Origin of the sequence: Methanobacterium alcaliphilum (genome assembly GCF_023227715.1) — an archaeon.
Taxonomy (GTDB): Archaea; Methanobacteriota; Methanobacteria; order Methanobacteriales; family Methanobacteriaceae; genus Methanobacterium_E; species Methanobacterium_E alcaliphilum.
Genome location: NZ_JALKIF010000007.1, coordinates 1 through 57671 on the forward strand (window position 1 = coordinate 1; position 57671 = coordinate 57671).

The window sequence follows — 57671 nt, forward strand, 5'->3', positions numbered from 1 at the left end:
TTTTTTTTCAAAAAATTTTTCGCAAAGTCCCAACCCCCAACAACTTTACAGCCACTGTTTTTTGAATAAATAGTTTACTTTTAAACTTAAAATTAGTGGATATTGAAATATTTAAAATTCGTTAATTTTAAAGAAATGTAATTAATATGAATTTCAAGTAAATTATTTATCTTTTGAAAACAATCTTCATTATAACAGGTAAAACCTGGGAGTCAGTGTACCTTGAGGTGCCCGTTTAACAGTACTTCCAGGTGCTGATTTTATTTATTTATATCATATTCCATCTATTTTTAAAGAATCTTACTTAAAGTGGATATTAGCATCTGATTGGGCAATATATGGATGATTCGGAGTTAAAAATTTTAAAAAACGAATATATTATAATAAAATAAAAAAATAGAGGATGGGATTTAAGTTATTTGCCCATACCAAAGTCTTTGCACTTGGGTCCATTTCATGGAGCGTATTGTAACTTTACTTCCTTTTGGACCTTTAAGTATCATTGTTTTAGTAGCACCATATTTAGGTATTTTGGTGTATTTAACTACTTTTGTTTTGTAATAGGTGTGATATTTGGTTTTAATTTTGTATTTAACAGTTATTTTGGAGCTTCTAACATCGGTCCATTTGTATTTTCCGTTGTTATTGTAGATATAATAACTAATTTTTACTTTACTTCCATTTTTTTTCTCAAATATGTATGGATTGGAAAATTTAGCTACTCTTGGTTCCCAAACATATTGACCATCTGAATAGATCTTATCAGATGGATAGTATTTGCTGGTAAAAACTTTTGTTTTGTATTTGGTTGGCACATCTAATGCAAATGCTGAACTTAAAGTTAATCCAGCTACGGCCATAACCAAAAAAGATAGTATTATTATCTTTCTTTTATCCATTTTTTTTCACCCTAAATTATTATTTTTTTAAATATACTATTATTATTTCAATATTTACTATTTAATTTTTTTTTGCTTCAATGATAAAGTGCTGTATTTATAATTCAATCAATAACATTAGTAGATTTAGAAATTTTGTTATTACTAAATGTATGATATAAAATAAATTACATAATAAACCATCACAAGAAAAAAATTGTATGGATATTTAATGTAAATTTAGGTTGTTACAGTGAATGTTGAGTATGTTGAACATGGCCTGAAACTTCCGAAAATTTCAGATCCTCCATCAAAGCGTACCTTGAGAGTGTATGTTCCAGGTTCCATATTTTTAGTGTTAATTCTAAATGTTGCTTCTCCTGTTGGCCAATCTGTTTCTTCTGTTGCCTGAAAGACGATTGTGTTTTGGTTTTTAGGGTATATGTATAAATCTAAATCTTGTAAAGTTATGGGATTATCCCAAAAAGTGTTTTCTGCCCACAATTGTGCAGTTACTTTAGCTGTGTCATTTTGTTTACAGGTCATTGTATCAATTCTGTCCAGGTGGCTATCAACGGTTATTGCAAATGTTGCAGGAGATGCTACTACTGCTGTAAATAAAAACAGTAACATTATTTTTGAAATTTTCATTTATTCACCTATTTAAAATCATAAAAGTATACTTTTAAAGTTTAAATATAAAAATTTTTCTATTAATTTGGGCAAGTACATATATTTAACAGTCACTATTCACATCTAAATGAATTCTATAACTATAATAATATAAAAAACAATTAGTTAATAATATTAAATTATATGTTGACATAGAAAAGGGAATAAAATGGCCACACAGAGTGAAGCAGCACTGGAAAAAAGTTTAATCAATAAACTCGTTGAAGGTGGATATCAAAGAGTAAAGATTACTGATGAAGACAGTCTTAAAACAAATTTTAAGACCCAACTTGAAAAATTCAACAAAGTAGAACTAGAAGATGCTGAATTCAATCAGATTCTCACATTCTTAGAAGGTGGAACTGTATATGATAAAGCTAAAAAGCTTCGTGATAGATATCCCCTACAAAGAGAAGATGGGACATGTTATATTAAATTTTTAAACAAAAGAGACTGGTGCAAAAACCTCTTTCAAGTAACCAACCAAATAACCTTAGAAGGCAAATACAAGAATCGATATGATGTTACAATCTTAATCAATGGCCTACCACTTGTCCAAATTGAACTAAAAAAACGTGGAATTGAATTAAAGAAGGCATTTAATCAGATAAATAGATACCAATATCACTCATTCAGTGGGCTTTTCAATTATGTGCAAATATTTGTGATAAGCAACGGCGTAAACACTAAGTACTATGCCAATAATAAGAATTTAAGCTTCAAATATACATTTTACTGGAAAGATAAAGATAATAAAAATATTTCCAATCTGGAAGAATTTGCCGAATGTTTTTTAGAACGATGCCATTTATCTAAGATGATAACTAAATACATAGTTCTAAATGAAACTGAAAAGGCGCTCATGGTTCTACGAGCATACCAATACTACGCAGTAGAGGCTATACTCGATAAAGCACTAAACACTACCCACAACGGTTATGTATGGCACACTACAGGAAGTGGGAAAACACTAACCTCATTCAAAGTCAGCAAAATTCTAGCTGAAAACCCCAAAATCGATAAGATAATCTTTGTAGTTGACAGAAAAGATCTTGACTATCAAACCACTAAAGAATTCAACAGTTTTTCCGAAGATTCTGTTGATGGTACAGACCACACCAAAGCTTTAGTAAAACAACTCGCAGGGACAGAGAAACTAATAATTACCACTATACAAAAACTCACTAGGGCTGTTGAAAGACATGAAAAACGTTTGGATGGAGTAAAAAATAAAAATATTATTTTAATGTTCGATGAATGCCACCGCAGCCAGTTTGGTGAGATGCATAAAAAAATCACAGAGTTTTTTACCAATTTACAGTACTTTGGATTCACTGGAACACCTATTTTTGCAGTTAATGCTAACAAAAACAGAACAACACATGATATTTTCGGAGAACAACTACACAACTATGTAATTAAAGACGCAATCAATGATCAAAACGTCCTAGGATTTCACGTAGAATACTTCTCAACCATGAAAACTAAGGCCATCTTAGACATCGATGTAGAAGATATCAATAGAAAAGAGGCCATGGAAGCAGATGAAAGACTGGAAAAAATAGTTGACTTCATCATAGTTAATCACAAAAGAAAAACATTCAACAAAGAATTTAACGCTATCTTCGCAGTAAGTTCTGTGAAAGTTCTCAAAAAATATTATGATCTTTTTAAAAGCAAAGAACATGATTTAAAAATTGCAACCATCTTTTCTTATGATGATAATGAGGAAATTAAAGATGAAAAACATTCCAGAGAGAAGCTTGATGATTATATTGGTGATTATAATGAGTTATTTGGAACTAATTTCTCAACTGACACATTTGACCAGTACTATGTGGATGTGGCCAAAAGATCCAAAGACAAACAAATCGACATATTACTTGTCGTAAACATGTTTTTAACGGGATTCGACAACAAATTCCTCAACACCCTCTATGTAGATAAAAACCTAAAATACCACAACTTAATACAAGCATTTTCCAGAACCAACCGCCTTTTAAATGAGAAAAAAATGCAAGGAAACATTTTTTGTTTTAGGAACCTCAAAAAATTCACAGACGACGCCATCCAATTGTATTCTGATAAAGATGCTTCTGAAGTAATCTTAATGAAACCATATGAAGAATACGTCAAAGATTTCAATGAGGTTTTGATTGAGCTTATCAAATTAACTCCAGATATATATGATGTAGATGATTTACCCTCGGAAATCGAAAAAAAAGAGTTTGTTCGAATATTTAGGGAGTTACTACGTATTATAACCCGTTTATACATTTTTACAGAATTTGATTTTAATGATTTAGATATTGAGGAACAAACTTTTGAAGACTACAAAAGCAAGTATTTAGACCTTTATGAAGAGGTTAAATCCTATAATAAAACAGAAAAGGATTCTATTCTGGATGATATTGATTTTGAAATAGAACTAATAAGAAGAGATGACATCAACGTAGCTTACATTATCACATTATTAAAAGAGTTAGATTACAATAGCACATCATTTGATAAAGATAAGAAATTCATTTTAGATGCCATGGAAGGATCCCATGAGCTTAGAAGTAAACTGGAATTGATTGAAAGATTCATAAATGATAATATCCCTGAAATTGGCGATAAAGAAGAGATCGAATCAGAATTTGAAACTTTCGTTGAAAAAGAAAGAAATAATGCTGTAAGCGAACTCATCGATGATGAAAAACTACAAAAAATGGTTGCTAAAGGAATCATAGCAGAATATGAATTCTCAGGGAAAATCAGAAACGATTTAATCAAAGAATCATTTACCGAAGAACTTGGATTACTTGAACGCAGATCAAAAGTTCAGAAAATACGGGATAGAATCATTGATCTTGTAGATAAGTTCAGTTGGTAATTGTTCTTAATAAAAAATAACATGAAAAATAGTAAACTTTAAATAAGATGACTCACATATAATGTTCTAAGTCAATAAGAACATAAAGATGGAGTTAATAATGAAAGAGATTAGTTTGTCGAAAGCAGCAGAAATATCTTCGGGGCTCGTGATAAATCGTTTCAGAAGAAAAAATGAGTCATCCGGACTAAAAAAGTTGTACAAATACCAACATGTGACTTTAAAAAGTGTTGAAAACAATAATATTGATTTAAATCTCTTAGAAACGATAGAATCGGAAAGAGAAATCGATGATAAATATCTGCTCAAAAAAGGGGATATAATTATCAAATTGAGTCCCCCATATAATGCAGCATTTGTCAATTTTGACTTAGGAAATATTGTAGTTCCTCAAAATTTTGCAATAATACGAAGCATGGATAACTTCGATCCAGAGTATTTATCGTATATTCTTAATAGTCAAAATATTCGAAATCAACTTCAACGTAGAGTAGAAGGGGGAGCATTGCCTATTATCAAATTGAGCTCTTTGAATCAAGTTAAACTAAAACAGATTGACTTGAAAATACAGCACAAATATGCTAAACTCTTTTCTTTATTATCCAGAAAAAAAGAGCTTAAAAAGAGGATTATTGAATTGGAAGCGATTTTAACTGAAAATATTTTATCAAATCTTTAGGGTGATATTTATGTCGGATTATCAAAACAAACTGGAAAGTAAATTATGGGCCATAGCAGATGAACTTAGAGGAAATATGGATGCCAACGAGTTTAAAAACTATATATTGGGATTCATTTTCTACAAATACCTCTCGGAAAAGATAGAAATTCATATGAATAAAGAATTAGAAGCAAATAACTTAACTTTTACAGAAGCATATGAAAAAGAAGAATTTAAAAAAGCCATTGAAGAAGAAGGTATAGAAAATTTAGGATATTTCTTAGAACCACAGTGTCTTTTCCAAAATTTAGTAATCAAAGCAAAGAATGGTCAATTTTTATTAGATACCCTAGAAAAAGCATTGAAAAAGATAGGTGACTCTGCTTCAGGCCACGAAAGTGAAGAAGACTTTGTAAACCTATTCGAAGATGTAGATTTAACATCATCCAAGCTAGGGAGAAGTACTGATGATAAAAACGCATTAATATCCAGAATATTACTTCATTTATCACAAATCGATTTTAAACTGGAAGATCATGAACAAGACGTATTAGGGGATGCATATGAATATTTAATAAGTAAATTTGCCTCCAGTGCGGGTAAGAAAGCAGGGGAATTTTATACTCCACAACAAGTCTCTAAAATATTAGCTAAGATAGTTACTATTGGCAAAAAGCAGCTTAAAAACGTTTATGACCCTACTTGTGGTTCTGGATCATTACTATTACGTGTGTCCCGTGAATCAAAAGTGTCAGACTTTTATGGACAAGAATTGAATCAAACGACTTACAACTTGGCCCGGATGAATATGATTCTCCACGATGTAAAATATGAAGATTTTGATATACAACAAGGAGACTCTTTAGAAAATCCAAGGCATTTAGGAATGAAATTTGAGGCCATAGTGGCCAATCCGCCTTTTTCAGCAAAATGGTCATCAGACAAACATTTTTTAGATGACGAACGATTCAGTGTTTACGGAAAGCTAGCCCCTAAATCCAAAGCAGACTTTGCCTTTGTCCAACACATGGTCTATCATCTGGAAGAAAATGGAACTATGGCAGTCGTTTTACCACATGGAGTACTTTTTAGAGGAGCCGCTGAAGGTGTAATTAGAAAGTATTTGATTGCTGAGAAGAATTATCTGGATGCAGTGATTGGATTACCTGCCAATATATTTTATGGGACAAGTATTCCGACTACTATTTTAGTATTTAAGAAGTGCAGGGAAGATGATGCTGATGTATTCTTTATTGATGCATCTAAATACTTTGAAAAGGTTAAAAACCAGAATAAATTACGAACTGAGGATATTGATCGGATTATAGATTCCTACCAAAAAAGGGAGAATATGGATAAATTTGCCCATGCAGCCACCCTGGAAGAAATTAAGGACAATGATTATAATTTGAATATTCCTCGCTATGTGGATACTTTTGAAGAAGAAGAACCAGTTGATTTGGATGCACTAGTTCTTGAGTTGGAAAAGATTGAGGATGAAATCATAGAAGTCGATGCTGAGATTGAAAAATATTGCAATGAACTGGGCATTAAGGCCCCTATATTCCGGAGATGATTCTTGTGAATGTGCCTGAGTTGAGATTTCCAGAATTTAGAGGGGAATGGGACGAGAAAAAAGTTAAAGACATTTATTCAATTAAAAATGGTTTGAATAAGGAAAAAGAGTTTTTTGGAAAAGGAATTCAAATTTTGAACTATATGGATGTAAATCAAAACGTTTTAAATGATGAAACGACAATCAAGGGGTTAGTGGAGCTAAATGACAAGGAAATAGAGCGTTATAGTGTAAAGTTCAATGACCTATTTTTTACTAGAACTTCCGAAACTTCTGAGGAAATTGGACTTACTAGTTCGTATAGGGGTATGAAAATTAAATGTGTTTTTAGTGGGTTTATACTAAGGGCAAGGCCTGATAAAGATAATATTAATTCTTTATTTTATGCTTATTATTTCAGAAGTCATTCAAATCGACAAAAAATCATCAAACATAGTTCTATCACCACCAGAGCGCTGATTTCTGGTAGTAACTTATCTCAAATAAATGTGGGGGTACCGTCTTTACAAGAACAAGAAAAAATAGCTTCCTTTCTATCAAATGTAGATGAAAAAATAGAAAAACTAGAGAGAAAACAGGAACTTTGGGAAACATATAAAAAAGGAATGATGCAGAAGATTTTCTCTCAAGAATTAAGATTTAAAGATAAAAATGGGGAAGAATATCTTGATTGGGAAGAAAAATTATTGGGAGATATAGGTTCTACTTATACGGGATTGTCTGGAAAAACTAAAGAAGATTTTGGAAAAGGAAGCCCATTTATTACATATAAATCTATTTTTGACAAAAATAAAATTGATTTAGACAGATTAGAACGTGTTGATGTAAAAAACTTTGAAAAACAGAATACTGTGAAATATGGGGATATATTCTTTACAACATCATCTGAAACTCCTGAAGAAGCTGGAATGGCTTCAGTTCTTCTCGATAAAATTGAAGATTGTTATCTAAATAGTTTTTGCTTTGGCTTCAGATTAAATTCTTTTGATAATATTCTTCCAGAATTCATGAGTTTTTACTTAAGAAGTCCTTTAATTCGCAATGAAATTAAAAAATTAGCTCAAGGAAGTACTCGGTTTAATTTATCCAAAAAACAAATGATGAAATTAAAATTAAAAATTCCTTCAATTGAAGAACAGTCAAAAATAGTTAATTTACTTTCAAATATTGATTTAAAGTTAGATTGTATGGTAAAAAATATTGTAAATAATAAAGAGTTCAAAAAAGGATTATTACAAAAGATGTTTTGTTAATAAGTTAATTAAAAAGAGGTGTTTTTATGATAGATTGTGTAGTATATAAAGCATTAGACATTTTAACGGATAAACTCGCTAGAGGAAGTAATTATGTTATACTTTCAAATAATGAGGATGTCGAAAGATCCAAAGACATCCTAAAAAAATTGTCTGATGATGGACAAAATATAGATCCTGAGTTAATATATGGAATAGTAATTAGAAACCCACGATGGAAGGATAAAGAAGCTCGAAAGCTAAAAGGATTTGCACAAAAGATATTTGAAGGTGTTAATCCCAGAATCAAGGAACATAATAAGTATCCTGCGGACTTTATAAGTAAACTTCATGAAGAATGCGAAAATTCATGAATTTTTTTATTCATGGAGTTAAAACATGAAAATAACCAAATGCTTAAATGAATGGAATGCAACCTTAGAAGCTCTAGGCCAAGGCCAGCAATCTATTCTAATAAGAAATTATAAAACCATTGTGGAAGACTTTCTTTTATTTCCCACAGTCAGCTATTTGAATAATGAAAACTTCTTAGAAAGCTTTCAGGATAAATACAAATTATTTGTCCAAGAAAATGCCCATCCTCAAAAGAATGATTCTAAAACACTGGTTAAATACTATGCTAAAGTAGAAGATGTACTAGAAAAACCAGCTAACCGTATAGGTGGATTAAATAAATACCATATATGGACAAATGAACATGTCCGATCATATCTAAATTCCAGCAAAGCATATGTCTGGTTATTAAGAGTTTACGAACTAAAAGAGCCCGTTTGGACTGAAAGAACTAGGGGTATGGTGTTTGCTAATACAACTGAAGAGATTTCACTTGAGGGAATTATCCCCGTATTGAGTGATGATGAATTCAACCAAATTCAAAGTGAAATCACTAAATAATTTCTTCATGAAAATTTTGGTGAAATTATATGTTGAATTTATTATTTAAACTCCAATTCAAAGATTTGGAAGATGACAATAACGAAATTCAAAGAATTCTTGATGAAAAATTTTACTTTAATCAGCATACTTACGATGAGAGTAGCTTAAAACATGAAGCTAGTTATCTACTGGAAAAAATCGATATAAAATGTCAAGACAATGAAAAATTATTTTTGTATTACATTAGAGATGTTTTGGACCATATTGGGAATATCAATCAAAGTGGTCGTATAATGCTACATCATATCTGGCCATTGTTTTTCTCCAGATATCCTTCAGGTCAAATATGGGCAATAGAAATTGATCAAAAATGGCAAGATGAAATTTGGCATGGTCAAAGAACTCTTGCTCATCAATCAGGTTTTTTGGATAAAAATCCCAATTTATTTTCTTCGCAAGAAAATTCAGGGTTTGATAGTTATCATTTCCCTTATAATGCATTTAATATTATAGATTATGGGATTTATCCACTTATACTGACTGTGCACTGTAAAATTTTCGGATTAATATTTTTGTATATACCTGATACTGCAATTACTCATTCACAAATGACTGAAGAGAATACTTGTTATACAAAAATTTTATGGGATATGCATCACATCTTTGACGATCAATGGACTTTTGATAGTGGTCGAGGCCCTAAAAATTCTGCGGATCCTGATTATATATTCCCTCTGGAACAATTAAAGTATTATGAATGGTTTATAGAATTAATTAATGATTGCATGGAAAAAATAATTTCTATAGATGATTTTTTAAAGAGAGAACAGTTAGTTTTAACTTTAAATAGAGCTATTTTTGATGCACAATTAGCAACTATTAATGAATTGCCTTATATGGCTAAAGTTTTCTTTTTTAATTTTGCTGATAAAATTGCTAATATAATAGCTCTTTCAAATAATAGCCAGAATGACGCTTCTTTTTTTAAAAACATGTTTGATGTGGATTTTATTAAAAGGGAGATTATGCCAATAATAGAAAAAATTCCGGATAACGCAGGTGCTTTCTTCACGAATATTTTAAAAAAGATTGTTAATGATTTGAATTCAGCTAAATTATCTCCTGATGACTTAAGATATATAAGAAACACTAATCATGGGTATAATCTTTTTGAAAAAAATACTAAACGGATTATGGAGATGGATGGTGAAATTGACAATGATATCAGTCTAACTGCAACTCCTTTCATTATATATATCCTCTATAAAATATGCCATATTGAGTGGAATAAATAATACAGTTAACTTCGTTAAATCTGCATATAACGAATATACATATTTTCATCAAAAATATATCATTTTTCCCAAATTCAATATAAGCCAAAACTAGTAAATTTAGATCAAGACATATAGCTGTATTATAGATTTACACCACTTTCTCAATTTTTTAAAAAAGTAATTTATTCGTAATTTTTAAATAAAAATTTGGTTAATTTTGACTTCAATAATGAGGAACTAAATCTACATGGGGTTTACTATTTCCCTTAACAACTATTTTTCCATCTCTTAGTTTAATATTAATTTTTAATTTTTTCATTTTAATTATTTCCAAATGCTCTCTATCTTAATCATAATATACTTGAAGCAATGGTTTAAATAGGGGGTTTAATGGATACTGGGACTTCATTAATCCTCATGAAATAAGAAAAAAGATTAATTTTAATTATAAATAATAATATGGGAGCTTTTGAGTAAATGAAAAATATAATTTGCAAAAATTGTGGTGCCAAGTACAGGCTTGGAAATAGAGATATTCATGAATTTAAATGTTCAGAATGTGGTGAGAACCTTAAACCTACTCCTCGTGCAAAGAGATCCTACAAATCTAAAAGGAAACTTGTAAAAAACCACCAATACTACGCTGAGAGGAGGGTAATAAATTTTGCCATAGCCATGTTAGCTGGAGTTATAATTGCTTTAATTGGATTATTCATATTATTTATAACCGGGGAATATATTGCGCTGGGATTAGTGGGAGCTGGTGGGTTATTATTTATTAAGGCATCTAAAAAAAGAAAAATCTGGAAGAAAGGGGTGAGGGGCGAAAGAAAAGTGGCAAGATATCTAAACACTCTCCCACAAAGATTCTTTGTTTTTAATGATGTAACATTACCTAATATCAAAGGAAATATTGACCATATAGTTGTGGGACCTACTGGTGTTTTTGCAATAGAGACCAAGAATTATCTGGGTAGGTTCCAACTAACTGGAGATGACTTACAAATTATTAAAAAAGGATCATTAAGGCCATTACATAGTAATCCCTGCAGACAGTCCAGGTATAATGCAACAAGACTATCCAAATATATATCTGCTCATAATATATCACGAATTCGCGTCAGGCCTGTGGTGACTTTCATAAATAAGAAGGTTGATATAAAAAGGGATCCTCTGAACTATGATTTCACTTATTATGATACATTGACTGATTTTATATTAAATCAAAGGGCAACAATGGATTATGATAAAGTAAAGGCATGTGCATCTCTTTTAATGAAATATGCGGCTGAATATTCTTTTTTTGAATAAAAAAGAAAAAAAGATTTTAATCAGGACATATAATCAATTTTACCGTCTTCATGGTAGTCCGGACTATTATCATTCCACTGGGTGGTGATCACATTATCACGGATTTCTTTATAACATTTGGCAGCGTCGTCTTTGGGTTTCAGGGTATCACCCAAGGATACTATTATGAAGATGGGTTTTTACAGCATATTCTTAAGGCAAGATTGCTGTAAATGATACAGAAGATATAGGTTAGATTAATTCAATTATTAGTTAAATTAGTATTGTAGGAGTATATCAACTGTTGCTATCAAGAAAATAATAAGAGTGAGCCACTCTTTGTAATTTTAAGGAGCTATTGGTTTAATTCAGTATTATATTGGTATTTTTGGAGCAACATCTCTTTAATTATTGTGTTATATTATTTTACTTGTTTATTTTCTTCTTCATATATCTCGATAATGTCTATAAAGTAGTCTAAGTCGGGGTCTTTACACTTGTGATTAACTTCTTTTAACCATTCCTTGAATTGTAATAATGATTTCATAAATCATAATATTATTACTTTATTTATAAATTTTATGTTATTATTGAAATCCATAAATTTATATTCAAGTTTTTTTGAAGGGTTGGTCTTTCGGGGGTGTCATCTTGAATTCGACCCATTTATTCAAGCTCCCCTAAATTATAAAAATCTTAAAGGTTTTCCCTCAACTATTTCCTATTTATTTAAAGATTTATTATAAAAATAATTGATTTAATCACATCTTAAAGTATCCTTTTGCATTATCATTATTTAACTTTATCTCTGAGTTCTGTTCTGATTTATCATATCATCAAACTGTTATCTTATTAAAGCGAAATTTTATATAATAACTTCAACTATTATTATTAATCATAGAGCTGAGTATTATGAACATTGATATTAATCCTGAAATAAAACCCTTATATGCCAATTTATTGAGACTAGGAATTGCAAAATATTTAATTACTCAACGTTTTGATCATTTATGTATTGAAAATAATTTAGATCAATTGTGGGAAAGATGTGAAAGCCATGTAATGCGCCTTAGTAATGTTGCTATGTTAATCCCAGGATTTACAGGTTATGCTACTGGCGCTTTAGGTATTTTCTTGGAACAGTTAAGGGAGTTGAGTGATGAACAGTTTCTGGACTTAGTAGGAAAGATAATCACTGATTTTATTGATTGGAATAATCAAGAGATGGACCTTAGCAAAGTTAAAGAATCATTGGTTAATTTAGGATATGATTCTTATAAAATTGATAATATAATTCAATATAAAGAAAATCCATCAATTGAATCTCCCCCACCACAAGAAATATTTGAACTAGAAAATAATGAATTAGAAGTTGATGAAAAACTTTGTTTTGTTTTGATGCCATTTGATGATAAATTCGATTCAATATATGAAAATATAATAAAAAAAGTAGTTGAAGGTAATGAATTTAAATTAAATTGCAGAAGAGCAGATGAAATTTTTGGAACAGGACCAATAATAGAAGATATATGGAAATATATCAAAAAAGCTAGAATTTTAGTTGCTGAACTCACTGGGAGAAATCCAAATGTTTTTTATGAATTGGGGCTTGCACATGCAATGAGTAAAGAAGTTATTTTAATTACGCAGAATTTAGATGACGTGCCTTTTGATTTAAAACATTATCGATGTCTTGTTTATGAAGATTCAATAATGGGAGCTGAAAAATTAGAAAAAGCATTAAAGAATACATTAAGAGATAAATTTGCTGAATAAATTATATTCAAGGGGATTTGAATGGCATATGATGTTTTTATAAGCTATGAAACTGATTCAGGGAAAGACTATGCAGAACATTTAAAACATGCCTTAGAAAAATCAAAAATTCATAAATTCAATGTGTTTGTAGCTCATGTAAATCTTTCAAGTGGAAATGATTGGAGAAAAGAAATAGATGATGCATTGGAGAAATCTGTTTTTTTTATTGTTATTATAACATCACTAACAATTGAATCAGATGAAGTTAAAAATGAATGTAAAAGAGCTTTAGAACTGAACAAAAGGATTATTTCACTTAAACATTCCAGAGTATCCTTATCTGAAATAGGTAAATTAGCAAAATTTCAACAATGTGAGTTTAAAAATGATTCAGAACTTGTTAATGAAGCCATATTTGCTATAAAGAATGACATAAAAAAAGAAAAGGAAAAAATTAAAATTAAAGATGATCCAGAAGAGTTTTGGCAAAGAGGAAACTTATTTTATAACTTAAAACAAATGGATAAAGCATTAAATGCTTATAATAAAGCAATAAAACTTAAACCAGATCATGTTGGTGCTTTGGTTAACAAAGGCCTTGTACTTTTAAATTTATCTAAACCTCTTGCTGCTTTGAAATGTTTTAATATGGCAATGGACGTAAGTCCTACAGCAGATGTATATAGTAATAAGGGATTAGCTCTTACTTTATTAAATGAGTCAGATGCGGCTATTGTGTGTTATAATGAAGCATTAAAATAAAATCCCAATTTATATCAAGCATTGTCCAATAAAGGTCTTTTATTTGCTAATATTAATAGACTTGAAGAAGCACTTGAATTTTATGATAAAGCGATAGAAATTAACCCTAATTGTGCTGTAGTATGGTCTAATAAAGGTCTTGCTTTAAGTGAACTTAATGAATTTGAAAAAGCATTTGAATCTTATGATAAAGCTATACAATTAGAACCAGGTAATGCTATATTTTGGTATCACAAAGGCAATCTATTTACTGAAAAAGGAAGTTATGATGAATCTTTAACTTGTTTTAATAAAGCTATTAAACTCAACCCTGACTTTGAAAGAGCATGGTTAAATAAAGGACTAGTATTTCATAAATCAGAACTTTATAGTGAAGCTATTGAATGTTATAACAAAGTTATAACACTAAATTCAAATTCATATGAGGCATTGACTGATAAAGGTATCGCTTTAATTATGATTAATCAGTTTAAAAAAGCCATTAATGTACTTGATAAATCACTGAATATAAATTCAACTATATCTGCAACATGGTTCTATAGAAGTGCTGCTTTTAATGAAATAGATAATTTAGAAGAATCATTTAAATCTATTAATAAAACTATTGAATTAAACCCAGATTTTGCTGCAGCATATTCTTACAAAGGCAGCCTATTTATCAAAACAAGGAGATTTGAAGAGGCAGATAAATTTTTAATTAAGGCAATTGAATTAAATCCAAATTTAGCTAGTGCATGGTTTAATAAGGCTTGTTTATTCGCCATTATACAAAATAAAGAACTTTCTATTGAAAATTTAGTGAAATCAATTGAATTAGATCCTAAAAATAAAGAAAATGCGAAAAAAGACAAAGATTTTAAAAATCTTTGGGATGACATTGATTTCAAAAAACTTGTAGAATAACAGTTTAATAAAAGTGAAGGTATACTTTAAATTCATTTATTAAGAACTTCATAAAAAGATACTACAATTTTCATGTTTAAGGAGGTAATATATGATTGATGATCCGCTGACAATAGGGGTTTTAGGAGGGATTGCTTCAGGAGTTGGGCAAGAAATTTTTAAAAAATCTTGTAACTATGCAGAGAAATGGATCAATAAATATTATAAAAATCATCAGCCACAAGTACAAGAACAAGCGAAGATAAATACTCTTGATTTTCTTGTTGAATTAGGAAATCGCCTCCAGAACCTTGAAAAACAATTTGAAGAAAAATTTGAAACTTTGGATGCAGTCCAAAAAACTTTGAATAATCCTGATTTTGCTATTATTCTCCAAAATGCAATATTAACTGCTGCTAGAACTTCTTCTTATGAAAAACATAAATTATTGGCTCAAGTGATTTCTTTTAGAATACAGCAAGAATCAGAAACATTCAAGTCAATCACGTGTAATATGGCTGTAAACGCGCTCCCTAATCTTTCGACAAAACATCTTAAAATATTATCTGTTATGGCTTTTTTAATGTATATATCAAAAACTATAGAAATACCTGAAATCCCACCTGAGGAAGCAAGCACCTGGTGGAATGAATATCTAATAAAAAACCTTTCTCCATTATTGCCTATAAATTCTTGGAATAAAATGGATTTTTACCATCTTAATTCGGCATCCTGTATAATTTTAACTGAGGGTAATTTAATTTCTCCAACTACGGGATATGTTGATTATTTAGGAAGAAAGAAAAATTTGAGAATATGGAAATCTAATGACTTTTCTTCTTCAGAAATTGGAAAAAGAATTAAAGATTTATCTAATGAGTTTCATGGATCAAAATTGACATCAATTGGTTTATTAATTGGTATTTGTGCCTATGGATCTTTCACTGACAATGATACAAATTGTGATATTTCTAAAATAATTGAGATGTGATGTGGATTATTTTCGTGCTAAAACAAATTCATCACCATCATACCTTAATTTTAAGTCATGTTTTTTAAGTAAATCATAGAAAGGAACATTTGAATCATTATTCTGAACAATATTCCACAATTCTTCTGTGAGTTCTTCCTTCTTTCTAATTCCCCTAAATAGAATTTTCAAAATCTGAAAATCCATATAATCTATAATTATCACATTATTTTCTGAGGTTAAATTTCCAGGAATCTCAACTTTAACCGTTTTTTTCTTAAACACACCATAGCCACTTCTTGCATAACTCATTAAATCACCTTTTCAATTCAAGTTTATTCCAAAATATTTATTAATTCAGAATTAAATGTTAATATATATTTATGAAATTTGGGGGAGTTCAATGGCAACTGAGATAGGGGTCTGGGAAATAATTGATGGCAAATTAAATCCAATTGATACAAGTATGGAATCTTCGGGAGATATGGAAAAAGATTTTGAAGAATGGATAAAAAAATACCCCATAGTATTGGGCCAGGATCTATTAATCATTGGAGAACAAACAATGACAAGATCGGGACCATTGGATTTTTTAGCTATAGATAAATCTGGTAATTTAGTAATAATCGAATTAAAAAGAGGAAGATTGCCTAGGGATGTGTTAGCTCAAGCGATTGATTACGTATCAGATGTTTCAACATGGGATTTAGACGAAATAAATAATATATGCTTGAAATATACTGGAGAAAGCATAGAAGATCATTTGAATGAAAATTTTGAGGATGTTGATCTGGAAAATATAAACATCAATGAATCCCAGAGAATTCTTCTTGTCGGATTTTCAATAGATGAACCACTTGAAAGAATGATTGGATGGTTATCCACAAATTACGGGGTTAGCATCAATGCTTTAATCTTCAAACACATTGAAACAAACAGCGGCGATAAATTAATTGCTAGAACAATGATAATCCCTGAAGAAGTTGATGAAGAAAGAAGAAATAAATCATCACGGAAGATTAAGATGTCAGATGTTCCAGGTGATTATGAACTTGATGATTTGAAGTCATTACTAAAGAATTATTTCTTAGATAAACGTCCGACGCCTCTTAGAATCAAAAATATTCTTATTCCTTTATGTATTAAAAATAAAGTAGTTACAAGAGAAATGATAAAAGAGAAGTTAATTAGAGATGGTGAAGCCATTAATGTGGGCAAAGCAGGATTGATTTTAACTACCATGTCCCGGGAGATTGGAATTGCAGAAAGAGATTATTTGAGACAAATAATATCTTATGAAAGGCCAAATTCTTGGGAAAAAGAGAATTATAAACTCGTAGATGAGTTTAAACAAACAGTCAGGGAATTAATTGATGTTTAATAAATATTAAAAAGCAGGTGACTAAAATCAGTTAATATTTATAAAACTAAATATAATATATTTAATGTCATTGAGTAATAAAAGAATAGCCATGATATTATTAATTTCATTGTATTCACTTAAATATTAAGGGAAAAAGAATCTATACTTGATGTCTTAAAAATGACTTTGAATGTATTAGATTGAGTTCAAACGATGAAAAAAAGAATTTTTCCTAAATATCAAGATATTCTTAATAAAATAAATGAAAATAATAAACAATAATGTTTTATTCTTTAATTTACTATTACCAATCTGAAGTGCATTTTAATTTCAATCTATCAAAAAAGTCTGTTATACTTTCTTTACTTTTAAATTTATATTTCTTATCTAATTCTAAAAGAGCAATGATTACATTTCTAAAAACATAAATTAATTCTTGAAGATCACTTTTTGAAACAAAAACATATCCATTATGAGTTATATTGCTTCTAACATCATATAGCTCTTTTAATATATTAATAATAATTTTGCGTTGCCGATAATTTTTACCAATAATGAAAGCAGTTCTTTCAGCAATGTTTAGTTTGATGGGTTCATATTGTTCAAATGTTAATATGGATTCGAGAGCAGTAGATAATTTGATATATTTTTCCCCAATTTTGAAATATTCTAAGTTTTCGTGATGTTTCTTCTTTTGTTCATAGATTTCTTTTTCAAAAATTTCAGTTCCCATAGCTTCTCCAAACCAATATATTGCAGTTAGAATTCTTGTTTCAAAGAAAGTAGGTTTTCGAGTTTTTAACATTAGATCTAGTCTATCAAATCCATTATTTTTCATGAATTCTATTAAATTGTCATTTAACAAAAATTCTTTCACAGAACCAATTAATTCATTTGGAAAAACTTTTTTCTCATAATCTGCTGTGAATTCAAATGATTTTCTGTAAAAACGAGGGGTTATTTCCCCCCGTATACCAAAATTCTGATTTGAATGGGCATACAATCTTAAAACATTAATTGCCATTCTAATTTGATTCATTCCATTTTCACGAGCATATTTTTTTACTCCTCTAACTTTAACTTCAGCAAAGATTTTATCAATATTTGGATTAATGTAATGATTGTTTATATGGGTTTTAAATCTTTCATCGTTTGTATTCGAAATTTTTATTTTCTCAGTAATTTCTTCTGCTTTGGTATGATCTAGCCTGAAAAACTTTACATTTCCTACAGAAAACGGATTATCAGTTAACAGATTAAGATTGTCAATTGGTATCCAGAATACCCATTCATTGATTTCTTTTTTAAGTTCCGAACGGAATAACTCTAATTCATTATCAATAAGATTTGATCTTTCATTCAAAGGAAGTTTATGGCAATTGGATATAATATCCTTTAGTTTATCTTCAACATGCTTTTCTAAAAAATTAAATTTGACAGTTTCATCTTTTCTAACTTCATTTATAGCGTTTCTTAGTGATTTAATATTTTTGGCATCGAGGTATATCGCAATGCCATTTCTATACCAATAAGTCAACATTTTATTTTTTAAAAATTCATTATCAACTATTTCATCGCTTTTACAGATTTCCCAAAGATATTCTTTTGTTTTTGCTATATTGAACAATTTAATACTTCCCAATAATCCTTAATTTATTTAATAATAGTATGTTGAGTATATTAATTAATTTTATCATAATAGCTTAAGGTTAATTTTTTAGCCATTTATCATGGATATAACGATTTAAAATTATTTTATTCTTCCCAGCTAATATCAAAAATTATAAGAAAACTACCAATAAGCTTACCATATGGTGTAGTAAGCTAGATTTAACGAACTTGGATATTTTTACTACTAAATTTTCCATTTTTTAGCATAATTTTCTTCATTCTATTAAAATGGAAAATTATTAAATCACATAAAAGAAAAATATATACTATATATACTAATTATTATTATTGTTGGGGGGATTGAATGACATGCTTAATTTGTAAAAACTGTAATGGTTTTTATAAATTAAAAGAAGGGGAATCAGTTTACGATTTTTTAACATGTGAATGTGGTGGTGAATTAGAATATAAACCTCAATTAATATCTAAGTATAAGGCAAAAACCTCTCTAGGGATGGCTATAGCAAGGGGGTTACTGATAGCTTTGATAACTGGAGTTATATTATTTTTATTTGGAAAATTCGTTTTTTATTCCCCATTTTTAATAGCGATATCTGTTTTAATAGGTGGATTTTATACATCTTACATATATAAAACCAGTTATAAATGGGGTGGTTTATCTGCAATATTAATGGGAATCTTTGCAGGAATAATTCTTTTTTCTATAGTTTTTGGATTGAATTTTAATCAAATTCTTCCCCTGGGCATAAAAAATGATTTATTTTCTAATATGATGCTATTTTCTGCGATTTTGGGACCTTTTATTTTTATTCCAATGCTTTGGGGATTTATTGGGGGGATAATTGCAACGTCTGTAAAAAAATTTAAGAAAACATGATACTGTTCTACCCTAATTACAATTTTAATTTTACAAAAAAATTCCATTTTAATTATTCAAAGAAAAATTTTTGCATAATTTATTTTTGTCAGGATAAATCTTTAAAATCATAGTATTTTACTTGAGATGGAGTATATGTAGTTAGTAAAATAAGCTCATTTCTTTAAATTTAAGTAAATTAATAATTTCATCTGTTTATAAAATGCTCTTTTTTGAGGAATCTCTTTAATACTTTATTTTAATTATAATTTAATTGTTAATAATACTTTAATTTGATTTTTAACTATTTTAAGAATCTAATTTTTATTTTAAATGTTCTTATTCCATTTTACTTTTAATGACGATTTTTTATTCAAGTAAAATTGATAATAATTAAAGTAAAATGGAAATTATTATATACTTGCTTTATGTAATATTCTAAATTGTAATGAAGATTTCTTACAAAAAAATGAAGGTATAATATTAAAACTTAAATGTCAAATGAAAAAAAGAGGCGGTAAATAGTGAAGATTAATAAAGCTATACTAATTACATTCATCTTCCTGTTTTTTCTTTCTTTGAACATGGTAAGTGCTGAAGATCTGGGCAATGGGTCCGCACCCAGCACTAAAGATATCTATGTATCAACAACAGGAAATGATACCTCCAATACCGGCGCAAGTGCAGATAGCCCTTACGCCACTATAGGGAAGGGAGTTTCTGATGCCAATGCATCAACCAATGCCACGATATACTTGGGCGAAGGTATATTCAAAGGCACAGGAAATACGCAAGTCGAAATAAATAAAGCCCACACGAGTCAAGGCGGGATCTTAACCATAATTGGGGCAGGTTATAACAAAACGTTTATTGACGGTGAAAGTATTGATTACATATTTGATATAAAGGCAGATTCCATAGTTAATTTAATAAACCTGACCATTATCAATGGTAAGTCAACCAATGGTGGGTCAATAACCAATGCAGGAATTTTAAATATTACTGATTGTATATTTGAAAACAATTATGCAACATCCAATGGTGGAGTTATAAGAAGCTCTGCAGGTAATATAACAATTTCAAATTCTAGATTCAATAACAACTCTGCAGGAAGTTATGGTGGAGTGATATATTCCAGTTCTACTTTATTTAATATCAATAATTCCAATTTCACAAACAACTACGCTACAGATTCTGGTGGAGCATTATATATCAATGGAATTTCCACCCGTCTCAGCAATGTATCTAATTCTCGATTTGAGAATAATTATGCTAAAGGCGGTTGGAGTTATGGTGGCTCCATATACATTGGATATGGATCATTAATAAATAACACAATTATTAATAGTACTTTGACAGGTTCTAATAGTCAGGGCGGAGCGGTTTACCTATCATGGGGAGATAACTATCTTGCAAATAATACCATGATAAACTGTTCAGCAGCTACGGGCAGATACATTTACGCCGGTGGTTATGTTAATGCATATATAACCTTTGCAGACTTATATGTTAACAAACCTACAGCTACCGTAACTGCAACAGTAACTGATGATATGGGCAACCCCATATATGGTTATCAAATCTATTTCTATGCCAATGAAACACAACTTGGTAATGCAAATATCATTAATGGTACTGCAACCTTAAAATTCACCAAGTTGATGGATAATGGTTTATACAACTTAACCGGAACATCTTCCATCTTTGGAAACAACCAGCCAAACATCCAGAATGGAACCTTAGAAGTAGATATCGACCGAAGCCCGGTTACTTTCTATGTTTCACCAAATGGAAATGATGAGACTGGAGATGGATCAAAAATTAATCCATACTTAACCATGTATAAAGCCATAAATGAAGGATTTATAAGATCAATATATCCTACCATTTATCTCATGGATGGTACCTATTCTGGAGCTGGAAATAGTAATATAACCATATCTGATTTAGGTGTTTTAAGTATAATTGGAGAAAATTATGATAAAGCAATAATTGATGGAGAATTAACTAACTGGATATTCAAATTTGGCTCGTACACCCAGGCCAACTTAGAGAATCTGACTATAAAAAATGCAAAATCAGACGTTTCTAGTTATAGTCCTGTTCTAAGGACAACTGGATCGGTGAATATAAAAGACTGTATATTTGAAAATAATTATTCTACAATATCTAGTCCAATAATATACGTGGATTCTGCTGCTGAAGTAAACAACACGGTTAAAAATTTAATATTTAGAAATAATATAGTAACCGGAAGTTATTATGCGTCATTCTACATCCGTAAAGGTACCATTGACAACAGTTCTTTTATAAACAATACTAATATTGGATCTTCCTCAGGAGCAAAAAACGGTGCAGCAGTTAGTAGTCAGGCTATAACCATAACCAACTCAGAATTTATTAATAACACTAATTTGGGCACTGTTGGTGAATCAACTATAACTGGTGGGGCCGTAAAGGTCAATGGCAATTTTGTAAGTATCAACAACACCTACCTTTACAATTACGCTGCAGGATATGGTGGTGCTGTACTAGCTCAAAGTTTAACTAGTATAAATGACACATTCATTGGAAATAATGCTACATATGGTGGGGCTTTTTATTCCTATGGAAATATAACTGGGTCTATTTTTGCCAACAACTCTGCAACAACCTACGGCGGGGCAATATATGCCAACAGTAATATAAATCTCCATAACTGTTCATTTACAAACAATGCGGCTGGAACTAATGGAAATGATGTATATCTTAGCAGCTCAACCTATGATGTGGGTAAGATAGGTTCTGGTAATTTAACCTTTGAATCACTCAATTCAACTATAATATCAAATATTTTAAAAGCATATTTGAGAGACAGTGAAGGTAACATCATAAGTGGAGGTAACGTCTCATTTTATGTGGGTGGAAAATATATTGGTGTAGCTGAACTGATTAATGGCCTTGCACAAATAAATTGTATAGGTTTTGACAATGGAATCTACGATATAACTGGTAATTATTCCCAGGCGGATAATTTAACTGTACAGGGTGCTGTTTTAAATATTTCAGCAGAAATATTGGACAACTTGGATCTTTATATTTCCCCAACCGGAAGTGATGATACTGGAAATGGTACTGAAAGCAATCCTTATGCAACCATAAACAAGGCATTAATAGAAGGATTGGAGAAAACTCAAAACTTGTTTATCCATCTTTTAGCTGGAACTTACAAAGGGCCAGGAATCTTTAATTTAACATTACCTAATGCAGTGAATTTAACCATCACCGGTGCAAGTACAAATCAAACCTTCCTTGATGGTGAAAATGTAAACTGGTTATTCCGAATAATTCAAGGATTCGGGGTAACTAAACTGAACAATTTAACAATTACTAATTCTTTAGCACCGACCACTGTTGGCCCAACTGGAGGAGACGGCATTATTCAAAATTATGGTAATATGCTAATTGAAAATTGTGCATTTGTCAATAACATCCGTACATCTATTGTGAATGAAAGAAGTGGTAATTTAACAATTAAAAATACATATTTCTACAACAATACCGGTGCATATAATGCTGGAGCAGTGGCTAACTTTGGAAATGCCGTTATTGACAACTGTCTTTTTGTAGCAAATGCATGTACAAATTATGGATCTGCCATATTCAATGCATATAACCTGCAAAATAATGCAACACTACTTGTGATGGATACCATAATCAGAGATACCATAACCACGCACTCTCGAGGCGCAGCAGTATATTTAGGAAGTAATTCCACATTTAAAAACTGTTATTTTACCAACAACACCATGTATGATATATACACCAGTGTGTCAACTGGTGAGCCCTATGTAACCTTAATCAACACCACATTCTATAACAGTACTGGTTTTGGAGCATATGGTGGATCCCATTGGAGTATATACAACTCATCATTTGTTAACTTGAAAAATACCATTACCTTTGGGTCAAGTTATAGTATAATAATTGATGGTTGTTTATTCAATAACCCAATGGGTCTTATAATCTCCGGTAGTTCTCTTGAAGGTTACAATTCTACAATGTCCAACTCTGCAGTCCTGAACTCATTGACCTTGTACAGTGGACTGTATTATCTGGATAACAACTGGTGGGGTAACAACAGCAAACCTACAATATTGCCTTACGCATCATATGTGCCGACGGTTGTGTTGGATAAATGGATAATAATGAGTTTAACCACGAATAATGCACCAGGTTTAAGTCAAATCATCAACATGGCTATTAAATCCACAGATGGTAATACTACCTACGATTACGACGTAAGTAAAATACCAATACCCTCTGAAGATAAAGAATTTGTCTTTAATGTTTCTAATGGAACTATTATGCCAGATTCAGGTAATGCAAGTGCTCAAGGAATGAATGCAACTTACAGTCACAACCAATATGGAAACCAGACTGTAAATGCAGTTTTCAACAGATCAACAGTATCTTTAGATATTGAATTATACCAGTTTAACACAACCACCACTATTGGTTTGTCTAATTCTACTGGTAGGCAGGGTAATGTGCTTATTTTAACTGCGGATGTGGTTGATTCAGATAGCACCAATCCGGTGAATGTTGGTGAAGTTGAATTCTTTGTTGGAACTCGTTCTATTGGAAAAGCTAATGTTCAAAATGGTAGAGCTACTTTAAATTGGATAGTAGATGAAGATAAAGGTGATTACGAAATCAATGTACGTTATAATGGAACCGAGAGCTATGTTTCATCTGAAAACAACACCATGTTTAGTGTGACTTCTATTAACACAACTACAATTCTTAACATATCTAACTCCACTCCAAAATACGGTGACCGTATTAATTTAACCAGTAATGTCACTGAAACAGCTAGTGGTAACCCTGTGGGTGGAGGAATCGTCAACTTTTTAGTAGATAATGTGTTAATCGGAACAGCAAATGTGGTAAATGGACTTGCTTCACTAAACTGGGTAGTAGATCAAGATATTGGTCAACATAACATCACTTCGGAGTACAATGGAATTGGGGACTATTTAAACTCTAGTAAAGAAGGATCACTGGAACAAGTAGTGTACACTGGCACAGAATGGTTCATATACACCTATATGACTAATACTCAGATTCAATATATTATGGATAACTGTGTATCTGGTTGTAATATAATATTCACTAATGGAAACTACAGTAAATTGTTTTTAACTGTATCTAAACCATTGAATATTAAAAATAATGGTGTAGTGAATATTGTGGGTGATGGAACTGGCACAGCATTCACCATAATTGGTAATAATGTTAGTCTAAGTGGTTTAAATATCAAAAACTACACTAATGGTGTCTTGAATAAAGCTAACACTGTAACTATGGCTGGTAACACTTTCACCAGTAATGTGAATGGTATTGTTAACTATGGTAATGGATCCAATGTCAAGATAAACACGGCAAATATGTTCCAATCCAACAAAGGAAGCGCTATTTACAACTACGGAAACAATGTAGTTATAAAAGGACAAAAACTGGTGAATAATAAGGTAGGAATCACTAATAAAGGATTCAATGTGGACTTGGTATATAACACGATTTCTGGTGGAGAATATGGTATTTTAAACTATGGAAAAGCTGCAGATATTAATTATAATAAAATATCAAGCACTTCCAAAGCAGGAGTTTATAATACTGGCTCTTCTACTAAGATAGGGCGCAATACGTTGATGAATAATTATTGTGGTGTGGATAATCGTGGATCCAGTTCACAGATATCCTACAACACAGTAAGTGGTGGAACTACTGGTTTAATGAATAAAGCAAGCAGCACCCGTATTTACAGTAACTCTATAAAATCAGTTAAATCATATGGTGTCTATAATTACGGATCCAGCAATAAGATCTATAAAAACACCATATCTGGTACTAAAAAGGGTTATGGTATCTACTCCAAAGGATCAAAATATACTCTGATCCAGTCAAATACTGTTTACAACTTCTCTTACGGAGTATTCAGTGCTGACTACAAAGATAATATAAAGTCCAATGTTTTAAGATACAATAATGCTGGTTTATACTTGTATAAAACCTCTAAATACGCATCAGTATCCTCTAATAAAATGTATAAGAATACTGCTTATGGTGTGTATAATAAAGGATCTAAAACAACACTTTATAAAAACCAGGTGACTTCCAATAAGAAAATCGGCCTTGCCACTGTAAAAAGTGTTAGCAATAAGAAAAACACTATAAGGAAAAATAAAGTCAACATACGATACATCAAATAGGAGTATTGACTTAAATTCCTTATTTCTATTTTTTTTTTAAAAAGGAATTATTTCAGATAAGTAAGTTTATGACAGGTTTTTGAGAGAATAGGTGATGTTAATTGATTAATAAAAAGTATATTCTCATGATTTCGTTTTTAGTTATTTTTTTATCAGTTTCAACAGTAAGTGCTGAGAATATAACCGATGATAATTTGCCTTTAAAAGATAATTATGCTAATAATGATACAATTAATGGTAGTTTTAGTCTAGTTACGCATACTTCGTATGCAAAGAGTGATTCTCGCAGTGTTAAGGAGATTAATATTACTGATAGTAATTATGGAGAATATTTTAATGTTTATACTGGTGAAATCCTTTCTTCTGCAGACATTATTCCCGGCGATACAATAAGAATAGGCAATGTTTCTGATAAAGCATTTACCATTGATAGAAAACTCATTCTAACAGCGATTGGTGAAAATGACCAGATAACCAATGGTGTCATCCATTTAGTTAGTGGAAGTGATGGTTCCACAGTAACTGGACTTAGAATTATCAATGATAAAACTATTTTCAAAGTGAATGGCATTGAATGTGTGACTTTACATGGGATATGGCTTTCTAATACTGATTATAATACTATTTCATACAATACGGTTCGTGTTGCGGATGCTTATAAGGTTTTTGCTATGCCAATGGGATATTCCAGCCACAACACCATTATTTATAACAATCTAGTTAGTACATGGAGTAGCTGCATGCCCATGGGTCAATGTCACTACAACAATATATCCAACAATTACATGCAAGCCACTAATGCTAATTTAATTTATTACAACCCTTATGGACACGCAGATTATGGTGGAGATCCAGATTGCCATAACAATTACATATCCAATAACTACCTCTATTCTATCTACGCATCTGACGCGGTTATTGGTATGTTATTTAGCTATGCTTCTCATTGTAATACTACCATTATCAATAATACCTTAGTGCATATGTTCAATGGTATAGGTATAACGGGGGATAATGCTACAATCAAAGGAAATACTTTGATTAACATGACTAGTATGGCTCTGCTTATTGCCTGTTCCAATGTAATAGCCTCAGATAATATTATAACGGCAGATCACTCCGATGGAGGCATAGGTATTGGTGTTCAAAGCAGTGGTCTTGAAAACATAGTAGTAGTAAACAATACGGTTAATATAAAAACTGGATCATATGTGGGGATCACTATTAGGGGAAACTCTATCCTGGTAAAAAATAACATTGTAAATCTTCTAAATTATGGTGAAGGTATAGTGGTCACAGGGAATAATTCTCAAGTCATAAACAACCATATAAACACCAATGTTGATGTTGCTATAAATATAACTGGTTCTAATTCAACTATTCAGGGAAATATTATAAAAACTGGATCATATGGAGTTTATATTAAATCCATTGCCAATCAAAAGGTATATTTCAATTCAATTATCAATAACACCATCACCAGCTTGCTGTATGGTGTATATTTAAAAGGCACAGTTTACAATACGACTATCTCCGGCAACTGCATAAATACTAATGCTCCCTTTGGGATTTATAAAGATATAACTGATCCTTATGGGGATGATAGTTCAGATAATATAATTAACGATGTTATTGAGGATAGTACTGGTATAGTTGTCAATGATTCAAATTATTCTGCCTATTTTGATGAAGATGGATATCTTAAATTCAAGTCATTTAAAAATGATATAGTGATTATTTTAACCCATCTGACCAATAAAAACTTATATTTCGATCAAAAAGTGAAATTAACCAGCAATGGTCTGGTTTCTTTATTAAAAAACGTAAAAATTACTCTGTATTCTGATGCAGCAGGTTCAATAGTTCAAGACTTAAATTTTTATAATAATAATTTAAACGCCATAATTTTAGTTGAAGGTGCAAACAATATAACTATTCTTAGAAATAACATAACTATATTGGCGGATAATAATTTTACAGGGTCATTATCCGGTATTTCATCTTATGGGCTGTGTGAATATGTGGATATAACCAACAACAGTATATTTATTAATGCAAACCAGGCCTATATCTATGGAATAAATATGGTTTCTTATAATTTTATAGGCTCCATGTATGCTTCTGATTTTTCCAAATATTTCACCATATCTAATAACAACATTATTCTAATAGGAAATAAACTGGCAGAAGCTATTTACACGGATTCCATTATTCATAGTACTATAAAAAATAATGTAATTAATATTATAAGTGGCTCTTATGGTTATGGTATTTCCACCGCTAATTTAATTGGCTCTTTATTTGATTTGAATATAACTAACAACACCATATTTGTCAATGCTAGGGGAATGGTTTATTTAATTCAGCTGCACATGAGCCGTGATGTTTTATTAGTTAATAATTCGCTTTGGGGTGTAGGTAGTGGTGTTTACGGTATCAGTGCTTATAAAACTGATAATGTGACTATTAAATCTAATTTTATTCGTACTATTGGTGGTGATTTAAGCTTAACTGACCCGGGAAGTTTTGATGTATTAGGCAATGGTAATGCTGCTGTTTTTTTAACCGCTAATGCTAACAAAACTAACATGCTTTCAAATACGTTTTATACTAATGCTGTTAAACAGTTAATCTTTGATAAATCATATAATACTACACTAAGTTGTAATTCATTTGTTATTGATGATGAAAATATATTGAACTATTTCAGTAGCCGTTTAAATGGTGAACTCTTAAGTGGGGTTGTTCAAAGTAATGATACTTTATTGCTTGCCACTTTAAATCATTACTGCAGTTTAATTTTCAATGTTCCTCTGAATTTATCGTCTTATCTGGGCAATGGCATAGTAAATGCTAGTTTTATTCTAAAAACAGGTGCTTCTTACTCTAATATCACAGGAATAGTTTTTAATTTAACAAATAATCCTGCTTTAACTTTGATGGATGCATTTAATGTTACAGTAACAAATAACACTATAAATATTTCTAATATAGTTGAATCAACTATAACTGCTATTTCAATAACTCTTAATAGTTTTTCTAACCAGATTAAAAATAATATTATTAATATGGATGGGTTATATGCACTAATTGGTATCAGCATATCCAATCGTTATCAAAATAGGTACGGTCGAAGCCCTAAATCTAATCAGATTATAAATAATAGTATAAGTATAAATTCAAAATATTCTGCAACAGGTGTATATGTTTCCATGGCTTCAGACACATTAGTATTGTGTAATGACATTGCGCTGGCTTCCAATTCAAGTTATGGTGTGGTCACTGATTCTTCTTTGGATTATATGGGTTTCAGCACTATCTGGACCAACAATACTCAGATAATTAACAATACCATAAATGCCCGTGGACTAACTGTTTATTTGATAAAATCTTTAAGTGCCATTGCCAATATGGTCGAAGGCAATTTATTATTATCTAATTCTAGTTGTTCTTTTGGTTATATTGGTTTTAATTGTACTAATGATTCTATTAAAGAGAATAATATATTACTCAATGGCACAGGATTTAATAGTAATCTGGCTGTTATTCAAGCCGGCATTTATTATTATGGTGGAGCGTCCTTTAATCAGGTGAGAGATAATCACATAATTTCTAATTATGCTTTAGGTGGTGAATACGCAGTATTTATTGATAGTAACTCCTTTGAATCCAATGTGGTGGCGGGTAATTATTTAATTTCGAATAATGGCTATTGGGTGGCTAATAATGCAGTATATGCGTTATATGATGTGGTGGTTAATAATACTCCTTACTATGTTTTTGTATCTCCAACGGGAAGTGATATTATGGGTAACGGTACTTTAAATAATCCTTACTCTACTATTGCTTATGCTATATCTCAAGCATATAATCGGGCGATAATTTACCTTTTAAATGGAACATATCATGAAAATGGGTTGGTTATTAATAAAACACTCACAATTGTCCCGTATGAATATGGTAAAGTAGTTCTGGATGGCGATAAAAAACAGATTTTTTCTATTTTATCAATGGGTGATTTGACTATAATGGGGTTAAATTTAACCAATGCCTACGGTGAAAATGGATCAGTATTTTTAAATTACGGCAGGTTGAAAATTGAAAACTCGACACTAAACCACAGTACGGCTTCTCGTGATGGTGGATGTATACTTAATTATGGGGAAACAATTCTAAAGAACACAGTTTTCTCAAATAATTGGGGTTATGTTGGAGGAGCGGTGTTTAATAGTGGTAACTTGTCTATTTATAATTGTTCTTTCTTGAATAATATTGCTTCTAGTGGTGGTGCTGTATTCGGGACAAACTCGTCTTATATGATTGTATATAATTCTTTATTCAAGTGCAATGCTGCTATTACTATGGGGGACGTATTTTTATATAACGACACTAATTTGAATACTCCTGCGGGGTTGGGTGGGGCCATTTCAAATAGTGGGCCATTATATGTATATGACTCTATTTTTGAACTGAACTCTGCATTGAATGGTGGTGCGATTTCTATTTCGGGAAAAAATTATTCAACTATTTCTGGCTTTGATTATTGGAATGGGCCGGGGAGTGATTTGTATATTATAAATTCATTATTTAAAAGCAACACAGCTCAAAACAATGGTGGCGCTATATTGGGCAAAATTAAGAATTTATTTATATTCAATTCCAGTTTTTCTGGTAACGAAGCACTAACTCGTGGGGGGGCATTAGCAGCAACCATTAACAATGGTACTATTATGGGATCTGTTTTTACCCGGAATCTGGCAACTACTGGTGGGGCTATTTATATAAAAGGCAATTTAACTATTTTAAATTCAGTTATAAGTAACAATTCTGCCCAGTATGATGGCGCAGTTTCTTACTGGGGTTACAGTAGCTATGGCCACATTCAAAATTTAATGACAATTACCAATTCCACCATAGAGGGTAATCGGGCTCTCTACCAAGGTGGTGCATTTGGATTTTATGAGGTGAATGTTAATATCACGAATTCCAACATTGTCAACAATTATGCGCCCAGTCAATCAACTTTCCACACTACTGGTCTGAGAAACAGTATTTATGCCATGGGTAACTGGTGGGGATCTAACAAAGGTCCGGATGATTCCGTATGGAATACGGATAATACAGAGTTCAGAAATTGGTTGATTCAGAGGGTTCTTTGGGATGTTATTGCCAGTGAAAATACTAATGGAACAAATTCAGGAGGAGGTAATTTTAACTCTGGATCTGGATATAATTCGGGTAATGGTGGCAATTCTAACCCTGGATCTGGAACTGGTTCCGGAATAGGTTTTGGTATAGGTACGGGGTCTGGATTGGGTGTCGGAACTGGTTCAGGTATAGGTAATGGTGATGGAACAGGCTCAGGGTTTGGGTCTAATTCAACCAATGGAACTAATGGATTTAGTAATGGTCAATCTGATGTGCAATACATGAGTGAGCAATTACAGACTGTGGGTAGTATTTTAACTGCCGCAGCATCTTCCATAACATCTAATTCTAATCCTGGTGGGAAGTCTGGTGGTGGTTCGTCAGGATCATCTCGCATAAAAAAAGCCTATGAAATAGAAGAGGAAAAAAACTCCAAACAAACAGAATCAAATAATATAACTGCTTTCATAGCAGTTTTACTCTTCTTAGTACTTATATTCGTGGGATATCTAAAAAATCGAAAAAAATCAGAGTTTTAAAAATTTTAGGGGCTTTAAATGTCGAAAATAATAAAAATAATCACTTTTATCATTTTAACTTTATCATTTCTATCTATCGGGATGATAAGTGCTGCAAATTATGGGGAAGATATATATGATTCTACTATTTTACCTGAAGATGATGTAAATATCAATTCTTCTATATTATCAGATGATAACAGTTCAAAACAGGACTATTCTAAATCAACTAATATCTCTGAAATATATGTATCTATAAATGGCAATGATGAAACCGGTAATGGAACAATTGAAAATCCATATAAAAGTTTAAAACAAGCCATATCTAAATCAATAAACGGTTCCACTATTTACATGTCCTATGGTACATACAGTAATTTAAATAACACTAAATTAACTATAGATAAAACATTAATCATCTCGGCCGTGGGAGGGCCTGTTGTACTGGATGGGGCGAAAAAATACAACTTCTTTGAAGTCACATCAAATGGTAATTTAACCATTGATGGTTTAACTTTTACAAATGGTGATGATGAGAATAATTATGCTTCAGGAGCCCTTACGAATTATGGGGATTTGACTGTCCTTAATTCCACTTTTAAAAATAACGTTGGCCTACGATCTGGCGCGATTTTAAATTATGGCCACTTAACAGTTTACAATACTACTTTCATTTCTAATGACGGTACAAATTACGGTGGAGCAATATCCAACTTTAAAGAAGCAGAAATTTATAACTGCACATTCACAGAAAATTTAGCAAATATTGGCAGTGCATTACTGAATAATGGAAACATAACTATTAAATATTCTAATTTTTATTCTAATACAGTCGATGGGGTAAATTATGATAATACATCTAATTCCATAACTATTTTTAATTCAATTTTTGACAATGTATCCACATTAAACCTTAAAAATACCGATACCCACATATACAACTCTTCTTTTGTTAATACTAAAGTTAGCTATGCTATCCATGCAGATTGCAGTGAGGTGTATATAATTGGTTCAGTATTCGATAACTGCAAATTTGCCATTAATGCAGTTAACTATAGCAATCTAACGATAATCTATTCCTGTATTTTAGGATCGATGTATAGTCACAATTCAACCATAAATGCAGATTACAACTGGTGGGGAACCAATAAGAAAAAATATGATGTTAACTATTGGATAATAATGACTTTCAACTCCGAATATGAGTTTATACCATCTAAAACCGATTCAAAGGTCACGGTTTCGTTAAATAAATATACTGATGGTGAAAAAGTTTTTACTTTAACCTCGGGAATATATTTACCAACCAGACATGTGATTTTTGAGACGGATAATGGATTATTTTCAAATTCAGGCGGTTACCTTGAAAATAAATCATTTTCAACTTATTATATCAATAATACGGAAGATACTTTAATTTATGCCATAATAGACAACCAGCGGCTTCGCTTAGTTGTAGGTACAGGTTCTACGGATTATATTATCTACGTCTCTAATGATGGTTACGACTATGATGATGGATCTGAAGCTAATCCTTATAAAACCTTATCTCAAGCCCTTAAAAAAGCACTTAATGGTAATACCATCCGAATTTTTGCTGGTGAATATGATGGTGCATTTAATTCTAATTTATATATAACTAAAAACCTCACTTTCACCTCATTCAATGGGCCGGTGACCATTTATAGGCACACCAATAACAATATATTTATAATAGCTGATTACGGACAACTTAATTTGAATGATATCACTTTGTCAGCTCCAGAAATAAGTTATGCTGCATATCTTCTTAATAATTCAGGGATGTTGGTGATTAATAATTGTACAATTGCTAATACTCGGGGTTCAATTTTGTCTTATGGTGATTTAAATGTATATAATTCTGTTTTTTCAGATATAACCGGATATGCTATTTATGGTGGGGATGGCAAAAATTTGAATATCATCAATTCATATTTCACAAGAATATCTACAAATTTTGAAAATACGGTGGTCTACTGGAGGGACGGTTCTGTAAATTTAATTAATTCTACTTTTATCAATAACTCCCTATATGCACTACTTTTACCAGTATGGTCCTCGCAAGCGCATCCTGTGGCAGTAATCAATGCATCTAATTTTATCAATAACAGTGGGGGACTAATTTTTTCAAATTACGGGGAACACAATCATATAATTGATAATTGTAAATTCATAAACAATACCGGGGCTTGTGTTAAAGGAGCAAAAAGCATAATCAATTCAATTTTTATAAATAACAGCGCAAATGGGGGTATAATATCCAATGGTGATAGTTATAATGGATATAATCTGACTATTTCTAATTCCAGTTTTATCAATAATGCCAATGATTTTAACAAAGATCTGGAGTACTTTTACTCTAATGGGATGATATACAATGGGGGTAATTTAACAGTTGACCATTGTATTTTCGAGGGTAACTATGCAGGATATGGTGGCGCCATATTCAATAATGGAAATCTAACCGTTAGTTATTCCGTTTTTGTAAATAACACTGGTGAATACTTAGCTAATAATGTATTTAATCGGATTGGAACATCTTATTTGTCATTTAATTGGTGGGGTTCCAGTAGTGGCCCGGATAATACTGATGTTTACCGCTTTTTAGGGGATGTTTATATTGATAACTGGGTCATAATGGATATGATTATGGATGATCTCACAGTCATTGCATCTTTAAATAAAGTCACAGACATTCAGGGCAATATTCATGTTTTAGATGGAATTTTACCTTCTCGAAAAGTTTTTTTCAATGGAACTAATACTCAACTTTCACCATTAGAAGGAGTATTAATCAATAATTCTGCTTCATCTGTTGTTAATCCTTATCTGAACAAGGATTTCATTGTCAAGGCAACGATTGACAATCAAATTCTGGATTTAAATGTGAAAAATAACAGTACCATGATTACTGTTAATAATGAGGTATTCTATGGTAAAGGAAATACATACAAAGTAATTTTAAGCAATGTAAATGGTTATTTAATTGCTAATCAAACTCTTAAATTCACTATAAAAAACCATAATGGAACTTTGGAAAATTATACTTTAATTACGGATGGGAATGGTTTGGCCACTATTGTAATTAATAATACAGTGGGAGTCTACAGTATACATGTAAGTTATAATGGCAATTCTTATTTTGAAGGGTGCCAATCCAATGCCACTATATCTATTTTAACTTCCCTTACTAAAATAATAACTTACAATGAAACCTTTTATGGTAAAGGAAATGTTTTATACGCCACATTATATGATCTTAATGGTAAAGGAGTTGCTGGCCAAACAGTAACTTTCAATATATCTTATGGAAATGAATCTAAAATTTATCAAAGTGTTACTGATGAAAGTGGTAGAGTAGGAATTTCTATTAACTTTTCCAAAGGTATTTATGATGTTAAAATAAGTTTTAATGGAAACGATTGGTACAACCCTTCCATAGCAATCTCTAGATTTTCTATTTCTTCTATAAATTCCACTTTATCTCTGGAAACTAGTGAACTCTATGGGCGTGGAAATGCATATGTAGTGAAATTACGCGATGACAATGGCAATGTTATTCAAAATGAAACCATAAAGTTGATTATATCGCAGGGTAATATTAACGATACTTTCTATGTAATAACTGATGAAAATGGATTTGCTGGTTTAACTATTAATTTATTCACTGGAGTCTATAATATTCGTGCTGATTATGGTGGGGATAGTCTATATGGATCAAGTAGTGCTACTGGAGTTTTAACCATAAATAGGGTGGATACTACTTTGATATCGGATGCCGTTATTCTTGATAGCAATCAGTACAATATTACTTTAACTGATATTTATGGTAGGCCCCTAGCAGGTGAATCAATAAATATCACCCTTTTCAGCCCGGGAAAATATAATAAAACTTATACGGTTATAACAGACAGCGAGGGGGTAGCTCGTTTAACTACTAATCTTGAATCAGGTAATTATATATTGCTTAATAATTTCTATGAAAATAACTGGTATGCTGCAGCTACTTCAGCCAGTGCTTTAATTATCTCTAAAAATATTAATGTTGAAAGCTCATTAAATGTAACTATATCTAATTATTCAATTATTAAAGGCAATAATGTTACATTGACTGCAAGGATTTCAACTGTAGGTAATTATTCTGATGTGACAGTTAAATTTTATCTTGATAATTCCTTAATTGGAACAGCTAAAGCAGTGAATGGTACAGCATCATTAAATTACAATGCACCTTCTTCTCTGGCTCTGGGTTCTCATTTGCTGCGGGTGGAGGCCACTGATGGCAATTGCACATCATGTGTCAATTCAACACTATCTCTTATATCTAATACTACTACTTTGACTAAATATGTGGATCTGTATATTAGTTCCGTTAAAAGGTCAGGAAATAATTATTATTTCACAATCAAGAATAAAGGCAATTCTGCCTCAAAAAAATGTCATCTTAAAATGTGGTACTCATCAACTAAGTATAAGATAGTATCTGTCCCGGTTATATCGTCTGGTGGTTCATGCACAGTTAAAGTTATTTTCTTCACTTATTCCACACACAAGAATAAATATAAATATGCAAAAATAAATTTTAATCAAAAAATTCTAGAATCCAACTATAATAACAACCAAATCACAGTTAACAAACCTGATCTATATATTAGTAGTGTTAAAAGGTCAGGAAATAAATATAAATTTCGAATAAAGAATAAAGGCGCCGCTGCATCTTCAAAATGTTATTTGAAAGTTTGGTATAATTCTAAGAGGTATAAAATAGTTAAAGTACCAGTTATTGTAACTGGCGGATATTGCACTATTATGGTGAATTTCTATAAATATTCTACCCATAAAAGATACTACAAATATGCGTTAATTAACTACAAAGAAAAATCTTTGGAATCAAATTACAAAAACAATCAGGTAAAATTCAAATAGTATAAATTTTCTACGTCCTTCATTTTTCCACGAAAATTTTATATTAAACTTTTATAATACATATCAATAGATTTTTATGAAGCAAAAAGCAGCAATAATCTGCCTATTATTATTGATAATGGTACTTTTAACAGCAGCCCCCACTTTCGCAGGGAACTCTAAACATATTAATGGGTCAAGTTATGGAATTAATAAAGATCTGAAATCATCCACCATAAAAATTACTCAGAAAAAAAAGACATATACTATATCTCCTAAAACCAAACCCTGCGATAAGGCTATCCTTAATTTGCCATCATATAATAAACACACCAAACATTACTACACTTTGAGTAGTTATATGAATAAGTTCGAAAAAGCAGGAGGAGGAACACTAATCCTTAAAAAAGGGACATATGTCATTTGCAGTTCAGTGGCCATCCCTTCCAATGTGAATTTAGTAATGCGTAATGGTGTGATAATTAAAAAGGGCAAAAAAACAGGGACTAAAAAATTAAGTTATTCAACGGCTATTTTCCAATTAGTAGCACCCAGTAAATTAAAAAAGAACGGGGTTTATGCCAAATATAATGGGGTTAAGAATGTTAAAATTATTGGAAAAGGCAAATCAGTTATTAATCTGAGATATGTAAAAAATAGCCTGGCCATTGTATGTGGACATAATAAAAATATTCAAATCAGAGGCATCACCTTTAAAAATTTGAATGGATCCCATTTTATAGAGTTAGATGCTACTTATAATATGAAAATCAGCAAATGCTGCTTTATAAACTCTAAACCATCACCTAAACTCAATAAAGAAGCCATAAATCTAGACACACCCGATAAAAATACCAATGGATTTCATAATCCCTGGTCTACTTATGATAAGACACCTAATAAAAAAATTATAATTGAAAATAATTTATTTGCACATTTGGATAGAGCTATAGGGACCCATAAATATTCACAGAAAAAAATTAATGGTAAATATATAACTAAAAGAGGCCAGATTTACCATAAATATATAATAATTCACAATAATCGGATTATTCACATGAGGAGTGATGCAATAAGAGCACTCAACTGGAAAAATTCAAAGATTATTAACAATTACATCGCACATATCAGTAAAAAATCCAAAAAATATCGGGCCGTACTTGCAAGTGGGGTAATAAACCTAAAAATTAAGCATAATTATTTTAAGAACATGAGCCGACCAATACAAGTATTTCCCACAAAAAACCCTAATAATGGATCAATTTACTCTGTAACCTACAATAAACTCAGCCCTACTAATTATAATGATATGGAATACAACCTATGTGAAGGCTTAAATGAAAGTTTTGCCAGAATATCTATGGTTTATAACGCATTTGCCAATGCTATGAAAATATATCTTAAGATGACCTAACTAAATTATCTAATCCTAAATGGATTTTTAAATTCTTATTTTTGATTTGGAATTTTTTATTAATTATGGAAATTATTATCCGTATTATTTATTAAGGGAAAGATCAAAAAATAAATTTGATGAAACTTAAATTATCTCTTTTAGCAATATTATCTCTATTTATTTTATTGATGACTGCGGGACCTATTTTTGCTGCGGATGATTCTGTTAATCTTAATAATTCTACTTATGGGATCGATAAAAATCAGAAAACATCTACAGTTACAGTTACCAGTCAAAAGAAAACCTATACTATAACTCCCAATTCAAAACCATGTGATAAGAAGATTTTAGGATACAGCACATATAATAAGTATACTAAAAATTATTATACTCTGATTAGTTACATGAAAAAATTTGAAAAAGCAGGTGGTGGGGTATTAGTTTTAAAGAAAGGAACTTACACTATTTCCAGTACTGTGGCTGTTCCATCAAATGTAAACATTGTAATGAATGATGGGGTTGTAATTAAAAAAAGTACCAAAACTGGAACCAGCCGATTTAAAGCTTCCATGACTATTTTCCAATTAGTAGCACCCAGTAAGCTCAAAAAAAGTAAGGCTTATGCCAAATATAATGGCGTTAAAAATGTGAAAATTATTGGAAAAGGCAGTGCTGTTATTGATATGAGATATATAAAGGGCAACCATGCTATTGTATGCGGCCATAACCGCAATATTCAAATTCAAGGGATAACATTTAAGAATATTAATAAAGCCCATTTCATTGAATTAGATGCTACTAATAAGATTACAATTAGCAATTGTAAATTTATAGGGGCTAAATCATACACCAACCCTTATGATGAAGCAATAAATCTGGATACTCCTGATAAAACCACAGGGGGATTCAATAACGTGTGGTCATCACACGATAAAACTCCTAACTGTAATGTTTTAATTGAAAATAACTATTTTTCCGGGATGAACAGAGCCATTGGTACTCACAAATACTCCCAAAGAAAAACCAATGGGGTATACGTTACTAATCATGGTCAAGTTTATCATACAAACATTACCATTCGCAATAATAAAATCATAAATTCCCGAAGCTATGCCATAAGAGTGCTGAACTGGAAAAATGCTCATATAGTTAATAATTACATTAACAACGTACCCAGTAAATATGTGGCCATATTCACTGCAGGAGCAATTAACTTAAAAATTAAGCAAAATTACTTTAAAAATATGGCCCGATCTATCAGAATATTTCCTATGAAGAATGTTGGTGCAGGTAGTGTCTATTCAGTAACATATAACAGCTTAACCTCGACCAATTATGAAGATATGAAATACAATCTTTGTGTAAGTGTTGCAGATAATGTAGTTAGGGTTTATACCAAATATAATATGTTTACCAATCCTGTTAAAACCATTTATCTTTTAAAATCCTAAATTTCATTCTTTTTTTTTTTAAATTGCAGAAATAATCAGATATAGCTGAGTCTTTTAAAAAATTGTATAAGGACCACAAAATAAAGCTAAATTTTCAAAAGTTTCTAAAATAACATCATATTTTAATAAGACGCATTTGTCTTAAAATGTTCGTTTTCCTGGTTTTTAGCTCCTGAAAATTTAGCAAATATCTTTGTGATTTAGGAGGGAATTATCAAATATTCAATTATTCTTTTTGATAGGGTCATTAATGATGGCATAGAATATAACACCAATTACTAAAACAGCTAATATTATTTTGTACAATTAATCATCTCCTTTAGCTTGTAAAAACTAGTAATAATCTTTTAAAAAATTTATCAGATAAGTTATTGTTTAAACATGTTCTCTTTTTCATTCACGGTTAAATCTGCCACGATTTCATCAGGGAGGCCGGTTTTTAAAATTTTACCGCCTCTCATGAGCGACGCTTTATCACAAACATCTAAAACGAAATCCATATCATGAGATATTATTATGAAAGTCTGGTTCAGTTCCTTACGTGCTTTAATAATAGAATCTGAAACTTGAATTCGGGTAATGGGGTCCATAGTCCCGGTAGGTTCATCTAAAATTACAATATTTGGTTCTTTAATAAGTACCTGGGCTAGTGCAATTCTGTGACGTTCTCCTCCACTTAACTCGTTATGGTTTTTGTTAAGAATAGTTTCTATATCGTTTTCATGAAAACCAACTGCCTTAAGAACATATTCTGCTTTCATTTTGGCGAATTCTGCAGGTAACTCTAAACTTATGGCTTCGGTAAGATTACCCAGAATATTTCTGTGGGGATACAAACTGTATTCCTGATGGAGAATACCAATATATGGCATAACCCTTCCCCTTCCATGAGGGCCCCTGACAGTCATATCAATCCAGTTATCACCTAATTTAACATCAACCTGGCCGCTACTGGGTTCAGTTAATCCGTATAAAATTCGGGAAAGTGTGGTTTTACCAGCACCACTTAATCCCACAATGCCATAAATCTCGGCCTGGTTGATATTGAGATCTATACCATCAACGGCTTTAACGACCCCTCTTTCAATAGAATAATAATATTTTTTTACTTTTTCCATAGTAATTACAGAACCACCTATTTCAAAGTCACTGGTTCGTTTAGGTGTTGAAACATTCTTAAGAAACTTTTCTACAACTGTATCTGGATTTCCTGCAGAGACTACTTCTCCATTTTCCAGCCATATGACTTTATCAGAGAGTTGTTTCATCACTTCTGGCCAATGAGAGGTAATTATTAAAGTAGTTCCTTTTTCTTTAACACCATCTAATAATGCTTGATGTAATAACTCTGCTGTTTTAGGATCTAAAGTTCCGGTAGGTTCATCAGCTAAAAATATCATTGGTTCCTTAGCCATTTGTCTGGCCAACACCACCCTCTGCTTTTCACCACCACTTAAATCACGAGCTATGTGGGTTATTCTATGGGTCATTTGAGCTTTTTCAAGTAATTCCAGAGCCATGTATATCTTTTCATCACTTTCATGGCCTTCAATAGCCTTCATAACATTATCAATGACGGTGTCATCTTCATAAAGGGCAAAAGTTCTCTGTAACATGATTGATATTCGCCTTTTTACTGCAGCAAAAATTTGTTTATCACAGTTCCAGAAGTCTATTTCTTTTGCTTCAAATTTACTTCCACAAGTGCATGATTTATCAAAATAAGATGGGGGTTCTACCTTTAAACAATTGGAACAGATGGCAACATGGTAAATGATTTGACCTGCATCGGGTTGATAATTATTCATCCCTCTTAGCATATTTATTAAAACAGATTTTCCCGAACCACTGCGCCCCAGTATTCCTAAAATTTCACCTTCGTTTATTTTCGCGTTAATATCTTTTAAAATAGTTACATCATTGAAAGATTTAGTTACATGTTTTATTTCAATAAAAACCATGGGAATCAACCTTTAAATATAATGTTTTTTATTTAGAATTTTAATTAATTATTTTTTATTAGTCTGCTCCACACAGGGGTGTTTCACATTCTGGACATTTAGTATTTTTACATGGAACTCCCCTAGTTTTAGAGGATTCATATCCACATTCTGGACATTTACATATTCTTGGTGGACCGGCACCAATCCCTCTACCACCATAAGATCTTCTCTGCGCCAATGGAGATGCAGAAACATCCTCTTCTTCAAGGTCTATCTTGTTTATATTTTTAGAATTGCAGTCGGGACATTTATCATATTCCTTTTCTGGACTTATCCATTCAAATTGACAATCCAAGCATTTATATCTTTTTTTATCGGTTATATAATCCCCTCCTGTGATCGTAAGTGGTTGACCTTCAACTAAAGCCCTTGAAATTTTTTTTCTAGCTGATTTAAGTGTTCTATGAAAAGTTGGTTGAGATATATCCATTAACTCCGCAGATCTTTTCTGATTAATTTCATGGTAATCTTTTAGTCGGATAGCTTCGAATTCATCAATACTAATTTTTATAGGTTTTGAAGTTTCTAAATCATCGTTTTCAGGTTTAAAACAGCTGATTTTTGGTTCATTTAATATTCTTCTAAATCGCCTTGGCCTCACCATATTATGAATATATATTCAAATCTAGTATATATACATTAATTTAGCCATTGAAAATAAAAAAATTGTAATCTACCTTAAAAACCGGGAAATTAATTAAGTTAAAATAAGTATTTCGGAAAAATATTCTAAGGTGCTTGCTTTTAAAAAAATTATTAATTATTTGTGTTTGGTTCTACAGTCAAAACATAAATTAGTGTCTTTATTAGTTTTGAATGTTTTACCACATTCACTGCACCTAATTTCTCTTAGACTAGATTTTTTATCTACGATATCCAGTGAACAAGCACATTTCCATCCCATTTTCCCTTTCAATTCTGCTTCAAATGATTTGTCAATTTTTTGATCTTTATTCATGTTATTCCCCGTATATTAGTTTTAGTTATGATTAGCCCATTGTAAAAAATTAATTTTTTTTTTTTATGATTAGTCGATAGACTAATCTCTCCCTATTACTAAAATTTCGGTCATTCCAAATAGGATTAACCAGAACCCTATGATAATGGCCAGGTTTATAGGATCAAATGATAAAAAACCTAAAAATATGGTAAATATTCCTAAAAGCACTCCTAAAAATCCTAAGTAGCGTGACCTATCTTTATCAGAGTAAATGACAAGGAAACCAATAACTATCAGGAATAAACCTATGATATAAAAACTAAAACCTACGAGAATGCTGTAAGCAGCAATATTTCCTATGATTCCTAAAGCAATAATTAATCCAATCAGGCCCAAAACTATGTAGCTTATCCCAGTTCTTTTGTCAATCTCCCACTCCCTTAAACTGTGGATAACTGCCCAAATACTTATAATTAAAAGAGCCAGACCATCTATGATACTGGTTAAATAAACTCCGGCCATGGGAAAACCTATTACAAAAATTCCTAATATTAATGATATTAACCCAATTGCGGTATTTTTATTCATCATTTCACCTTCACTAAATATTGGATAATATATGCATTATCCCAGTTATTATAAATTTCAAACTGGTTCTTCGTCATCTTCACTATTTATAACAGTTTTTTCTTTGAAGAACTGTAAAGCCCCCGCAAAAATTAACCAGAGACCTAAAGTGAATATTAAAAATGTGGTATCAAATTCGGTTATTGCTAAGATTATGTATAAAGCACCAGTGATAATCCCAATGGCTCCCACAAATTTATGAAATGATTCATATACAAATAGTTCCATAACTCCAGTATATATGAGGAATATGCCTACTAAATAAAAAGAATAGTCAACTATTACATCAAACGCTTCTACATTTCCCATTATTCCTATACCTATAACGATTGAAAGTAAACCTATTATTAACGACGATAAACTCCCTATATTATTATAACCCCAACTATCAAAGCTTAAAGCCATTAACCATATTCCTAACAATAACAATCCAAAACCAGCAAATATGCTTGCTGTGTACGCACTTATTATAGGGAAAGAAATCACAAAAAAACCTAAAATAATCCCTAAAATTCCTAATAATTGGTTTTGTTTATTGGCCATATTATCCAATTACTATTTTTGGAACTGATGGTACTAATTTTTTTTTATTTTCTTGTCAATTACGACTCATTTGTGGTTTAAAATTTTGTGAAAATGAATAGTAATTTGTTTTTAAAAAATGAAAAAATAGGTTATTGGCCTATTAATCTTAAGCCAGTAATGGCTGCAGTATTAATATCCAACACCCTTAAGTCATCTTCTGAAAATTTACGTATGTCATTATGGCCTGCAAGTTGAGCTAACATTTTAGTTTCTTCAGTCATTGATTTAATATAGTTAGCAACTCTCATGGCAGATAATTCTAGATCCATACGCTCTCTAAGTTTTGGATCTTGTGTAGCAACTCCTACAGGACATTTTCCGGTGTAACACATTCTACAAGCCCGACATCCCATGGCAATCATGGCTCCGGTCCCAATATATGCTGCATCTGCTCCCATGGCTATGGCTTTTGCAACATCTGCACCGCTGCGTATACCTCCCGTTATTATTAGGTCAACTTCATCTTTTAGTCCAATTTCTTTTAGACCATTAACTGCCTGAACCAGAGAAGCCAGTGTGGGAACACCAGTGTGTTCAATAACAACTTCTGGTGCAGCACCAGTTCCTCCTTCCATCCCATCTACGGATATAATGTCTGCGCCCGCTTCTGCAGCTATTTTAACATCTTCGTCCACACGACCCGGACCTAGTTTAACAACTATGGGTATTTTCCAATCAGTTACTTCTCTTATAAGTTCAATATGTTTGGCTAGATCTCCCTCTTTAGTAGCATCAAGGAAACGAGCAGGACTTAATGCATCAGTACCAAGTGGAATTCCTCTTATTTCAGCAACTTCTGGGCTTACTTTTTCTGCTAAAAGATGCCCACCCATTCCTGGTTTTGCACCCTGACCAATTTTAACTTCGATGGCATCAGCAATATTCAAATAGTCTGAGGAAACACCAAATCTTCCAGAAGAATACTGGACCATTAATTTATCGGCCAGTTCTCTTTCTTCAGGAAGCATTCCTCCTTCACCGGTGTTGGCACATGATCCAACTAAAGAAGTACCCTTGGCCATAGCTAATTTACTTTCTTTACTCAGAGCACCAAATGACATTCCTGCAATAAGAACTGGGGTTTGCAGCACCAGTGGTTCTTCAGCAAATCTTGTTCCCAATTCCACCTGGGTGTTGCATGATTCCCGATACTTGTCAACTGGTGCTATTGATGCTTGTGCAGGTAAAATAATTACATCATCAAAGCTTGGAAGCTTTCTTTCAGTACCAAAACCACGAAGAACGTACTTACCTGCTTTAGAAGTAAAACGGATATCAGCTATAGTTCTAGGATCCCAAATACTGCCGGCTCCAGTTGGAATTAAGACAGGACATGCGGCTAAACAGGATCCGCACATAATACAACGAGTTTTATCAATTTCTGCATGATTATCTACTACTTTTATGGCATCAGTAGGGCAAACGATTTCACAAGTACCACAAAATACACACAATCCCTGAGTAGCTGCAGCCAAATCAGAAGAAGGTGATGATGGGCTTAATGAACTGCTATTAGACACTTTTCCATTTAATTCAAAGCCTTGCCGCATTCCTGTGGCAAATTTGTCAACATCAACTGCTTCTAAGCAGCCACTATCACATGCAGAAACACATGCTGGAGTATCACCGGGATTAACTATGCATTGTTGATCGCATTTAATCATTCCATTTTCAGTATAACTTATACTTCCAATAGGACACATTAACATACATAACTTACAACCGGCACATGCGTCCTGATTTATTTTGACAACACCGTCTTCTCGATATATGGATTCTTTAAAACATCCTCTAGCACATGCAGGGTCTACGCATTGTTGACATACTATGGCTTGATAACCATTAGTCATCTTATGTAAAACTATTGCACTGCTACCATTTACTTTAGAACATGCTTCAATACAATCATTGCAACCATCACAACTATCTGGATCTGTTAATAATATTTGTACCATTTTAATACCCTCTTTTTAACCATAAAATGGTCTTATGTCTTTTCGCTGAATTTTTTTAAAGGCACTGATATCTGTTTCAATTCCATATTTTTGGAATACATTTTCCAGTTTTTTCTTATCATCTACTTCTAGTGGATGAATTTCAGCGTTTGTCCCAGTTTGGAAGTCGCCCCCCACATATATAGTGCCACCTATCATCCAATCTCCTGTATCTTTTCCAGCATTACCAGTTACAATAATATCTCCACTTAACATGTAAAGTCCCGCTAAATCTCCGATATTTCCGTCAATTAAAATTATTCCTCCTTTGTTTAGCTGCCCCACAGAATTACCTGCATTGCCTTTAATTACAATGTTCCCATTATATGTTCCAAAACCAACACCATCGTCTGTGTTGCCTTGAACAATTATTTCTCCAGAAGTCATATTATTACCGACATATCGGCCACAATTGCCCTGGATATTAATATTGGCGCCGTGATTAAGTGCTCCAATGAAATCTCCAAAATCTCCTTTTAATGTAATCTCTGCATTCTCACGCAGACCGACAACAATTGAATCTAATTCTTGAGAATTTTCCACAAGGAATTTCTTTTGATTTTCATTTAATCCGTTTTTAATGGTTTTATTAATGTTTCGAGTAGAAAGGTCTTCACCCGAAATCACTGTTGATTCTACTGACATTTTTTAATTCCCCTTGTTTATAATTATGGTTAAATTTATTGGATTAAGACTTGAATTTAAATATTACTTTTTTTAGATTTTTTAAATAGACAAATCTATATTACAGTGAGACTAATATTTAATTAATAAAGGGTGTGTAATTTATGAAAACACTGGTTACTAATTTGAAAGGACGCTGTCTATTCGACGTTTCAATGAAGACACAAATTGATGGTTTAATTTGCATTCAAACTGATGATTCTAAAGATGCCTGTCTTGATAAGTTTATTAAGGGAGGTGCTGTTAAAATTGATACTCAAGATTATATTGAAGCTGTAAAAACAATAACTGGGGTGATAAGGGGTGCAAAAAAACATGGTGAAGTATTTGTTGCATATAATGGTGGTGAAATTGGCGCATTATTAGGTTTCATTGCTAATAAGGAAGAAGTTGATGGCGTATTCACCTGCTTTAAGGATCATGCACTTAGAATGCCTTTATTAAAATTGGATCTATCTGATACTCGGCTACGAATACTGGAAGCTTTAGAAAAAGAAAATTTAACTGCAATATCCATTGGTAAAAAAGTTGGAATATCTAGGGCTATGGTTTACAAACATTTAAGCGGACTATTGGAATTAGGACTGGTAAAACAGTCTCAAATGTTTGAAAAATATTCTATTACTCAGTCTGGAAAACTGATTTTAATTTGATTGTCAATTTAATATTTTATTCAATGTAAAAAATAATTAAAAATATTATAATAAATTTTTAAAAAGATGTAACTTTGATTATTCCATAGGATATTCTACCCTAAGGCGGTAAGATGCTTTTTCACTAATTAGTACCGTACCTGGAACAAAAAAATCCTGAAATTTATCTACTTTTCGCTTCATGCACGGTTGTATATCCATTTTTTTTGAATAAGTCGCACATTCGTCTTTTTCTAAAATGCCTTTTTTAACCAGAGCAATATACCTCATTTTCAAAGTTTCTTCATCAAGAACATCCATACAATCACCATATTTTAGTATATTGGAAGTTCTATTTATATTATGTGCATGTTATTTTGAAAAAACTATAACTATTTATAGCATAAAAATATAATTTATAAACAATGTTCAAATTATTAATTTGGTGGTCTATTTAGAAAATCATTTAAATAGGGCGGGGCTGATTAGTATATATGAATAAATAGTTTAAAATTACCAAAACTTCAATTAAATTCAAGTGATTTTGAAAAAGGTGGAAAATTGAGGATTAAGAAGCAACTAACTCCTGAAACTTTAAAGATGCATGATAAAATAGTAAGATCTGTTGTCGATCGCCTTCAAAGGGAGGGATACATTGTTAGAGTGAATAATGATTATCATCCCAATGGACGCCCTAATTCTTGTGGAGGGTTTACCCCAGATATTCAAGCCATTAAAAATTTTCATCAAATTTTAATTGAAGTTGAAACCTGTACTAATAACCATTCTAAAGACTTAATAAAATGGAAACGTTTCAGTTCTAATGGCGAAAACCAATTTTGGCTTATTGTTCCAGGTAATTGTCTAGAGAGCTTTAAACAGAAAAAAGAGTCTTTCAACATTCCTATGTCATTATATTGTAGTAATGGTAATGGCAAACTGGAATTTATATCTTAATTAATTTCTATTTTTTAAATTTTTCGCAGGAATATTAGTTACATTTATATTGCCTTTATTTTTGCTTTATAATAATCTAAGTTGATATTTAATTCAATACACTAAACAAAATTTAATATTATCAACCTATAAATTTAAATAGTTGTACTTAGTACACATTTATTAAGATTGAATTTAATGGTTTGAAATAGTTTCATCCAAAGAGATATATTAAGTTTTCAAGGCAAATTTAAAAAAATTCAAAAAAATAATCAAATCTAATTATCTATTAATCAGAAAATTATGAAAGTCTATATAATTCTAATTTTAATGGCCATAGCTATGATGATTCAAGTAGCTCCTGTTTCGGCTTGGTCTGTGACCAATCATTATCAGATTGCAGAAGCAACATACAATGGATTACCTTTAGATATTCAAAGCAAGCTCAGTTTAAGTGAAATGAAAAACGGATCAGATGATCCAGATACAAAATTCTTTGATTTTTCACATCACACTTATCCTAATACTAAAAATAAGGCCGAATATTGGTTGAATAAAGGTAAACACAATTATGATAATGGTAATTATAAGTATGCCAGTTATTGTTATGGGGTTGCAACTCATTATATCGCAGATGGATTTTGTGGACCTCACACTAAGGCTAAATCATCCAGATATTACCACACTATTTATGAAATAAGAGCTATGTTTTTATCTCCACAGACAACCTATTACTCTGGAGATTTTGATTTAATAATGAATAATAATCATTTAAAGAGTGAAAAAAGTTGGAAGCATTGGTTAAAAGAAGGAGATGATTATAATATTCAAAAAGACTTGAACAGAGCATCTAGTGCATCGTATAGTCTTGTTAAGAATTCTATACTCAGTTAAAATTCTGTTAAAACCCTTTTTTATCATATTGATGATTTAGAATACCTCTAATCAGAAACTAGTGAATTACTTACTAAAAGATGTTAATTCCTTAGAATTAATTATTTTTCAGAGTTATTTTTGCCAGGTAAAAATCGGTTAATTTTTTCCAAAATACCATTATCTGTTAAATCTTCAATCCGGGCTTTTTGAGAATTAATGGTTTTTTTAGCGTTATCCAATTTTTCATTTCTTATTTCTATTTCTTTTTCTAACCTTTTGAGCTTTATCATTTTTATATCCACATCTAAATTATCATAATACTCTAATTTTTCTTTAAGATCTTTTATTTCACTTTCTAATTTAAAAATAATTTCTAGAAATTCTTTTTTATCCTTTCTTTTTTCTTTAATCAAGTTGTTCATCCGAAAATAATTTTCAGATCGGATTATTGTAACGTTTTCTTCACAAGAAAAAGGTTGGTCTTGTTTAAGGGATATAACATATTGTTTTGAGTTATAATTGTGAATTTTCCCCGATTTTGTTGTTTTCTTTGTTTTTCTCGTGTAACACTTAATTTTGGTGTGAACTATTTTTAGTAAGGGTTCATAAGGAAGCATGATAAGCCCTCAGTTTCATATAAACTATTGTGATATAGTCTTACTTGGATTTACAGAATAATATATTTATGTTACAATTGTTTTTAGAATAACTTATTCTATTTTTTCATGTCTTGGGATAATTTACAGTGAAAAAATATCTATTTAAAAAAACAAAATATGATTACATAATTTTATTTGATCTGGATAAAAAGGGGATTAAAAATGGAAACACACTGCAATGCCATGGATGGACCTGTAGTCAATGCTGCAGAACTTGCTTTAGAAATGGAAAATGTGAATTACATATTACCTTTTGTTAAAAAAGAAGATGAAAAAGAATTAAAAGATGCCTTTGAAAAAGTTTTATCTATCCGAGAGTTAAGTGAATATGCTGCAGATGTAGCTGATTTTTGGTTTTTTGAAACATCAGTTAGATTACATTTTAAAGGAGAAGGTTTCTGTTATGATGGATTAAAACCTGCTAAAAATAATAAGGGATCGGTAATAAACCGTGCTGAGAAAGTTCTTGAAGATGGGGAGTTAATTGGATTAGTGGAATATATTGCGGCAGCACTGGAAACTCAGTTAAAATCCCGATTTGATGATGCATTAAATAAAAAAGACTATGAATTAAATGACATAGGAGAAGCAAGGGAATACATTAAGGCGAAGCTGGAATTTGTATTTTATGCTAATGAAATTCATGACTATATCTTAAATAAGAAATAAAAAATTCAAAGATATGATTAATTGGTTTTTAACATCAAATCCATTATTCCCTGTTTTTTTTTAGTTTTTCCACCCATTCCCGGAAATATAGGTATGCTAGATGATGATAAGAACTCTTTATTAGCTCTATCTGTTATCTCTTTAAATATCATTTTATATGCTTCGCACTGATGATCCACACCGTCAATCTCCATTTTTTGAGATTCTTTATTTATACTCAGTGCATTGTAGGGACATCCCCCTCTGCAAAATTTAATATAATTACAATCAGCACATTCTTCATTCACTGATTCTTCCCAATCTCTAAGGCTTTTTAAAGCTTCAGATTTTTCTAAATCTTCCATGCTGGGGTGATTACGCACATTACCCATAACATATTCTTCCATTCCCACAAAACGGTAGCAGGGGTATATATTGCCTTCGGGACCAATTGCAAATGTGTCACCCACACAATCAGCATAAGTGCATACCACGCCTCTGCGTACAAATACTCCTTTGCATAAGTGGTCGATATTTTTAATTTCTATTTCTCCCATGTGTTTCAAGTATTCATCCAGGAGATAAATCAATAATTCACCGTATTCTTCTGGAGCTATGGCCCATTTATCGGGACTTTCACTTCGAAGAGAAGGGAGTGCAGGGTGCAGTTTCAGATTCAAATTATTTTCTAAAAAGAAATGAAAAATATCTTCTTTAAGATTAATAGAATGAGACGTAAATGTACTTATAAAGCTAACACTTAAACCTTTTTCTTTAGCTATTTTATACCCCTGCATGGTCTTTTCATAGTAACCGGTTCCTCTCTGAAAATCATTGATTTCAACGGGACCATCAAGGCTGGATCCTATTGGTATATTGTATTCAGCAAAAAGTTCAGCAATTTGTTCGTTCATAAGCCATAAATTAGTTTGAATTGCAAAAGCTGGTTTCAGATGACTTAATTCATTATTTAGCATGGGTAAAGCTTTTTTATAAAATTCATAACTCGCTAATAATGGTTCTCCACCATGAAAAGTAAATGTAATTGGCTCTTCCCTGAAATTTTTTAACCACTGAACAGTTTCTTCAATTACTTCAATGCTCATGAGATCTGATTCTTTATCCACACCCCAACAGTAACTGCAATTTGAAGGACAATCCATTGAAGGAATTAACATAATATGAAATGCCATTTAAACACCGTTTCTATAATATTTCTGAAATTAAATTGATTAATTAATTATTTTAGCTATATTTTAGGATAAACCTCCCAGCATTAATAATTATCTAATCTGGAGAATTTGAATAAAAATAGAAAAGAAGCAATATTTTTTTTGATAAATTAAAACACATTAAACCTTAAAAAGAGTCACTATGCTGGATAAATCATTTAAAAGAGAATTTAAGGACTTAATTTGAAAAATAGCCCTTAGAAGTGGTAAGGGGGTTAAAAAAGAATCTAAGGGCTATTATAACCAATGAGATGGTTATTGTGATTTAAGTGGGGGGGTTGGTTTGAGGGTTCCAGAATTGGAAGGGGTGAGACAAATAATTCTGGTAAACCCTCAGAACCGATATGGTTACTCATAGATTTCTCATTCAGTTACCTGTTCTAAACAGGTGATGGAGATCATGAAGAAGTCACTAACACGTGAATTGGAGGTGATAAACACCATAATTTAAGACTTCTTCATAATCTGTGAAATGGAAATTTTAATAGTTATTTTTCCATTTCACACCCTAGTTTATAAAATACGCTTTAAAAATAGTTTTTCCCATTTTACACCCAAATCTTACCGTAATCATGCACAAATTTTACATTCTTCAAAGAGCTTTTAAAGGTGAAATTATTATTAATAGACCTTTAAACATCATAATTGTTTCATGATCATTTTAATGATTTAATCCAGTCCTTAGTGCTCAATACTTTGCTGAATCTCATTGCTTGGGTTATTAAAACTGATTTATGGAGCTCTGAGGCTTTTATTTTTCCAGCATAATTAGAAATATCCAATGTTCCAGTGGCATCTGAAATGAACTCTACTCCAAATCCTCTATGCATAGCCTGGCGAGCCGTGGTATCGCAGCACATTTGACTCATATAACCCGAAATTGTTACCATTTCAATTTCATTATTTCTTAACCATTTTTCAAGGGGTGTTCCAGTGAAACTACCCGGCAAATGTTTTTCAACAATTAAATTGTAAGGTTTTTGAAGTATTTCCTCATGAATTTCCCAGTTATAAGTATCTTTTCTAAAGTTAGGTGAATCAGGAGAGTGGGATGTGTGCTGTATTAAGATCACGGGAATTTCTTTTTCAAAAGCAGCATCAATAATTTTTAAAATATTTTTAAAACTGTTTTCTGGATATGTTACTGGCAAAACACCAGTAAAATACTCATTTTGCACATCTATTACTATTAATGCTCTTTTTATTTTAATCCCTCAATTAGGTATTTTCATCCATTAAAATAAAATTCAAGTTTTATTTAAAAAAACCTTTGAATTCAATCTTTATCACCAGATTCAAATATATAGCCACATTTTTCACATACAATAGCTTTCATAGTAGCATGGGCTTTATGTTCGTCTACTATTTTTCTTTGCGCGGTTTTATCTTGAGATCCACATTTGGGACACTTTTTAAGTAAATCTTCTAGTTTCATCTTTTAATCCTCTTTTGATAATTATTTTTTGGAAAACGTGAAAATAGTTAAATTATTAAATTCATTTTTTTCTGGTTTTTTATTTAAGTTCATTGATCATTTAATTACTCTTAATTTATAACTAATTCAAATAAGAAGTATAATTATTTTTCATATAGATTTCTTTTTAGAGTTTTATTTGCATTGTTTTAAAAAATTCATTTTTTTCACATTATATCTTAAATGAAAAGACTTCACTTTGCATTCATTTGTCTATTTAATTTCCAAATATTATTTCAAATTTTCATTGTTTCATTCATCCACAAGTAGATGAAATGGATGTAGGTGTGTATGAATCTGTCGAATAATCGTGCAAATCTATGGCCTCTTAATTTATTGTATTTTGCATACCAAATTATCCATGCAGTTCCATATCATCATGATTTACAATAGGCTTTCACTAATCTCCTGTACTTTGTACTGTCATCAAATATTGTTTCAGTGGAGTTTTATCAAAAATACATTTTTAGGAGGGGCTGTAATTTATGTACTTATTAAATGTTGAAGGAGTGGTGCGTTTAGTACATCATTATAAAAATCACTAAGCCCTAATTTAAGATTTAGATGAGCATTTCTAGATGCTGTAAAAATAAATATCTGTGGTAAAAATAGAATAATTAAAGATTTTCAAACTAAAATAAAAAAAATTAAGTGTATTTAATAACGATACACTTTTTTAAACTTATATGTTTTAGGCAACACCATTTTAGATTTCGATGTATGGGATTTAGTAATCGTGGAATACATCAATAGAAGATCTTTGTAGCCAATCAGCTTTCCGTTATATCTGACATAACTTGGTGCACGCTTGTATTTTCTCATAAATCTATTTACTCTGGTTGATATATCACGTATTTCAGCTCGGGTTAAGGATCCAGAAAATGTGCTTTTTATGCGCGAAGATTTCGGACCTCTCACATAAATTGGCTTTTTAATAGCTCCATTCATGTAATCCGTTGTCATCAAAAGATATTTTGGAGTACTGTAACCATAATATTTGGTTTTTATTGTCTTTTTTGCTTTATTGGTATTATATACGGCTAGTGACAGCTTTGCCAGAGTGGCGGGCGATACTTTGTGGCTTAATATTAATTTAGTATCGTAATATCTGTTGCTTGGTGATGTGAACCTGCCGCTGGTTGATGTGAGTGAAACTAGCGAACGACTTTTCAGAATTTTACTAATCTGATCTGCAATAAACTTGTTTTTCTGAGCTCGAGTTCCATAGGCACAGTCAACATTAGGTTGAATAACCCATATTCCTGATTTTGTAAGGAATATATAAGGGCTTTTAATACCTGCAAAACTAGGATCTGAGAAATTATCGTCCCATGCTCTTCTTAAAACGCCGGTTTTCTTTAGATCTAGCTTACCTACATTCACAAAAATAACTACTTTTTTGGATGACTTGGCTTTATTAGCAACTGCTTTCATAGCCCCAGGGCAACTGGCAGCTAAATACACTGCAACACCATTTGTTTTGGCTTTGCTAAGTGCTCGCTCACCTTCGCCGGGTTTTGAAGCATTTTTATCAACAGTTACATTAACATTGCCCTTCAAAGTCCCATTTTCAAGGTTACTTTTTATGGAATTCAGGTTGTCCACATCGGTCTGTTTATCTCCCGATATACTGTCTGATGTAATAAATACATCTACTGCACTAACTGCATTTACAAATAATAAACAACATAATAAAATCATCACAGGAAATAAAAATTTCCTATGATTTCGTAGATCATTCATATTATCACTAAATACCTTATCTTAAAATGAGCACATATAAGTTTTATGGTGCCTTTTTTTTAAAAATTAAGATTAATAAATGGTTCTTTGACGTTTTTTATCTCCATGGATTACGGATTAGTATAGTTGGATTATTAATCTCCTTTTAGGATAGTAATATTAAATGATAATGTTTATTAGTTATTTAAAATATTAATCAACTGAATTTAGAAAAAATTTGGATAAATGAAGCACTAAATACTTTTAAAAACTTAAAATAATTCATTCCGCCCTGTAAATTAATTTTTATTACTATTTATCAAGTATTCAATAATATAATATTTTTTTTGTTTTTCTCATGAATAGTTTTTTTATAAAGCCATAATCAGATTAATTAGATATGAACTGTATTTTCCTTTTTTAAATTCTTTTAAAGATTTTCATTTTTCATCTGTTTTTATATACTTAAAGATACTAACTAAAAAAGGTCGCGAAAAAAATTGGTGGTAAAAAAATTGGTACCAGAAATTAATCAAAAATGTTTTATATGTGGAAAACCTTGGAAAAAAGATCAAGAATCATGCTATTATTGTGGAGGTAAAAATAAAGTTGCAAATTTTAAATCTGAAAAAGACATGGAACAATTTTCATCACTTAAAATATTACTTAACAGCTTGAAAGTAGAACCAGAATCAGAAAAAAGTGAATGAAATTTTTATTTTTTAATAGTGTTCAGGTCTATTTATTATAATTTCTATTTTGTTTAATCCTTTTATCTGCTTTAATAAGTTAAAAAATAAAACCTACAATTCTTTTTTCACTATTTTTTATTTAAACTTATAATCATATTTAATTCATCGGTTAAAGTATGGAAATGGTTTTCATCATATTAATTAGGCAAATTAATATATCTCCATTTTAATTCTAAGTTGATGCTTTCAGTATATTTTTTATCTACATTCAAATATTATTTTAGTGCCATTTCTTTGGATTCGGTAGTTAAAATTCATTAATGGTTTTTGTTTGATATATGCTCTTTTCTTTATATTCTGCACCCATTTTTTTACAATAATAATTTATAATCTTTTGTTTATCAATTTTTTAATGCCATTAGACTATATTTTTATTAAAAATACCAATAAACTAGTTCATGCTCGTAAAAAAGAATATACTTTGAAATTATTTTATAAATGTTTATTTAACTTAATATTCTAAGTATATGTTGAAGATTTTCACGATTTTTTTATTGAAAATATCTCAAAGAGAATATCTACTTGATTCTGTTAATAAAAATAGAAATATTGAAGGCAAAAAGCAAAAAAATATCTAAAAGATTGAACATATTATATATCAACAAAAGTGTGACTTAGTAGAATTGATAGGTTTCATTATGGGGTGAATTTGTGGCTATTCGTGTAAGAAATAAAAATATGTGGGAAAATGAGAATGGTGAGTTTGTGGAATTTGTTGGTGAAGGTTCTATATTAGAAAACCCTTATAACCGCGGCTGCAAAAGAAAACTCAATGAACAATTTAAAAAATATCTCATGGAGCTTCCTGCTAATAGTCCTCAATGGAAGCGAATCGAAGAATTAAGAAAATTACATGATCAAGGAGAAGTATTGAATTTACTTTGTACTTGTTATCCAGATCCCTGCCACTCAAATGTTATAAGTGATGCAATAACAGGTAAAATTAAGCCGAATGAATAAAAAAATGAAAGACAAAAAAATATAAATATTTCACTATTTTTATTATTGGACGTATTGTTTTACATTTTCTCTAACAATAGCTGATGCTCCAAATTGTTTAATTCCAGTTAACATTTCCGGAAACTTATTTTTAGGTATTAGTACATTTACTTGTGAAAATATATTTCCTTTTACAACAGTTGGTTCATCTGAACAATATTTGTGGGATAGTAAGAATTCTTTTGCATCTTCTACTCTATGGTTGGCAATGTTGAATTTCACATCGAAATATTTACGGGCTTTTATTGCTCCAAATAACTGTTCAAATATCATCTGAGCTTTCTCAGCTTTTAAACCTTCACAAGAAGGGCCGGCATAAAGCCCGGCACTGGAATGCATAATAGTTTCCAGAATTTTTAAGCCTGCTTTTTTAAGGCTGCTACCGGTTTGTGTGTTGTCAACTATTAAATCAGCTCCTTTGGCAATGTAAACTTCAGTAGCACCATCTGAGTTGATAATCTGGACCTTGTCATTATCTCCATTAACTAATCCGCGAACCTGTACCAATGGAATACTGTCTCCAAATAATTCTTGATAACCTTCATTTTCCATAACAAATTTTCGGGTTAGGTTAGGGTATTCGGTGAAACAAAGTATGGGAGTATCACGATTAGCATTGGTTCTGAAAAATTCACTTAAAGAGTCATAGGGGGCTTCAGTAGGTACAGCAACGATTAATCGTGTCTGACCATAATCTAAATCTCCTATTTTGGTGATTGATTCTTCTTTAATAGCAATTGTTTCTTCTTTTACCCAATCTTCCCCTATTATGGAAATATCAATCATTCCTCTATTTAGTTCCACAGGGGCGCTTTGTGGTCTGGTCAAAAAAGCTTTAATTTCAGGGTCATTTAGAATATCAATTTCATAGGTTTCTTTCCCAGGTTCATATCCTCTAACTTCATAACCCGCATCAACAAATAACTGGTAAGTATTCCCTCTATTTACATTATTCAAACTCCCTTTAGGGAGACCTATAATTATTTTTTCCATGATAATACACCATAATTATTCATTTTTTTAAATCATTTTATTAATACAATACTGCGATATATGAGTTTCATTTCAAAATTTATAGAACATAATCTTGTAATTCAAAGTATATAAATCAACTTACAAAAACGAGCTCTGAAATTTTCACTTATAAAAATATTTTACATAACTTTATTTTTGAATAGAGAAATTTGTTTTGCAGGGGTATTGTAAATTTTTCCTATTTCTTAGTTGAAATGGTATTAAGATATAAATATCTCCTTTTATTATTTATACGCCCTAAACATGGGTTTTTTGAGGTACTAATATCTATAGTGAATTAATTTACAGAATCGGTGAATAAAAACAATATTATAGGCGTCTAGTGTAAATTAATAATAATATAACCTAAAATCTGAAGAATTTGCTATAAAATGTCCAGATGAAGTAGTAAATATAAAGATTTTTTAGTAAAAAACCAATAATAAAGAAAAAAAATGAAAATGCTGGCTTTTTTGATGGGGAGTTGTTTGGGTAGATTAAATTTGTTATTGTGGATATTTATTTGAATAATTCAAAGATCATAAGTGCTAGTTGAATTTAAAATAAAATTCTATCTATTCTTTATTGCGTCATCCAGATAGTTTTTCATAGATTTGATC

At 31.1% G+C, this 57671-nt stretch carries 45 protein-coding genes (1 of these 45 running past the window's edge); 25 read left to right on the forward strand and 20 right to left on the reverse strand.

What is annotated here, in order from left to right:
* Positions 1-410: 410 nt before the first annotated feature.
* Both MXE27_RS06220 and MXE27_RS06225 read right to left on the reverse strand, forming a co-directional pair.
* Positions 411-899, reverse strand: coding sequence for a hypothetical protein (locus MXE27_RS06220; protein WP_248611545.1), 489 nt, complete (start codon positions 897-899; stop codon positions 411-413).
* Between the two features lie 219 nt (positions 900-1118).
* Positions 1119-1424 carry a hypothetical protein gene (locus MXE27_RS06225; protein ID WP_248611546.1) on the reverse strand — a complete coding sequence of 102 codons (306 nt, stop codon included), beginning with the start codon at positions 1422-1424 and terminating at the stop codon, positions 1119-1121.
* Positions 1425-1719: 295 nt separating this feature from the next.
* Between MXE27_RS06225 and MXE27_RS06230 the strand changes: the two genes are divergently transcribed.
* The 8 genes from MXE27_RS06230 (at position 1720) to MXE27_RS06265 (ending at position 11379) form a co-directional block, all read left to right on the forward strand.
* Positions 1720-4425 carry a type I restriction endonuclease subunit R gene (locus MXE27_RS06230; RefSeq protein WP_248611547.1) on the forward strand — a complete coding sequence of 902 codons (2706 nt, stop codon included), beginning with the start codon at positions 1720-1722 and terminating at the stop codon, positions 4423-4425.
* A gap of 100 nt (positions 4426-4525) precedes the next feature.
* Positions 4526-5104 carry a restriction endonuclease subunit S gene (locus MXE27_RS06235; RefSeq protein ID WP_248611548.1) on the forward strand — a complete coding sequence of 193 codons (579 nt, stop codon included), beginning with the start codon at positions 4526-4528 and terminating at the stop codon, positions 5102-5104.
* A 10-nt stretch (positions 5105-5114) separates the two neighbouring features.
* Positions 5115-6662 (forward strand): type I restriction-modification system subunit M, encoded by a 1548-nt coding sequence (locus MXE27_RS06240; RefSeq protein ID WP_248611549.1) that lies wholly within the window; start codon positions 5115-5117, stop codon positions 6660-6662.
* Between the two features lie 5 nt (positions 6663-6667).
* Positions 6668-7915 (forward strand): restriction endonuclease subunit S, encoded by a 1248-nt coding sequence (locus MXE27_RS06245; RefSeq protein ID WP_248611550.1) that lies wholly within the window; start codon positions 6668-6670, stop codon positions 7913-7915.
* Positions 7916-7941: 26 nt separating this feature from the next.
* Entirely contained in the window at positions 7942-8268 is a 327-nt protein-coding gene (locus MXE27_RS06250) for a hypothetical protein (RefSeq protein WP_248611551.1), read from the forward strand.
* A gap of 25 nt (positions 8269-8293) precedes the next feature.
* Complete coding sequence (locus MXE27_RS06255) at positions 8294-8809, forward strand: DUF1802 family protein (RefSeq protein WP_248611552.1); 516 nt, start codon at positions 8294-8296, stop codon at positions 8807-8809.
* A 29-nt stretch (positions 8810-8838) separates the two neighbouring features.
* Positions 8839-10086 carry a hypothetical protein gene (locus MXE27_RS06260; protein WP_248611553.1) on the forward strand — a complete coding sequence of 416 codons (1248 nt, stop codon included), beginning with the start codon at positions 8839-8841 and terminating at the stop codon, positions 10084-10086.
* A 459-nt stretch (positions 10087-10545) separates the two neighbouring features.
* The gene (locus tag MXE27_RS06265; RefSeq protein ID WP_248611554.1) at positions 10546-11379 is read left to right on the forward strand and encodes a nuclease-related domain-containing protein; all 834 of its coding nucleotides are present in this window, start codon (positions 10546-10548) and stop codon (positions 11377-11379) included.
* 20 nt (positions 11380-11399) lie between these two features.
* Here the strand turns inward: MXE27_RS06265 and MXE27_RS11935 are convergent, their stop codons facing one another.
* Positions 11400-11534: a hypothetical protein gene (locus MXE27_RS11935; protein ID WP_282731069.1), complete on the reverse strand. Its 135-nt coding sequence runs from the start codon at positions 11532-11534 to the stop codon at positions 11400-11402.
* Between the two features lie 736 nt (positions 11535-12270).
* On the opposite strand from MXE27_RS11935, the gene MXE27_RS06270 reads away from it, so the two are divergent.
* From MXE27_RS06270 to MXE27_RS06285, 4 genes are all read left to right on the forward strand, one after another.
* Entirely contained in the window at positions 12271-13134 is an 864-nt protein-coding gene (locus tag MXE27_RS06270; RefSeq protein WP_248611555.1) for a hypothetical protein, read from the forward strand.
* 21 nt (positions 13135-13155) lie between these two features.
* Positions 13156-13878, forward strand: a complete 723-nt coding sequence (locus MXE27_RS06275; protein WP_248611556.1) for a toll/interleukin-1 receptor domain-containing protein — start codon at positions 13156-13158, stop codon at positions 13876-13878.
* Positions 13879-13899: 21 nt separating this feature from the next.
* On the forward strand, positions 13900-14781 hold the full coding sequence (locus tag MXE27_RS12030; protein ID WP_248611557.1) for a tetratricopeptide repeat protein: 882 nt from the start codon (positions 13900-13902) through the stop codon (positions 14779-14781).
* Between the two features lie 91 nt (positions 14782-14872).
* A complete protein-coding gene (locus MXE27_RS06285) occupies positions 14873-15751 on the forward strand; it encodes an LPO_1073/Vpar_1526 family protein (RefSeq protein WP_248611558.1) in 879 nt (292 codons plus the stop codon).
* A 6-nt stretch (positions 15752-15757) separates the two neighbouring features.
* Here the strand turns inward: MXE27_RS06285 and MXE27_RS06290 are convergent, their stop codons facing one another.
* A complete protein-coding gene (locus tag MXE27_RS06290) occupies positions 15758-16042 on the reverse strand; it encodes a hypothetical protein (protein ID WP_248611559.1) in 285 nt (94 codons plus the stop codon).
* 91 nt (positions 16043-16133) lie between these two features.
* On the opposite strand from MXE27_RS06290, the gene MXE27_RS06295 reads away from it, so the two are divergent.
* A complete protein-coding gene (locus tag MXE27_RS06295) occupies positions 16134-17111 on the forward strand; it encodes an endonuclease NucS domain-containing protein (RefSeq protein WP_248611560.1) in 978 nt (325 codons plus the stop codon).
* A gap of 286 nt (positions 17112-17397) precedes the next feature.
* Here the strand turns inward: MXE27_RS06295 and MXE27_RS06300 are convergent, their stop codons facing one another.
* Positions 17398-18720 (reverse strand): HEPN domain-containing protein, encoded by a 1323-nt coding sequence (locus tag MXE27_RS06300; RefSeq protein ID WP_248611561.1) that lies wholly within the window; start codon positions 18718-18720, stop codon positions 17398-17400.
* A 348-nt stretch (positions 18721-19068) separates the two neighbouring features.
* Here MXE27_RS06300 and MXE27_RS06305 point away from each other — a divergent pair, with 348 nt between their 5' ends.
* From MXE27_RS06305 to MXE27_RS06330, 6 genes are all read left to right on the forward strand, one after another.
* Positions 19069-19602 carry a hypothetical protein gene (locus tag MXE27_RS06305; protein WP_248611562.1) on the forward strand — a complete coding sequence of 178 codons (534 nt, stop codon included), beginning with the start codon at positions 19069-19071 and terminating at the stop codon, positions 19600-19602.
* A 503-nt stretch (positions 19603-20105) separates the two neighbouring features.
* Positions 20106-25835, forward strand: a complete 5730-nt coding sequence (locus tag MXE27_RS06310) for a right-handed parallel beta-helix repeat-containing protein (protein ID WP_248611563.1) — start codon at positions 20106-20108, stop codon at positions 25833-25835.
* Between the two features lie 101 nt (positions 25836-25936).
* Entirely contained in the window at positions 25937-31522 is a 5586-nt protein-coding gene (locus MXE27_RS06315; protein WP_248611564.1) for a NosD domain-containing protein, read from the forward strand.
* An 18-nt stretch (positions 31523-31540) separates the two neighbouring features.
* On the forward strand, positions 31541-36448 hold the full coding sequence (locus MXE27_RS06320; protein WP_248611565.1) for a right-handed parallel beta-helix repeat-containing protein: 4908 nt from the start codon (positions 31541-31543) through the stop codon (positions 36446-36448).
* Between the two features lie 76 nt (positions 36449-36524).
* On the forward strand, positions 36525-37841 hold the full coding sequence (locus MXE27_RS06325; protein WP_248611566.1) for a hypothetical protein: 1317 nt from the start codon (positions 36525-36527) through the stop codon (positions 37839-37841).
* A gap of 119 nt (positions 37842-37960) precedes the next feature.
* Positions 37961-39274, forward strand: a complete 1314-nt coding sequence (locus MXE27_RS06330) for a glycoside hydrolase family protein (RefSeq protein WP_248611567.1) — start codon at positions 37961-37963, stop codon at positions 39272-39274.
* A gap of 368 nt (positions 39275-39642) precedes the next feature.
* On the opposite strand, the gene atwA is transcribed toward MXE27_RS06330, so the two are convergent.
* The 7 genes from atwA to MXE27_RS06365 form a co-directional block, all read right to left on the reverse strand.
* The gene (atwA, locus tag MXE27_RS06335) at positions 39643-41235 is read right to left on the reverse strand and encodes a methyl coenzyme M reductase system, component A2 (RefSeq protein WP_248611568.1); all 1593 of its coding nucleotides are present in this window, start codon (positions 41233-41235) and stop codon (positions 39643-39645) included.
* Between the two features lie 58 nt (positions 41236-41293).
* Positions 41294-41881 carry a DUF134 domain-containing protein gene (locus tag MXE27_RS06340; RefSeq protein WP_248611569.1) on the reverse strand — a complete coding sequence of 196 codons (588 nt, stop codon included), beginning with the start codon at positions 41879-41881 and terminating at the stop codon, positions 41294-41296.
* A gap of 156 nt (positions 41882-42037) precedes the next feature.
* The gene (locus tag MXE27_RS06345; protein WP_248611570.1) at positions 42038-42235 is read right to left on the reverse strand and encodes a hypothetical protein; all 198 of its coding nucleotides are present in this window, start codon (positions 42233-42235) and stop codon (positions 42038-42040) included.
* An 81-nt stretch (positions 42236-42316) separates the two neighbouring features.
* A complete protein-coding gene (locus MXE27_RS06350; protein ID WP_248611571.1) occupies positions 42317-42805 on the reverse strand; it encodes a DUF308 domain-containing protein in 489 nt (162 codons plus the stop codon).
* A gap of 57 nt (positions 42806-42862) precedes the next feature.
* Complete coding sequence (locus tag MXE27_RS06355; RefSeq protein ID WP_248611572.1) at positions 42863-43387, reverse strand: DUF308 domain-containing protein; 525 nt, start codon at positions 43385-43387, stop codon at positions 42863-42865.
* 131 nt (positions 43388-43518) lie between these two features.
* On the reverse strand, positions 43519-45384 hold the full coding sequence (locus MXE27_RS06360) for a glutamate synthase-related protein (protein ID WP_248611573.1): 1866 nt from the start codon (positions 45382-45384) through the stop codon (positions 43519-43521).
* 15 nt (positions 45385-45399) lie between these two features.
* Positions 45400-46068 carry a GltB/FmdC/FwdC-like GXGXG domain-containing protein gene (locus MXE27_RS06365; protein WP_248611574.1) on the reverse strand — a complete coding sequence of 223 codons (669 nt, stop codon included), beginning with the start codon at positions 46066-46068 and terminating at the stop codon, positions 45400-45402.
* 143 nt (positions 46069-46211) lie between these two features.
* Between MXE27_RS06365 and MXE27_RS06370 the strand changes: the two genes are divergently transcribed.
* Complete coding sequence (locus tag MXE27_RS06370) at positions 46212-46760, forward strand: ArsR family transcriptional regulator (RefSeq protein ID WP_248611575.1); 549 nt, start codon at positions 46212-46214, stop codon at positions 46758-46760.
* A 78-nt stretch (positions 46761-46838) separates the two neighbouring features.
* Here MXE27_RS06370 and MXE27_RS06375 read toward each other — a convergent pair whose 3' ends face one another.
* Positions 46839-47060, reverse strand: coding sequence for a hypothetical protein (locus MXE27_RS06375; protein WP_248611576.1), 222 nt, complete (start codon positions 47058-47060; stop codon positions 46839-46841).
* A 240-nt stretch (positions 47061-47300) separates the two neighbouring features.
* Between MXE27_RS06375 and MXE27_RS06380 the strand changes: the two genes are divergently transcribed.
* A complete protein-coding gene (locus tag MXE27_RS06380; protein ID WP_248611577.1) occupies positions 47301-47696 on the forward strand; it encodes a hypothetical protein in 396 nt (131 codons plus the stop codon).
* A gap of 282 nt (positions 47697-47978) precedes the next feature.
* On the forward strand, positions 47979-48569 hold the full coding sequence (locus MXE27_RS06385; protein ID WP_248611578.1) for a zinc dependent phospholipase C family protein: 591 nt from the start codon (positions 47979-47981) through the stop codon (positions 48567-48569).
* Positions 48570-48670: 101 nt separating this feature from the next.
* Here MXE27_RS06385 and MXE27_RS06390 read toward each other — a convergent pair whose 3' ends face one another.
* Positions 48671-49168 (reverse strand): coiled-coil domain-containing protein, encoded by a 498-nt coding sequence (locus MXE27_RS06390; RefSeq protein WP_248611579.1) that lies wholly within the window; start codon positions 49166-49168, stop codon positions 48671-48673.
* Between the two features lie 204 nt (positions 49169-49372).
* Here MXE27_RS06390 and MXE27_RS06395 point away from each other — a divergent pair, with 204 nt between their 5' ends.
* Positions 49373-49879 carry a DUF6448 family protein gene (locus tag MXE27_RS06395; protein WP_248611580.1) on the forward strand — a complete coding sequence of 169 codons (507 nt, stop codon included), beginning with the start codon at positions 49373-49375 and terminating at the stop codon, positions 49877-49879.
* Between the two features lie 17 nt (positions 49880-49896).
* Here the strand turns inward: MXE27_RS06395 and MXE27_RS06400 are convergent, their stop codons facing one another.
* From MXE27_RS06400 to MXE27_RS06415, 4 genes are all read right to left on the reverse strand, one after another.
* Positions 49897-51051 carry a TIGR04083 family peptide-modifying radical SAM enzyme gene (locus tag MXE27_RS06400; RefSeq protein WP_248611581.1) on the reverse strand — a complete coding sequence of 385 codons (1155 nt, stop codon included), beginning with the start codon at positions 51049-51051 and terminating at the stop codon, positions 49897-49899.
* A gap of 695 nt (positions 51052-51746) precedes the next feature.
* The gene (locus tag MXE27_RS06405) at positions 51747-52301 is read right to left on the reverse strand and encodes a cysteine hydrolase family protein (RefSeq protein ID WP_342765996.1); all 555 of its coding nucleotides are present in this window, start codon (positions 52299-52301) and stop codon (positions 51747-51749) included.
* 65 nt (positions 52302-52366) lie between these two features.
* Entirely contained in the window at positions 52367-52525 is a 159-nt protein-coding gene (locus MXE27_RS06410) for a TIGR04165 family Cys-rich peptide (protein WP_248611583.1), read from the reverse strand.
* A 696-nt stretch (positions 52526-53221) separates the two neighbouring features.
* Entirely contained in the window at positions 53222-54307 is a 1086-nt protein-coding gene (locus tag MXE27_RS06415) for a pseudomurein-binding repeat-containing protein (protein ID WP_248611584.1), read from the reverse strand.
* 494 nt (positions 54308-54801) lie between these two features.
* Between MXE27_RS06415 and MXE27_RS06420 the strand changes: the two genes are divergently transcribed.
* Entirely contained in the window at positions 54802-54996 is a 195-nt protein-coding gene (locus MXE27_RS06420) for a hypothetical protein (protein ID WP_248611585.1), read from the forward strand.
* Between the two features lie 693 nt (positions 54997-55689).
* A complete protein-coding gene (locus MXE27_RS06425; protein WP_248611586.1) occupies positions 55690-55998 on the forward strand; it encodes a DUF4326 domain-containing protein in 309 nt (102 codons plus the stop codon).
* 42 nt (positions 55999-56040) lie between these two features.
* Here MXE27_RS06425 and hisG read toward each other — a convergent pair whose 3' ends face one another.
* Positions 56041-57030: an ATP phosphoribosyltransferase gene (gene hisG, locus MXE27_RS06430; RefSeq protein ID WP_248611587.1), complete on the reverse strand. Its 990-nt coding sequence runs from the start codon at positions 57028-57030 to the stop codon at positions 56041-56043.
* 592 nt (positions 57031-57622) lie between these two features.
* Positions 57623-57671, reverse strand: partial view of an NUDIX hydrolase gene (locus tag MXE27_RS06435; protein WP_248611588.1) — the end only. It continues 455 nt past the right edge of the window; only the last 49 of its 504 coding nucleotides appear in the window; the start codon falls outside the window, past its right edge; the stop codon is at positions 57623-57625.

Bases quoted from the DNA above. Each gene is read 5' to 3' on its own strand.
- MXE27_RS06220 (WP_248611545.1), bottom strand. From the start codon at position 899: ATGGATAAAAGAAAGATAATAATACTATCTTTTTTGGTTATGGCCGTA.
- MXE27_RS06360 (WP_248611573.1), bottom strand. From the start codon at position 45,384: ATGGTACAAATATTATTAACAGATCCAGATAGTTGTGATGGTTGCAAT.
- MXE27_RS06230 (WP_248611547.1), top strand. From the start codon at position 1,720: ATGGCCACACAGAGTGAAGCAGCACTGGAAAAAAGTTTAATCAATAAA.
- MXE27_RS06395 (WP_248611580.1), top strand. From the start codon at position 49,373: ATGGAAACACACTGCAATGCCATGGATGGACCTGTAGTCAATGCTGCA.
- MXE27_RS06295 (WP_248611560.1), top strand. From the start codon at position 16,134: ATGGCAACTGAGATAGGGGTCTGGGAAATAATTGATGGCAAATTAAAT.
- MXE27_RS06415 (WP_248611584.1), bottom strand. From the start codon at position 54,307: ATGAATGATCTACGAAATCATAGGAAATTTTTATTTCCTGTGATGATT.
- MXE27_RS06225 (WP_248611546.1), bottom strand. From the start codon at position 1,424: ATGACCTGTAAACAAAATGACACAGCTAAAGTAACTGCACAATTGTGG.
- MXE27_RS06255 (WP_248611552.1), top strand. From the start codon at position 8,294: ATGAAAATAACCAAATGCTTAAATGAATGGAATGCAACCTTAGAAGCT.
- MXE27_RS06350 (WP_248611571.1), bottom strand. From the start codon at position 42,805: ATGAATAAAAATACCGCAATTGGGTTAATATCATTAATATTAGGAATT.
- MXE27_RS06370 (WP_248611575.1), top strand. From the start codon at position 46,212: ATGAAAACACTGGTTACTAATTTGAAAGGACGCTGTCTATTCGACGTT.
- MXE27_RS06285 (WP_248611558.1), top strand. From the start codon at position 14,873: ATGATTGATGATCCGCTGACAATAGGGGTTTTAGGAGGGATTGCTTCA.
- atwA (WP_248611568.1), bottom strand. From the start codon at position 41,235: ATGGTTTTTATTGAAATAAAACATGTAACTAAATCTTTCAATGATGTA.
- MXE27_RS06340 (WP_248611569.1), bottom strand. From the start codon at position 41,881: ATGGTGAGGCCAAGGCGATTTAGAAGAATATTAAATGAACCAAAAATC.
- MXE27_RS06345 (WP_248611570.1), bottom strand. From the start codon at position 42,235: ATGAATAAAGATCAAAAAATTGACAAATCATTTGAAGCAGAATTGAAA.
- MXE27_RS06235 (WP_248611548.1), top strand. From the start codon at position 4,526: ATGAAAGAGATTAGTTTGTCGAAAGCAGCAGAAATATCTTCGGGGCTC.
- MXE27_RS06275 (WP_248611556.1), top strand. From the start codon at position 13,156: ATGGCATATGATGTTTTTATAAGCTATGAAACTGATTCAGGGAAAGAC.
- MXE27_RS06330 (WP_248611567.1), top strand. From the start codon at position 37,961: ATGAAACTTAAATTATCTCTTTTAGCAATATTATCTCTATTTATTTTA.
- MXE27_RS06385 (WP_248611578.1), top strand. From the start codon at position 47,979: ATGAAAGTCTATATAATTCTAATTTTAATGGCCATAGCTATGATGATT.
- MXE27_RS06305 (WP_248611562.1), top strand. From the start codon at position 19,069: ATGACATGCTTAATTTGTAAAAACTGTAATGGTTTTTATAAATTAAAA.
- MXE27_RS06240 (WP_248611549.1), top strand. From the start codon at position 5,115: ATGTCGGATTATCAAAACAAACTGGAAAGTAAATTATGGGCCATAGCA.
- MXE27_RS06410 (WP_248611583.1), bottom strand. From the start codon at position 52,525: ATGAAACTAGAAGATTTACTTAAAAAGTGTCCCAAATGTGGATCTCAA.
- MXE27_RS06355 (WP_248611572.1), bottom strand. From the start codon at position 43,387: ATGGCCAATAAACAAAACCAATTATTAGGAATTTTAGGGATTATTTTA.
- hisG (WP_248611587.1), bottom strand. From the start codon at position 57,030: ATGGAAAAAATAATTATAGGTCTCCCTAAAGGGAGTTTGAATAATGTA.
- MXE27_RS06320 (WP_248611565.1), top strand. From the start codon at position 31,541: ATGTCGAAAATAATAAAAATAATCACTTTTATCATTTTAACTTTATCA.
- MXE27_RS06290 (WP_248611559.1), bottom strand. From the start codon at position 16,042: ATGAGTTATGCAAGAAGTGGCTATGGTGTGTTTAAGAAAAAAACGGTT.
- MXE27_RS06400 (WP_248611581.1), bottom strand. From the start codon at position 51,051: ATGGCATTTCATATTATGTTAATTCCTTCAATGGATTGTCCTTCAAAT.
- MXE27_RS06325 (WP_248611566.1), top strand. From the start codon at position 36,525: ATGAAGCAAAAAGCAGCAATAATCTGCCTATTATTATTGATAATGGTA.
- MXE27_RS06260 (WP_248611553.1), top strand. From the start codon at position 8,839: ATGTTGAATTTATTATTTAAACTCCAATTCAAAGATTTGGAAGATGAC.
- MXE27_RS06390 (WP_248611579.1), bottom strand. From the start codon at position 49,168: ATGCTTCCTTATGAACCCTTACTAAAAATAGTTCACACCAAAATTAAG.
- MXE27_RS06270 (WP_248611555.1), top strand. From the start codon at position 12,271: ATGAACATTGATATTAATCCTGAAATAAAACCCTTATATGCCAATTTA.
- MXE27_RS06365 (WP_248611574.1), bottom strand. From the start codon at position 46,068: ATGTCAGTAGAATCAACAGTGATTTCGGGTGAAGACCTTTCTACTCGA.
- MXE27_RS06265 (WP_248611554.1), top strand. From the start codon at position 10,546: ATGAAAAATATAATTTGCAAAAATTGTGGTGCCAAGTACAGGCTTGGA.
- MXE27_RS06250 (WP_248611551.1), top strand. From the start codon at position 7,942: ATGATAGATTGTGTAGTATATAAAGCATTAGACATTTTAACGGATAAA.
- MXE27_RS06375 (WP_248611576.1), bottom strand. From the start codon at position 47,060: ATGGATGTTCTTGATGAAGAAACTTTGAAAATGAGGTATATTGCTCTG.